Annotated in this window: 56 protein-coding genes and 1 pseudogene (1 of these 57 cut by a window edge); 24 read left to right on the top strand and 33 right to left on the bottom strand. The window is 54.2% G+C overall.

Going from position 1 to position 55,925, the window contains the following annotated elements:
- From METLA_RS0109605 to METLA_RS0109590, 4 genes are all read left to right on the top strand, one after another.
- Positions 1 to 693: a C39 family peptidase gene (locus METLA_RS0109605; protein ID WP_024298347.1), complete on the top strand. Its 693-nt coding sequence runs from the start codon at positions 1 to 3 to the stop codon at positions 691 to 693.
- Positions 694 to 710: 17 nt separating this feature from the next.
- Positions 711 to 1,196, top strand: coding sequence for a hypothetical protein (locus tag METLA_RS21425; protein WP_152539415.1), 486 nt, complete (start codon positions 711 to 713; stop codon positions 1,194 to 1,196).
- A gap of 475 nt (positions 1,197 to 1,671) precedes the next feature.
- Positions 1,672 to 2,985: a transporter gene (locus METLA_RS0109595; RefSeq protein WP_029646563.1), complete on the top strand. Its 1,314-nt coding sequence runs from the start codon at positions 1,672 to 1,674 to the stop codon at positions 2,983 to 2,985.
- A 104-nt stretch (positions 2,986 to 3,089) separates the two neighbouring features.
- Positions 3,090 to 4,430 carry an MFS transporter gene (locus tag METLA_RS0109590; protein WP_024298344.1) on the top strand — a complete coding sequence of 447 codons (1,341 nt, stop codon included), beginning with the start codon at positions 3,090 to 3,092 and terminating at the stop codon, positions 4,428 to 4,430.
- Here METLA_RS0109590 and lplT read toward each other — a convergent pair.
- Together lplT and METLA_RS0109580 are read right to left on the bottom strand one after the other, a co-directional pair.
- Positions 4,414 to 5,592, bottom strand: coding sequence for a lysophospholipid transporter LplT (lplT, locus tag METLA_RS0109585; RefSeq protein WP_024298343.1), 1,179 nt, complete (start codon positions 5,590 to 5,592; stop codon positions 4,414 to 4,416). The two genes, METLA_RS0109590 and lplT, sit on opposite strands and share 17 nt — an antisense overlap.
- Positions 5,593 to 5,613: 21 nt before the next feature.
- Entirely contained in the window at positions 5,614 to 7,830 is a 2,217-nt protein-coding gene (locus METLA_RS0109580; RefSeq protein ID WP_024298342.1) for an AMP-binding protein, read from the bottom strand.
- A gap of 290 nt (positions 7,831 to 8,120) precedes the next feature.
- On the opposite strand from METLA_RS0109580, the gene METLA_RS0109575 reads away from it, so the two are divergent.
- Positions 8,121 to 10,016: a transketolase C-terminal domain-containing protein gene (locus METLA_RS0109575; protein ID WP_024298341.1), complete on the top strand. Its 1,896-nt coding sequence runs from the start codon at positions 8,121 to 8,123 to the stop codon at positions 10,014 to 10,016.
- Positions 10,017 to 10,206: 190 nt separating this feature from the next.
- Here the strand turns inward: METLA_RS0109575 and METLA_RS20815 are convergent, their stop codons facing one another.
- Together METLA_RS20815 and METLA_RS22580 are read right to left on the bottom strand one after the other, a co-directional pair.
- Positions 10,207 to 10,767, bottom strand: coding sequence for an NHL repeat-containing protein (locus METLA_RS20815; protein ID WP_024298340.1), 561 nt, complete (start codon positions 10,765 to 10,767; stop codon positions 10,207 to 10,209).
- 246 nt (positions 10,768 to 11,013) lie between these two features.
- The gene (locus METLA_RS22580; RefSeq protein WP_152539414.1) at positions 11,014 to 11,241 is read right to left on the bottom strand and encodes a hypothetical protein; all 228 of its coding nucleotides are present in this window, start codon (positions 11,239 to 11,241) and stop codon (positions 11,014 to 11,016) included.
- A gap of 36 nt (positions 11,242 to 11,277) precedes the next feature.
- On the opposite strand from METLA_RS22580, the gene METLA_RS0109560 reads away from it, so the two are divergent.
- Positions 11,278 to 12,255, top strand: a complete 978-nt coding sequence (locus tag METLA_RS0109560; RefSeq protein ID WP_024298339.1) for a FecR family protein — start codon at positions 11,278 to 11,280, stop codon at positions 12,253 to 12,255.
- A gap of 116 nt (positions 12,256 to 12,371) precedes the next feature.
- Here the strand turns inward: METLA_RS0109560 and METLA_RS0109555 are convergent, their stop codons facing one another.
- The 3 genes from METLA_RS0109555 to METLA_RS0109545 form a co-directional block, all read right to left on the bottom strand.
- Positions 12,372 to 13,694 (bottom strand): PepSY-associated TM helix domain-containing protein, encoded by a 1,323-nt coding sequence (locus METLA_RS0109555; RefSeq protein WP_024298338.1) that lies wholly within the window; start codon positions 13,692 to 13,694, stop codon positions 12,372 to 12,374.
- A gap of 249 nt (positions 13,695 to 13,943) precedes the next feature.
- Complete coding sequence (locus METLA_RS20810; RefSeq protein ID WP_024298337.1) at positions 13,944 to 14,903, bottom strand: FecR family protein; 960 nt, start codon at positions 14,901 to 14,903, stop codon at positions 13,944 to 13,946.
- Positions 14,904 to 15,023: 120 nt separating this feature from the next.
- Complete coding sequence (locus METLA_RS0109545) at positions 15,024 to 15,224, bottom strand: hypothetical protein (RefSeq protein WP_024298336.1); 201 nt, start codon at positions 15,222 to 15,224, stop codon at positions 15,024 to 15,026.
- 291 nt (positions 15,225 to 15,515) lie between these two features.
- Between METLA_RS0109545 and METLA_RS20805 the strand changes: the two genes are divergently transcribed.
- From METLA_RS20805 to METLA_RS0109525, 4 genes are all read left to right on the top strand, one after another.
- Complete coding sequence (locus METLA_RS20805; RefSeq protein ID WP_084480112.1) at positions 15,516 to 17,831, top strand: DUF255 domain-containing protein; 2,316 nt, start codon at positions 15,516 to 15,518, stop codon at positions 17,829 to 17,831.
- A 180-nt stretch (positions 17,832 to 18,011) separates the two neighbouring features.
- Complete coding sequence (locus METLA_RS0109535) at positions 18,012 to 18,965, top strand: ABC transporter ATP-binding protein (RefSeq protein ID WP_024298334.1); 954 nt, start codon at positions 18,012 to 18,014, stop codon at positions 18,963 to 18,965.
- A complete protein-coding gene (locus METLA_RS0109530) occupies positions 18,962 to 19,723 on the top strand; it encodes an ABC transporter permease (RefSeq protein WP_024298333.1) in 762 nt (253 codons plus the stop codon). The genes METLA_RS0109535 and METLA_RS0109530 overlap by 4 nt, the downstream gene beginning before the upstream one ends.
- A 328-nt stretch (positions 19,724 to 20,051) precedes the next feature.
- Positions 20,052 to 21,254: an NAD-dependent formate dehydrogenase gene (locus METLA_RS0109525; RefSeq protein WP_024298332.1), complete on the top strand. Its 1,203-nt coding sequence runs from the start codon at positions 20,052 to 20,054 to the stop codon at positions 21,252 to 21,254.
- A 102-nt stretch (positions 21,255 to 21,356) separates the two neighbouring features.
- Here the strand turns inward: METLA_RS0109525 and METLA_RS0109520 are convergent, their stop codons facing one another.
- Positions 21,357 to 21,743, bottom strand: a complete 387-nt coding sequence (locus METLA_RS0109520; protein ID WP_024298331.1) for a pyridoxamine 5'-phosphate oxidase family protein — start codon at positions 21,741 to 21,743, stop codon at positions 21,357 to 21,359.
- A gap of 27 nt (positions 21,744 to 21,770) precedes the next feature.
- Between METLA_RS0109520 and METLA_RS22575 the strand changes: the two genes are divergently transcribed.
- Complete coding sequence (locus METLA_RS22575; protein ID WP_152539413.1) at positions 21,771 to 21,962, top strand: hypothetical protein; 192 nt, start codon at positions 21,771 to 21,773, stop codon at positions 21,960 to 21,962.
- Positions 21,963 to 22,017: 55 nt separating this feature from the next.
- On the opposite strand, the gene smbP is transcribed toward METLA_RS22575, so the two are convergent.
- From smbP to METLA_RS23960, 5 genes and pseudogenes are all read right to left on the bottom strand, one after another.
- Entirely contained in the window at positions 22,018 to 22,362 is a 345-nt protein-coding gene (smbP, locus tag METLA_RS0109510) for a small metal-binding protein SmbP (RefSeq protein WP_024298330.1), read from the bottom strand.
- A 69-nt stretch (positions 22,363 to 22,431) separates the two neighbouring features.
- Complete coding sequence (locus tag METLA_RS23515; protein ID WP_084480111.1) at positions 22,432 to 22,719, bottom strand: GDCCVxC domain-containing (seleno)protein; 288 nt, start codon at positions 22,717 to 22,719, stop codon at positions 22,432 to 22,434.
- A 320-nt stretch (positions 22,720 to 23,039) separates the two neighbouring features.
- Entirely contained in the window at positions 23,040 to 23,612 is a 573-nt protein-coding gene (locus tag METLA_RS0109505) for an IS630 family transposase (protein ID WP_161635402.1), read from the bottom strand.
- Positions 23,570 to 23,695, bottom strand: coding sequence for a winged helix-turn-helix domain-containing protein (locus METLA_RS23965; RefSeq protein ID WP_425411758.1), 126 nt, complete (start codon positions 23,693 to 23,695; stop codon positions 23,570 to 23,572). The genes METLA_RS0109505 and METLA_RS23965 overlap by 43 nt, the downstream gene beginning before the upstream one ends.
- A pseudogene (locus METLA_RS23960) lies at positions 23,690 to 24,010 on the bottom strand (helix-turn-helix domain-containing protein); the annotation flags it as partial. The pseudogene METLA_RS23960 and the gene METLA_RS23965, both read right to left, overlap by 6 nt.
- 638 nt (positions 24,011 to 24,648) lie before the next feature.
- On the opposite strand from METLA_RS23960, the gene fae reads away from it, so the two are divergent.
- The 6 genes from fae (at position 24,649) to fliG (ending at position 29,393) form a co-directional block, all read left to right on the top strand.
- Positions 24,649 to 25,161, top strand: coding sequence for a formaldehyde-activating enzyme (gene fae / locus METLA_RS0109495; RefSeq protein WP_036282313.1), 513 nt, complete (start codon positions 24,649 to 24,651; stop codon positions 25,159 to 25,161).
- 310 nt (positions 25,162 to 25,471) lie between these two features.
- Positions 25,472 to 25,945: a hypothetical protein gene (locus METLA_RS0109490; RefSeq protein ID WP_024298326.1), complete on the top strand. Its 474-nt coding sequence runs from the start codon at positions 25,472 to 25,474 to the stop codon at positions 25,943 to 25,945.
- Between the two features lie 450 nt (positions 25,946 to 26,395).
- A complete protein-coding gene (fliM, locus tag METLA_RS0109485) occupies positions 26,396 to 27,382 on the top strand; it encodes a flagellar motor switch protein FliM (RefSeq protein WP_024298325.1) in 987 nt (328 codons plus the stop codon).
- A 43-nt stretch (positions 27,383 to 27,425) separates the two neighbouring features.
- Positions 27,426 to 27,779 (top strand): flagellar motor switch protein FliN, encoded by a 354-nt coding sequence (gene fliN / locus METLA_RS0109480; RefSeq protein ID WP_024298324.1) that lies wholly within the window; start codon positions 27,426 to 27,428, stop codon positions 27,777 to 27,779.
- A gap of 65 nt (positions 27,780 to 27,844) precedes the next feature.
- A complete protein-coding gene (locus tag METLA_RS21940; RefSeq protein WP_245598771.1) occupies positions 27,845 to 28,393 on the top strand; it encodes a FliO/MopB family protein in 549 nt (182 codons plus the stop codon).
- 4 nt (positions 28,394 to 28,397) lie between these two features.
- On the top strand, positions 28,398 to 29,393 hold the full coding sequence (fliG, locus tag METLA_RS0109470; protein WP_245598770.1) for a flagellar motor switch protein FliG: 996 nt from the start codon (positions 28,398 to 28,400) through the stop codon (positions 29,391 to 29,393).
- Positions 29,394 to 29,448: 55 nt separating this feature from the next.
- On the opposite strand, the gene METLA_RS0109465 is transcribed toward fliG, so the two are convergent.
- From METLA_RS0109465 to arsC, 8 genes are read right to left on the bottom strand one after another with little or no spacing between them, the layout of a single operon-like run.
- A complete protein-coding gene (locus METLA_RS0109465) occupies positions 29,449 to 30,150 on the bottom strand; it encodes an NAD-binding protein (protein WP_024298321.1) in 702 nt (233 codons plus the stop codon).
- Positions 30,147 to 31,751: a potassium channel protein gene (locus METLA_RS0109460; RefSeq protein ID WP_024298320.1), complete on the bottom strand. Its 1,605-nt coding sequence runs from the start codon at positions 31,749 to 31,751 to the stop codon at positions 30,147 to 30,149. The genes METLA_RS0109465 and METLA_RS0109460 overlap by 4 nt, the downstream gene beginning before the upstream one ends.
- A 49-nt stretch (positions 31,752 to 31,800) precedes the next feature.
- Positions 31,801 to 32,319, bottom strand: coding sequence for a DUF2380 domain-containing protein (locus METLA_RS0109455; RefSeq protein ID WP_024298319.1), 519 nt, complete (start codon positions 32,317 to 32,319; stop codon positions 31,801 to 31,803).
- Entirely contained in the window at positions 32,306 to 33,277 is a 972-nt protein-coding gene (locus METLA_RS0109450) for a ketopantoate reductase family protein (protein ID WP_024298318.1), read from the bottom strand. The genes METLA_RS0109455 and METLA_RS0109450 overlap by 14 nt, the downstream gene beginning before the upstream one ends.
- Positions 33,261 to 33,962, bottom strand: a complete 702-nt coding sequence (gene hda, locus METLA_RS0109445; protein WP_024298317.1) for a DnaA regulatory inactivator Hda — start codon at positions 33,960 to 33,962, stop codon at positions 33,261 to 33,263. The genes METLA_RS0109450 and hda overlap by 17 nt, the downstream gene beginning before the upstream one ends.
- A 3-nt stretch (positions 33,963 to 33,965) precedes the next feature.
- A complete protein-coding gene (locus tag METLA_RS0109440) occupies positions 33,966 to 34,313 on the bottom strand; it encodes a DUF2069 domain-containing protein (RefSeq protein WP_029646556.1) in 348 nt (115 codons plus the stop codon).
- 5 nt (positions 34,314 to 34,318) lie between these two features.
- A complete protein-coding gene (gene wrbA, locus METLA_RS0109435; protein WP_024298315.1) occupies positions 34,319 to 34,918 on the bottom strand; it encodes an NAD(P)H:quinone oxidoreductase in 600 nt (199 codons plus the stop codon).
- 2 nt (positions 34,919 to 34,920) lie between these two features.
- On the bottom strand, positions 34,921 to 35,268 hold the full coding sequence (gene arsC, locus METLA_RS0109430; RefSeq protein WP_024298314.1) for an arsenate reductase (glutaredoxin): 348 nt from the start codon (positions 35,266 to 35,268) through the stop codon (positions 34,921 to 34,923).
- 90 nt (positions 35,269 to 35,358) lie between these two features.
- Here arsC and ubiA point away from each other — a divergent pair, with 90 nt between their 5' ends.
- Positions 35,359 to 36,240 carry a 4-hydroxybenzoate octaprenyltransferase gene (gene ubiA / locus METLA_RS0109425; protein WP_024298313.1) on the top strand — a complete coding sequence of 294 codons (882 nt, stop codon included), beginning with the start codon at positions 35,359 to 35,361 and terminating at the stop codon, positions 36,238 to 36,240.
- Positions 36,241 to 36,465: 225 nt separating this feature from the next.
- Here the strand turns inward: ubiA and METLA_RS0109420 are convergent, their stop codons facing one another.
- Genes METLA_RS0109420 through METLA_RS0109410 form a run of 3 tightly spaced genes read right to left on the bottom strand, consistent with a single transcriptional unit; the run spans position 36,466 to position 39,690 of the window.
- A complete protein-coding gene (locus tag METLA_RS0109420) occupies positions 36,466 to 37,482 on the bottom strand; it encodes a tyrosine-type recombinase/integrase (RefSeq protein WP_024298171.1) in 1,017 nt (338 codons plus the stop codon).
- The gene (locus METLA_RS0109415) at positions 37,475 to 38,452 is read right to left on the bottom strand and encodes a tyrosine-type recombinase/integrase (protein WP_024298170.1); all 978 of its coding nucleotides are present in this window, start codon (positions 38,450 to 38,452) and stop codon (positions 37,475 to 37,477) included. The genes METLA_RS0109420 and METLA_RS0109415 overlap by 8 nt, the downstream gene beginning before the upstream one ends.
- Positions 38,449 to 39,690, bottom strand: coding sequence for a site-specific integrase (locus tag METLA_RS0109410; protein ID WP_024298169.1), 1,242 nt, complete (start codon positions 39,688 to 39,690; stop codon positions 38,449 to 38,451). The genes METLA_RS0109415 and METLA_RS0109410 overlap by 4 nt, the downstream gene beginning before the upstream one ends.
- A gap of 394 nt (positions 39,691 to 40,084) precedes the next feature.
- On the opposite strand from METLA_RS0109410, the gene METLA_RS0109405 reads away from it, so the two are divergent.
- Positions 40,085 to 41,695, top strand: a complete 1,611-nt coding sequence (locus METLA_RS0109405; protein ID WP_024298312.1) for an AAA family ATPase — start codon at positions 40,085 to 40,087, stop codon at positions 41,693 to 41,695.
- 372 nt (positions 41,696 to 42,067) lie between these two features.
- Here the strand turns inward: METLA_RS0109405 and METLA_RS0109395 are convergent, their stop codons facing one another.
- A complete protein-coding gene (locus METLA_RS0109395) occupies positions 42,068 to 43,795 on the bottom strand; it encodes an ABC transporter transmembrane domain-containing protein (RefSeq protein ID WP_245598769.1) in 1,728 nt (575 codons plus the stop codon).
- 233 nt (positions 43,796 to 44,028) lie between these two features.
- Between METLA_RS0109395 and METLA_RS23735 the strand changes: the two genes are divergently transcribed.
- Complete coding sequence (locus METLA_RS23735; protein WP_281171944.1) at positions 44,029 to 44,151, top strand: hypothetical protein; 123 nt, start codon at positions 44,029 to 44,031, stop codon at positions 44,149 to 44,151.
- 18 nt (positions 44,152 to 44,169) lie between these two features.
- Here METLA_RS23735 and dinB read toward each other — a convergent pair whose 3' ends face one another.
- The 4 genes from dinB to hemB form a co-directional block, all read right to left on the bottom strand.
- Complete coding sequence (gene dinB, locus METLA_RS0109385) at positions 44,170 to 45,255, bottom strand: DNA polymerase IV (RefSeq protein WP_024298310.1); 1,086 nt, start codon at positions 45,253 to 45,255, stop codon at positions 44,170 to 44,172.
- 28 nt (positions 45,256 to 45,283) lie between these two features.
- Positions 45,284 to 46,120, bottom strand: a complete 837-nt coding sequence (gene aroE, locus METLA_RS0109380; RefSeq protein ID WP_024298309.1) for a shikimate dehydrogenase — start codon at positions 46,118 to 46,120, stop codon at positions 45,284 to 45,286.
- Positions 46,121 to 46,636 carry a hypothetical protein gene (locus tag METLA_RS0109375; RefSeq protein ID WP_024298308.1) on the bottom strand — a complete coding sequence of 172 codons (516 nt, stop codon included), beginning with the start codon at positions 46,634 to 46,636 and terminating at the stop codon, positions 46,121 to 46,123. It lies immediately after the preceding gene.
- Between the two features lie 90 nt (positions 46,637 to 46,726).
- The gene (gene hemB, locus METLA_RS0109370; RefSeq protein ID WP_024298307.1) at positions 46,727 to 47,731 is read right to left on the bottom strand and encodes a porphobilinogen synthase; all 1,005 of its coding nucleotides are present in this window, start codon (positions 47,729 to 47,731) and stop codon (positions 46,727 to 46,729) included.
- A 152-nt stretch (positions 47,732 to 47,883) separates the two neighbouring features.
- On the opposite strand from hemB, the gene METLA_RS0109365 reads away from it, so the two are divergent.
- Positions 47,884 to 48,525 (top strand): MlaC/ttg2D family ABC transporter substrate-binding protein, encoded by a 642-nt coding sequence (locus tag METLA_RS0109365; protein ID WP_024298306.1) that lies wholly within the window; start codon positions 47,884 to 47,886, stop codon positions 48,523 to 48,525.
- 94 nt (positions 48,526 to 48,619) lie between these two features.
- Here the strand turns inward: METLA_RS0109365 and cysN are convergent, their stop codons facing one another.
- Together cysN and cysD are read right to left on the bottom strand one after the other, a co-directional pair.
- Positions 48,620 to 50,242 carry a sulfate adenylyltransferase subunit CysN gene (cysN, locus tag METLA_RS0109360; RefSeq protein WP_024298305.1) on the bottom strand — a complete coding sequence of 541 codons (1,623 nt, stop codon included), beginning with the start codon at positions 50,240 to 50,242 and terminating at the stop codon, positions 48,620 to 48,622.
- Positions 50,243 to 50,303: 61 nt separating this feature from the next.
- Complete coding sequence (gene cysD, locus METLA_RS0109355) at positions 50,304 to 51,212, bottom strand: sulfate adenylyltransferase subunit CysD (protein ID WP_024298304.1); 909 nt, start codon at positions 51,210 to 51,212, stop codon at positions 50,304 to 50,306.
- 159 nt (positions 51,213 to 51,371) lie between these two features.
- Here cysD and METLA_RS0109350 point away from each other — a divergent pair, with 159 nt between their 5' ends.
- A complete protein-coding gene (locus METLA_RS0109350) occupies positions 51,372 to 51,725 on the top strand; it encodes a hypothetical protein (protein ID WP_024298303.1) in 354 nt (117 codons plus the stop codon).
- A 21-nt stretch (positions 51,726 to 51,746) separates the two neighbouring features.
- On the opposite strand, the gene METLA_RS0109345 is transcribed toward METLA_RS0109350, so the two are convergent.
- The gene (locus tag METLA_RS0109345; RefSeq protein WP_024298302.1) at positions 51,747 to 53,357 is read right to left on the bottom strand and encodes an NAD(P)/FAD-dependent oxidoreductase; all 1,611 of its coding nucleotides are present in this window, start codon (positions 53,355 to 53,357) and stop codon (positions 51,747 to 51,749) included.
- 253 nt (positions 53,358 to 53,610) lie between these two features.
- A complete protein-coding gene (locus METLA_RS0109340; protein WP_024298301.1) occupies positions 53,611 to 54,030 on the bottom strand; it encodes a hypothetical protein in 420 nt (139 codons plus the stop codon).
- Between the two features lie 614 nt (positions 54,031 to 54,644).
- Between METLA_RS0109340 and METLA_RS22940 the strand changes: the two genes are divergently transcribed.
- Entirely contained in the window at positions 54,645 to 54,806 is a 162-nt protein-coding gene (locus tag METLA_RS22940) for a hypothetical protein (RefSeq protein ID WP_161635401.1), read from the top strand.
- A 435-nt stretch (positions 54,807 to 55,241) separates the two neighbouring features.
- Positions 55,242 to 55,925, top strand: partial view of a cytochrome c oxidase subunit II gene (coxB, locus tag METLA_RS0109330; RefSeq protein WP_024298300.1) — the 5' portion only. It continues 840 nt past the right edge of the window; only the first 684 of its 1,524 coding nucleotides appear in the window; it begins with the start codon at positions 55,242 to 55,244; its stop codon lies off the right edge, out of view.

Raw genomic sequence — 55,925 nt, 5'->3', positions numbered from 1 at the left:
ATGAAACGATTTTTTGCCAGATATTTGCTGCTCGCGTTACCCGCTTTTTCCAGCAATGCCGGGTCAATCAATGTAAACGGCATTGCTGGCGGCGGCAACTATGACGTACCCATGACCACTTTTTTGGAGCTGCGCTTCAAGACGGTATACAAGCAACAGTACGATTTCAGCTGTGGTTCGGCAGCGCTGGCAAGCCTGCTCACGTTTCACTATGACGATCCTGTTACTGAGCAAAGCGTGTTTGTCGATATGTACCAGAAAGGCGACCAGAAGAAGATTCAAAAACTGGGTTTTTCGTTACTGGATATCAAACTTTACCTGGAAAGACGGGGTTATCGCGCCGATGGTTTCAAAATTAATTTGGATCAACTGGTTACCGCCAACGCTCCGGCGATGACCATCATTAATAAGAACGGTTACATGCATTTCGTTATTATCAAAGGCCTCGATGAGCGAGATGTTTTGGTGGGAGATCCCGCGGTGGGTGTCAAAGCCATTCCCCGCGATGAGTTCGAAGACATGTGGCAGAACCGTATTTTATTTTTAATCTATGACAAACAGGATATGGGGGCGAGTCATTTTCAAGATAAGAAAGAGTGGGCGTTGCGGGTCAAGGCACCGTTAGAGTCTGCCGTTGACCGAAGCAGTCTGGGTCAATTCAATTTGCTGCAACCTAATGTTAGGGATTTTTGATGCGAGGCGTATTTGACATGAATGTAAATAAATCTAGCGGCTGTTATAAATTCATAAGGACGGTTTGTCGGATAATGGTCTGGGGCCTTGCCGGCATGGCGAGTCAAGTGTTTGCGGATGCAACGCCAACTCTTGCAGACCACCCGTTTGAGCACTGGGAGCGCGCTTCCGACAGCGAACTGGATCAGTTAAGAGGCGGGTTTGTACTGCCAAACGGAATCACTATCGATTTTAGTCTGGAAAGAATCATATCGTTGAATGGCGCTGTAGTGTCTTCATCTTTTTTCGAGTTACCGGGCAATGTGGCATTGATTCAGAATGGCAACATTATCCAAAATCCTGGCTTGAGCATGTCAGGACTGGGTACCGTTATCCAGAACAACCTGGATAATCAAACTATCAGTGCTCTGACTCAACTTAATTTAACGGTGAGCAACGTTAGGGATTTTAATTTAAACAATGGCGGGGCTATTGTTAATAATTTGGTCTTGCCTGGCATGTAAGGCAACCCAGGGGGCTCATTATATTTAGAGCGAGGGGGGCGGAAACGGAGTTCTTTCCCACATCACAATTTGGGGTTTAACTACGCTTCAACCTGGCCAGCGCTCGTGATGCCGTAAGGGTACGGGGCTTTAGTAGATCCGAAGCGGAAAATAATGTTAAAGCACAATACAATTTGACATGATGCACGGCGATGAAAACGAGAAGCGCCCATCATTTTAACCGCTAACGCCTCATGCCTTACAACCAAGTTGACACAAACAGGATGGTACTGGCTTTTGTCAATTCACTATCGCCTTGTTTTTTTCTCTAGAAAATTACGACATCAATAGGCTTTTATTGCAAAACAAAATGGGCTTGATATATAATTTTACCTTAAGGTTTTATTAAAATAACTGCAATCACAAAATTCAAGTCCGAGTGAAATAGTTGGTAATTTAATTTTTATTTTTTAATATCAAAAATGGAATAAATAGTATGAAGATTAAATTCGTAAGCAGTGATTTTCTTCTACGAAGAGCTATTAAGGGAGTTATTTTTTATCTGCTGTTTTTTTTTGTGAACAGGAGCTATGCGGAAGCCGGCGCGCAAAATGACGACTTGGCGCAATATAAAAAACTGATTGCCGAGCAGCAAAAGGAATTTGTAAGACAACGGCAGATTATTGTCGAGCAAGGCAAACAACTGGAGCAAATGAAATTGCGGCTGGATGCTTTGGCTAATCAGACCGTACAGAATCAGCCCCCTGTAAAACAAGCAGCAAATGGGCCTCAAGTCGTTGCGGCAAGAAATACTAATGCACAGTCAGCATTGCCTGATCGGCTTCCATCCCGGCCTGTGGGTCAGCCACCGCCGGAAACCAAAAAACCTAGGCCGCCCGAAATTCCCAGAGTCAGTCAAACGGTTGGCGGCGTGTTGACCAGAAAAAACAATTTGGTTGTTGAGCCGTCACTGTTTTATAGCTACTACGATAATAACCGGGTATTCCTAGATGCCTATACGTTTCTTCCGGCTATTGCCATTGGCCTGATTGATGTTCGCCAGATTAAACAGCATACCTTGATGGGTTTTCTGGGCTTTCGCTATGGTCTCACGGATCGTTTGGAGCTTGAATTCAGAGCGCCTTATGTCTACCGCACTCAAGAACAACGCGCACGGCCATTACTGGAACAAGCCGCCATTGATAAAGCGTTCAACACGGACGGAAGCGATATTGGCGATCTTCAATTTGCCGGCCGCTATCAGCTTAACAGCGGGTCCGATGGCTTGCCGATCTTTATCGCCAACTTGCTTGCGACGGCACCCACTGGAAAAAGCCCATTCGACATTCCATTAGTTCAAGCCGTCGGGATTCCAGGTTTTTCATTTCCGGCAGAAATGCCGACAGGCGCCGGCTACTTCAGCGTTCAACCCAGCATTACCGCGCTCTATCCGACGGATCCGGCGGTATTTTACGGAAATATAAGTTACAACTACAACGCCGAAACCAGTACCAATGCGGGTAAATTCGATCCGGGGGATACCATAGGTTTAAGCTTTGGCTTGGGATTTGGCATTAATGAACGGTCGTCATTTAGTTTAGGTTACCAACACAGGCATGTTTTTGACTCCGATCTGGATGGAAATACCATTACAGGCAGTACCCTGGATATCGGACAACTCCTGGTCGGCTACTCCTACAAGTATTCCAAAAAATCCACGCACAACTTATCTTTATCGATAGGCACGACTAATGACGCGCCCGACGTGAGTCTTGAATACAGGATGCCATTCACTTTCGATTTGAATTAAAGGGGCGTGGCGCTGGACTCGTCCCTCCACGCTTAGGATTTCAAAGTTGAGGCCTAAAGGCGGATAATATCCCTGATAACGCTTTTTATTCAGGGATCATCCGCATGCACGAACAATTTTCAGACCAAGATAATCACGCGATCGGCCATGCCGGCCGCCGGGAATTAATTGCGTGGGCTTTCTACGATTTTGCGAATTCGGGATACGTGACCGTCGTGCAGACGACGATTTTCAGCACCTATTTTGTCGCCGTGGTCGCGGGCGGCGCAGCGGGTGTCTCGCCGGGATTGGCGACTTTGCTCTGGTCGCTGTCGGTCGGTTTCGCGAATTTTATCGTGATGCTCAGCGCCCCACTGGTCGGGGCGCTTGCGGATGTCAGGGCCTGCAAGAAACGCTTGCTGCTGTTGTCATCGATTGGCTGTATTTTGATGACCGCGTTATTGGCCCTGGTCGGTCCCGGCGATTACCCCCTTGGCATGGTGCTGGTGATGCTGTCGTCGGTGATGTTTGCGTATGGCGAAAATCTGGTCGCGGCGTTTTTGCCGGAACTGGTGACCGAAGAGAAGATGGGACGGCTGTCGGGGTATGGCTGGGGGCTCGGCTATGTTGGCGGGCTTTTGACTCTGCTGTTCTGCCTCGGCTATATCACCTGGGCGAAGCATCAAGGTATGACCGAAGCCGAAGCGGTGCCGGGTACGTTGTTGATTACCGCCGCCATTTTTGCGCTGGCCGCCATGCCGACGTTTCTCTGGCTCAAGGAGCGCGCCATACCGTCATCTGTCCCTTTGGGCTGGGCCTTGTTTGCGGCAAGTTTCGGCCGTTTGCGGCATACCCTCCAGGAAGCCCGGCGCTTTCGCGATCTGATCTGGTTTTTGATCACCATGGCGGTTTATCAGTCCGGCGTCAGCGCGGTGATCGTGCTGGCGGCGATTTATGCGCAGCAAGTGATGGGTTTCGATACCCATTCGTTGATCGTTTTGGTCATGGTGATCAATGTGACTGCTGCGGTCGGAGCGCTGCTTTGCGGGCAATTGCAGGACCGGATCGGTTCGTCTACGACCCTCGCGATCACATTAGTGATCTGGATTGCCGCGCTGATCGGCGCTTATTTTGCCGAGACGCGGGAGGACATGTGGATCGTCGGCAATGTGATCGGGGTCGCGATGGGTTCGAGTCAGGCGGTCGGCCGCGCCTTGGTCAGCAAGTTTTCACCGGCCGAGCGGGCCGGCGAGTTCCTGGGCTTGTGGGGACTGGTCAACCGGCTTTCGGTGATCGTCGGGCCGTTGAGTTACGGCCTGATCAATTACTGGAGCGGCGGTAACCACCGCCTGTCGCTGTTGTCGACATTGGCCTTTTTTGTGCTCGGCTTGCTGCTGTTGTTCAAGGTCGACGAAGACCGGGGCAGGGCGGCGGCAAACCATTCTATGTCTAACGGCGGTTTTTGAACGGGTTCATGGTGTTATCGGGCAGATGCCAGGAGACCAGGAAGGTGGCCGCAAACACCAGGCCGCCCAGCACCAGGATCGCAATCCCCGGATCGGCATTTTGCGAGGCGGCAACGGTATAGCCGCCGACCGCGAGCAGCATCGTCAGATTTTGAAAAAAGCCCTGCAAGGCGACCGCCGCACCGCTGCCGATGCTGAGCTGGCCGAGTTCCTGGAGCGCCGCATTGACCGGCACGATGAACATGCCGCCCATCATGCCGACAAAAAATAGCGTGCCGCGCGCCGGCCACAGGCTGTCGGCAAAGCTAAGCCCGATGATGAACAGCCCCATCAGATAAGCCGGCAGACGCGCGCGGCGCAGATGTTCGAGCGGAATCATGCGCGGCACCAGCGCCGATCCCGCGATGATGCCGACCGCGAGAAACAGCGTCAGTTCGGCAATTTCGGTCGCGTTGTTCAGCGCCAGCACGACCGGCGCCCAGGCCACGATCAACACGCGCAAGGTCGCCGCGGTGGCCCAGAACAGGGATGCACCGAGCATCGAAAAACGCGAGCGCGGCGTCGTAAAGAACTGGCCCATCTGCCGGCCGAATTCGAGGATTTTCGAACCGGTGGCAGGAGGGTTGGCCGCCTGGGTCGGCAGCAGCAGCGTGACCAGGGCCGAAACGATGAACAACACGATCGTGCCGGCCAAGGCCAGATCGGTCGAATGATCAGCCACCTTCGCGCCGATCTGCATGCCCATCAAGATCGCGAGGATCGTCGAACCCTCGATCAGACTGTTCGCCTTGACCAGAAACTGATGTCCGGCGAGTTCGGGCAGGATGCCGTATTTGGCCGGGCCGTAGATCGACGCGCCGACGCCGACGATGCAATAGGCCAATAACGGTTCGACATGCAGGAACAATAAGCCGGCGCCCACGGCCTTGATCAGGTTCGCCACAATCAATACCCTGGACTTCGCATAATGATCGGCAAAGCCGCCGACCCAGGGCGCCAACACCACGAAGGCGACCAGGAACGAGCTTTGCAGGGCCGGCACGTACCAGCTCGCCGCATGATCTGACTTCATTATGATCGCGATCACGGTAAACAAAATCGCGTTGTCGGCGAAGGCGGAGAGGAATTGCGCGATTAGTAGGGGATAGATTTGTTTGTTCATTATCCACCCTGGATTTCTATGTCATTGATGCAGGGCATCGGAGTGATGTTCGTCCTCAGTCCGGCTTTGGCCCAAATCGGCATTCGTAACCTTTGCTGCCGCGAGTTCGGTCGCCGCGATATAATTGGTCTTGCCGGCCCCGAGTAACGGTATCGCATCGACTGCGATGACCTTCCTCGGCAGGCTGATCTGGGCGACGCCGACCGCCGATTTGGCCAGATCATGCAGGGTCGCGCCCTTGTGCGTGGTCAGGAGGATCACCTGTTCTCCTTTTTTCGGATCGGGCAGGCTGACCGCGGCATGGTGGCCTTCCGGCCAGGCTTCGATCGCGAGCTGTTCGACCGCAGTCAACGACACCATTTCGCCGCTGACCTTCGCGAAGCGCTTGCTGCGGCCCTTGATCGTGATATAGCCTTCGTTATCGACCGAGACGATGTCGCCGGTGTCGTACCAGCCCTTGCCGTATTTCGATTCGGGCGGCACCAGTTTGCCGGGGTTCGCCGCGAGCAGGTAGCCTTTCATGATGTTCGGGCCGCTGACATGCAGCTGGCCGCCTTCATGGATGCCGGGGATCGGCTCCAGTTGATGTTTCATGCTCGGCATGAAGCGGCCGACGCTGCCGGCCTTGAAACACATCGGTGTGTTGACCGAGGTGATCGGGGTCGTTTCGGTCGCGCCGTAGCCTTCGAGAATGCGGATGCCGAATTTTTCGGCCCACAGCGCGCGGGTGTTTTCCTGCAATTTTTCGGCGCCGGCGACCACATAGCGCATCCGGTAAAAATCGTAAGGATTGGCTTTCTTGCCGTAGGCCGCCAAGAAGGTGTTGGTGCCGAACATCACCGTCGCCTTGATTTCGTAGGCGATTTCCGGAATCACCGCGAAATGCAGCGGGGTCGGATAGAAGAACACCTGCATGCCGTTCAGCACCGGCAGCATCGAGCCGACCGTGAAACCGAACGAATGGAACATCGGCAGGAAGTTCAGCACCACGTCCTGCGGATTGAAATTGATCACCGCTTCGAGCTGTTTCAGGTTGGCCAGGATGTTCGAATACGACAGCACCACGCCTTTCGGCGTGCCTTCGGAACCGGAGGTAAACAGCACGACGGCCGGGTGGTCGGGATCGATGTGGTCGGACTTGTACCAGAGGCCGGTGGTATGGCTCTGCACCAGGGCCTTCAGTTTGTCGGTCGGGGTCATCTGCTTGGCCAGGTCTTCCAGGTAAACCAGATTGACGTGTTCGGAAAGATGCGCGGCTTCCTCGGCCAATTTGCCTTTTTCGATGAATTGGCGCGAAGTGATCACCGTCTTGACCAAGGCTATTTTGCAGGCCGAGACCATGCTGGCCGAACCGGTCGAAAAGTTCAGCATCGCGGGGATGCGCTGATGCAATTGCAGACCCAGTATCACGGCGAGCGTATTCGTCGAGTTCGGCAGCATCACGCCGACGTGCTCGCTCGTTTCGGTGATAGGAGCGATCAGATTGCCCAAGGCGATCGTGCGGGTGATCAGCGTGTTGTAACTGATCGGTTTACGCGCCATATCATCGGCGATCGCAAACTTGCCGCCGTGCACCCGGCGCGCATTCAGCAGAGCGGAAAATATCGTCTGCCGGTAATGGCTGGTCGCGAACATCATTTCGGTCATGATGTCGGCCAAGACATGGCCGCAGTATTGCCGTCGGGCCTTGCCTTTGAGCTCCTCGGGCGCCCGAATCCGGGTCGGCGGCAGGATCTGTATCGTGATTTTCGGAAACCAGCGCAGACGCACCACGTTTTGCAGCCGTGAAAAATGCGTATATTTGGCGCCTTCGATCCGTATCGGCAGCACCGCAGCCTGCGATTTGTCCGCGACCATCGCGGTGCCGTCGTAAATCTTCATCAAGGTGCCGGTGACCGTGATGCGGCCTTCCGGAAAGATCACCGTTTTGGTGTCGTGCTGCAAATGGTGGGTCAGGTCTTTCAATGACAGGGGGTGGGTCGGGTCCATCCGGAATACTTTCGAGAGGCCAAGAAACGGCTTCAGCCACCAGCGCTCCGAGATATGCGTATTGATCGCGAAAGTGATGTCGTCCGGCAAGAAAATCCACAGCAGCATCGGGTCGAGAAACGATGTGTGATTGGCGACAATCAACGCCCGTTTGCCGGCGGCATGGTAATTTTCGAGGCCGTGGATTTCGACCCGGTACAGTACTTTAAGAATCAGTTTTACCGTAAAACGCAATAGTTGTTTCAGCATAGCAATCCTCCTCGTTTCATCTTATCAAACTATCAAAGTCATCGTAATGAAGATTAATATAGCGCATAATTAAACAGTGTTCAATTAATGTGGGAGCTTTGCCGTCAAGTCTAATTCTATGCCGCGGCCGGCCTAGCTTGATGCATGCGCGCAATTGGCGCCAGTTTGCAGCAAAATTAAGCGGCGGTGCGATTTTTTTAGGTTAAAATAACCCGAGGCACACATAAAGCAAAGGATATGCGCTAACACCACCCAATAACAAAAACACAAAACAATTTGGAGAACACAACATGGCACAATTCCCGATCGATCTGGGCGCCTATAACCGCATCTCGCTGGATGCAGGCAGCCCGACCTTGTCGCCGGAGCAAAAAGCGGCCCTGAAAGCGAACATTCAGCTTTGCCGCGACGCGATCATCTTCTTTACCGCAACCGGCGCCGCGCGCGGCGTGGGCGGCCATACCGGCGGTCCGTACGACACCGTTCCCGAAGTGATGATCATGGACGCGCTGTTCCGCGGTTCCGACGACTTCGTTCCAATCTTTTTCGACGAAGCCGGCCACCGGGTCGGCACGCAATATCTGATGGCGGCATTGAGCGGCGACCTGCCGGCCGAACAATTGATGCTGTACCGCGAAGCGCATTCGCACCTGCCGGGTCACCCCGAACTGGGCTTTACCCCCGGCGTCAAATTCAGCTCCGGCCGTCTGGGCCACATGTGGCCGTATGTGAACGGCGTGGCGATGGCGAATCCCGGCAAAACGGTCTTCTGCCTGGGCTCCGACGGTTCGCAGCAGGAAGGCGACGACGCCGAAGCGGCGCGCTTGTCCGTGGCGCAGGGACTGAACGTCAAACTGCTGATCGACGACAACGACGTGACGATCGCCGGCCATCCGTCGCATTACCTGAAGGGCTGCTCGACTGCGCAAACCCTGCGCGGCCACGGTCTGACCGTATTGGAAGGCAATGGCGAAGACATCGACGATCTGTACGCGCGCATCGTTAAGGCGATCAACACCGAAGGCCCGGTCGCGGTGATCAACCACCGTCCGATGTGCCCAGGCATTCCGGGCCTCGAAGGTTCAAACCACGGCCATGACGTAATTTCGGTCAAACTGGCGGTCGAATACCTCGAAGCGCGCGGCTATCAAGCGGCGGCGGATCATTTGAAAAACGCGAAGCCGGCTAAGCAGGACTATACCTTCAAGGGCTCCAGCGACAAATGGGATGCGAACCGTAACGTGTTCGGCGATGCGGCAGTAGCTGTTTTGGGCCGGATGAGCGAAGCCGAACGCGTCGAAAAAGTGCGCGTGATCGACAGCGACCTCGAAGGCTCCTGCGGTTTGGTCAAGATTCACAACGCTTATCCTGAAATTTTCATTTCCTCCGGCATCATGGAACGCGGCAACTTCTCCGCGGCGGCCGGTTTCGGTATGGAAAAGGGCAAGCAGGGCATTTTCGGCACCTTCAGCGCGTTTTTGGAAATGAACATTTCCGAAATCACGATGGCGCGTCTGAACAACTCGAACGTACTGAGCCATTATTCGCATTCCGGCATCGACGACATGGCGGACAACACCTGCCATTTCGGTCTGAACAGCTTTTTCGCGGACAACGGTCTGGACGATGCTTATGCAACCAACCTGTATTTCCCGGCCGATCCGAATCAAATGCGCGCCTGCGTCGAAAGCGTCTTCCACGATGAGGGATTGCGCTTCATTTTCTCGACCCGTTCCAAGACTCCGATTATTTTGGACGAGAACGGCAATGAGCGCTTCGGCGGCGATTACAAATTCGTCTCCGGCAAGGATGAAGTGATCCGCGAAGGCACCCAGGGTTACATCGTCAGCTTCGGCGAAGCCTTGTACCGCGCGCTGGATGCGGTCGAGCGCCTGAAGGAAGAGGGCATCGATGTCGGCCTGATCAACAAGCCGACCCTGAACGCGCTCGACGAAGACATGCTGGCCAAGGTCGGCATGTCGCCGCTGGTATTGGTCGTCGAATCCTTCAACCGTAAGACCGGATTGGGCAGCCGTTACGGCTCCTGGCTGTTGGAGCGCGGCTTCACGCCGAAATTCGCGCACATCGGCACCCACAAGGAAGGCTGCGGCGGTTTGTGGGAACAATACCCGCACCAAGGCCTCGACCCGGTCGGCATCATCGCGAAGATCAAATCGATGCGTTAAGCCGCTTTGATCCACAAAAAAGGGCGCTTTAAGCGCCCTTTTTTTTGCCGGATTGATTCGGCGCGGTCAACTTTGCGGAAAAGAAGTCGGCGATAATCGCCGAGTTTTCCGGGCTGATCCGCTGACTTCAGGCCCAACTTACGTTGATCTAGTTGCCGGATGCGGCTCTTCTGGCGGTGAGACCGGTGAATTAGGATAGAGGTTGATAAGTATATATCTTGATGCGGTCATTATTGCCATCCGCGACATAGACGTTGCCCGAAGCATCGGTTGCAATGCCAACATCGGCACCCAATGCAAAAGAGTCAAACTGTTCGTCGGCATCTATCCTTATTCCCCATGTGCCGAGGAAGTGGCCATTGTTGTCGAATTTCTGGATGCGGTGATGATAAGTATCCGCGACATAGATGTTGCCATCCGCATCGGTGGCTATGTCATGAGGATAGTTGAATTGCCCGCCGGCGGTTGCGCTGATTCCCCATTGGCTCAGGACGTGGCCGTTGCTGTCGAATTTCTTGATGCTGTTATCATTGCTATCAACGACATAGGCATTTCCTGCCGCATCAGTCGCTATGCTTTGGGGATATTTTAAAACCTCGCTTTCATTGCCCCATGCGGCGACAAGCACCGGCGGCTGTTCTGCTCCTGCGGCGGGCATTGAAAACAGGGTGGAGGCAAAGATCGATAACAGTGCCAAGATTTTTAGCGTCTGCCACCGAGGCGGATAAAACGTGTAATGGTTTATGCTCATTGTTATGTTGATTCTGATGAAATCGTTCTTAAAAACTTTTGGCAAATCGATTTATCGGTTAATGCGAACTCGACTGCACAAAAACAAGAAAATCAAGGTAAAACATAGTCGCCGGCACTTGAGATGCCGGCAATATAGTAATGAAGCCGTATGACATTATTTCACGCAGGTCGGCCTAATTTCAGTGCCGTCTACCATATTTTCAAATTTAAATGCCGAGATTGAGCGTGTAGGCAAGCGTTAGCATCATCCAGCATTTGAAGAAATGCTGAGGGAGAGGCGGTTATTTCCGGACTGGATTACGTAAGGCTGATCGATACTTGGACGATTTGCCGCCACGTCTTCCTCATGCTCAGGATCAAGCATTAAAGCGAGGGGGGCGCATTGCCGGCAGCGTTTCGAAGAAAAAAATTGACGGCAAGACGCCGTCTTTTTTATGAGCACCGATGATTTTTTTGCCGCAGCAGGCGTCATAGTCTTATCCAGAATGAATCATCGCCGCCGGACTCCATGAAACCAGACAAAAAGACGCCGCAAGAGCAGGCCAATTATTGGCTGGTGTTGTTGAGTTCGCCCTTCGCCAGCCCCGAACAACGCCAGGCTTTTGAGGCATGGTTTGCCGAAAACCCGGCCAACCGGGCGGAATGGGACAAGGCGCGGGCATTCTGGAAAAAATTCGATATGTTGAATGATGAGCAAGCCGCCTTGCTCGATAAATGCCTGTCCAGCGCCGACAAACGGCGCGATATGAAGTCTAAAAAATGCCTGCGGGGTTTTATCAATCCGTGCTCGATGCCGGCATTTGCCTGTTTGCTGCTGCTTGTGTGGGTCGGCATCGAGGCCTGGCCGGTCTGGTTTGCCGATTACCGAACCGCGGTCGGCGAGCAGCTTTCCGTGCAATTGAGCGACGGCTCGACCGTGCTGATGAATACCGAAACCGCGCTGTCGGTCGATTTTTCCGCAACGCGGCGCACGGTCACTCTGCATGGCGGAGAGGCCTATTTCAAGGTCGCGAAGGATGCCGAGCGCCCGTTTGATGTAGAGACCGATGACGGCCGGGTGAGGGCGCTCGGCACCGCTTTCGAAGTCAGGCAACTCGAGCGGGACATGGCGGTGACCGTTTACGAACATGCGGTACGGGTCATCTTCAGCCAGGGTACGACGATCGAGAGCTTGCGGGAAGGCGAGCTGGTCGCGGTGAATGCGGGCAGGGTCTCGCCGGTCTTCCCGGTCAATCTGAAGCAAACGCAGGCATGGCGCGAGCACCGTCTGGTTTTCCGCGACGTGCCGCTGATGCAGGTCGTCGCCGAACTGAACCGCTACCGGCCTGGAAAAATCGTGATCGTGAATCAAAGCCTGAAACAACAACGGGTCACCGGCGTTTTTGACCCCCGTGAGCCGGACGCGGCTTTGGCGGTGATCGAAAACACGCTGAAGCTGGCCGCCTACCGTTTGCCCGGCCGTTTGGTTTTACTGGCGGCGCGCTAATCTTGCCGCTTGCAAAACTTCGGTGCGGGCTGGCCTGTCTGCTACTGTTTGTGACAGACGTGATCCGCTGGCGGCAGACACGCCGTGCCGAACGGCATAAGCCGGCATACGGTAAATTAATTTCGGAGTGATTTTTTCATGATCAGCAGCCATCGCGTCAGCGCCTGCCATAAGGCCGCGGCCTGCGGCAGCGCTTTGTGTCCCCCGTTGACGGCCAGCCGCCAGAGCATCAGGCGCTGGCGGTAAGTCACGGTCATGGCCTGGTAATCTGCGGTCTTCAATGGGGCAAAATCGACCGGCCGATCCGCAACGACGCCGCGCCGGCATAGCCATCTAAAGAGGCCGCTCAGGTACAGGAAAAACAGCGTTTGGCCGGCCAGAAACCAGAGCAGGCGCCCGGTCGCACCCAAGGCTTCGCCCGAATGCAGCGGCCATATCCAGGTCGCGGCCGTTTGTCCCGCGGAAAATCGGGCCGGGTCGCGGACCTCTTGAATATGCCCGCTCCAGCGGTCCACCCAAACCGTGGTGAAAGGGTGGCGCTGATTGATTTCGCCGTCTTGCCTGAAATGGATTTCATAGACGCCGCTGTCGCCGACCGGGGTGGTGATGCGCCGCAATTCGGCGCGAGGGAAGGGCGCGCGGGCGATGAATTCGGCGCCTTCCAGGCCGAGCGGATTGTTGGTCGGCACCGCGGTGCTGATGATCGTGCGGTCGGCTTCACCGTGGCCCATGCCGGCCGCGCCGGTCAGTTTTTCCAGGGCTTTCGGATAGCTCAGCAGGAAGCCGGTACTCGCCAGCATCAACAGGGCCAGGGCGCTGAGAAAACCGGTCATCCTGTGCAGGTCGGTCGCAAAGCGCAGCATGCCGGAGGTCCGCCTGATCGTCAGCGCCTTGATGATTCCCTTCACGCCCGGCCACCACAACACCAACCCGCTGCCTGCCGAAAGCATCAGCAAGAGTCCCAAGGCGCCGACCGTGTTGCGGCCGGACAGGCCGAGATGGAGGTGGCTATGCAAATCCAGCAGCCAGGTGGTGAAGGTGGAGCCCCAGAAGCGGCTGGCGACGACCTCGGCGGTATAGGGATTGACCGAGACCATCAACGGCGCATACCACTCGAAATAGGTTTCCCGCGGCTTGTCAAACCAGGCGGTGATCATGCCGCGCGGCGATCTCGGCATTTCGAGCGTCCAGGCGCCGTGCCGGTCCGGATGCGCCGCGCGCACCGCCGCGATGATCTTGTCGAGGGATTGATAGTCGCCGCTGGGTGCGTCGATCACCAGCCGGGGATTGAGCCGTTCGTCGATGTCTTCCCGGTAGGTACTGAGGCTGCCGGTCAGGCCCAACAGGGCGAACAAAAAGCCGGCGCCGAGCGCCAGCAATAGATGCAGTTTGAGCCAGGCGGCCCGGCCGCGCCGGGCCTTGATGATCGCAAAGGTCATGGAGGAAGGGTTCAGGCAAAGCGCGGATTATCCCATGGATCGGCGTTTGTTGTTAGGTGAGAGACGGCTTTGCCGTGGCCCGACCTGGGTTATTTATCCTCCCCCTTTGAAAAAGGGGGATTGAGGGGGATTTATTTAAAAATCTCCCCCGCGCCCTCGGCAACAGCTCCCAGCATTGCCCTACCTCTGTCCATAGACCACCCTTTAGTGGTGGCATCCATGCAGTCGTCATTTTCAAAGAGGGGGGCTTTAATTCCGATACAAAAACACCAAGCGGTCGGTCAGTCGGTATTCGGACAGATCAAGGCTGGCCTTGATCATTTGCAGCGCTTCTTCCGAATGGGTCGTGTCGAAAGTCCCGGTTAAGGGTAAGGCGTTGAGCGAATGGCTGGTGATCACGATGCGGCCTTTGCGATAGCGGTTAAGCTCCTCGACTACCTCTTGCAGCGGCTTGTTGCGGAAGATCATGCGTTGTTGACGCCAGGCCGAGGCGGCGTCGAGGTCGACGCGCGGCTTTAGGTCGGTCACCGTCTGACCGAAGCGGATCGCGGCGCCTTCCGGCAAGCGCTCGACGCGTTCCCCGTTCGCCAGGGTAATGCGCACCGCGTGTTCAAAGACGGTCACGGCGACAGAATCCGGCAGCGCTTTGACATCGAAAGCGGCGCCCAGTGCCCGCACCCTACCGTAGAAGGTGACCACTTCAAAAGGCCGGGGATTCGGCGCGACCTTAAACCAGGCTTCGCCGCCGTACAAAACCAGTTTTCGGGTGGAGGCGCTGTAGTTGACCGACAAGGCCGTGCCGGAGTTGAGCTGCACTTCCGAGCCGTCGGCGAGGCTGAGGGTTTGATTCTCGCCGATACCTGTGCGGTAGTCGGCTGAATGAAACTGCAGATCATGGCGCAAGAGAAAAACTGCCAGCACCAGGCAAGCCGCAGATGCCAACGCAGAGGAAAACCCGGCGCGGTGCGGAGGCGATTTGCGGACTGGCACCGGCGCTGCCGCCGGAAAATCCTGTTCGTTCAAACCTTCGATGTCGCGCCAGATCCGATGCGCCCGCTCCCAGGCCGACTGATGCGCCTTATCTTCGGCCAGCCAGTATTCAAACGCGCAGTGCTGTTCGTCGTCCGCTTCACCGGATGTCAGCAGGGTCAGCCAATAGACGGCCTGCTCGTTGACATCGCCTGGCGGCTTTACCGGGCGGCCGTTCATGGCCGGCTGCCGCCGTGGTTTGTGGAAGGCTTGGAGAAAAGCATGGCGTGCGTGCGTCTGGATTGATAAATGCCATTATCCTGAAAGTTGCGTTCGCTGTCAGGCGTCATCGAAGAAATTTTATTCGTCCTCCAGGTAACGCTGGCAGTGCAGCAGGGCTTTCTGGATGTATTTGAAGAGAGTATTGTAGGACAATCCGGTGCTTTCCTGGTAGGAAAGATGTTTGATGCTGCCGAAGGTAATCGGTGGATTGATTGGCGGCCATACGGAACAGAAAGGCGCGCGGATTTTGTACGGTTTTTTGCCCCAGATAGTCGGCAAATAAATACCCGGGAGTTGTCGCCGCGGTCCTTAGGCAGCGGCGGAGTTAGATTTATAGGCAAGTGTTGTGCCGGGTAAGGGGCGTTCCAGTTTTCCCCAGGCATCGATGGTGCGATTGGGTTGCGCCAGCAATCTAGGGCCAGATTTCAGCCTGTGACGCCGTATTTGATCGCTGAGCCCGATTCGGTTTTATGTCATTTAACTGATGTTACGCAGCCCGCAGCACCTGAAGCTCGGCATAAGCTTGACGGTTTGCCTTAATAAAGAGCAGGAACTTTTTACATAAAAAAATTGTTCTATAGTCATATCTCCAATGCTCTAATTTTCTTATTGGATGGGATTTTGACTTTTTCTCTTTCGGTACCTGCCTCCGCAAACAGGCTTATTGATTCGAGCAGCCCTTATCTGCTCCAGCACGCGCATAACCCGGTTGACTGGTATCCGTGGGGCGAGGAAGCGTTTGCCAAGGCGCGAAAGGAAAACAAACCGATTCTGCTCTCTATCGGCTATTCCACCTGTTACTGGTGCCATGTGATGGAGAGGGAAATCTTTGAGAATCCCGACATCGCTCGGTTGATGAATGAGTCTATCGTCAGCATCAAGATCGACCGCGAGCAGCGCCCGGACGTGGACGACATCTACATGACAGCCGCCCAAATCATGACGCACGGTGGCGGCGGCTGGCCGAACAACGTGTTCGTCACACCCGATCTTAAGCCGTTTTTCGCCGGTACTTATTTTCCACCCGCGGTTTTCACGTCGGTCATTCAGCAGATTCACGATCGATGGGCACAGGATCAGGCAGGTATAACAGCGCTGGCCGACCGGCTGGCCGGCGCCATCATCCAGATCAAGCAGCAGGAAAACGATGCAGCCAGCATCCTTCCCGAACAGCCGACAATCGAAGCGTTGCTCCAGCATTATGGCGATTACTACGACAATCGGTTCGGCGGTTTTTATCAGGCGCCGAAATTTCCGAATGAGGCCGCGCTGCTATTTCTACTCGACACTTACCGCTTGACCCACAATGACGTAGCGCTGCATATGGTGCGCGGCACGCTGGAATCGATGGCGCAAGGCGGCATTTATGACGCTGTCGGCGGCGGATTCCATCGCTACGCCACCGATGCGCAGTGGCGTATCCCGCATTTCGAGAAGATGCTTTATAACCAGGCGCTGCTGGCACGCGCCTACACGGAGCTTTACGCGCTTTCCAATATTCCCGAAAGTCGCGCAGTCGCCGAAGGCATTTTCGCTTTCACGTTGCGGCAGATGACGCTCAAGGACGGCGGCTTCTACTCTGCGCTGGATGCCGAGACCGACGCCGTGGAAGGCGCGTATTACGCCTGGACGGATGCGGAGTTGCATGATGCCTTGGATAAGGAATCCTATGCCTGGTTGGCGAAACATTACGGGTTAGCGGAAATTCCCGAGATTCCCGGCCACAAGCATACGGACGGCATGGTGCTGTTTCTAAAACAGCCGCTTTCCGAGATTGCGACGGCGGCAGGCCTGTCCTATGAGGAGATGGTCAAGAAACAGCAGGCCGTGATGAGCGCGCTACGCAAAGCACGGGGCAAGCGCCTTTTGCCGCACCTTGACAATAAAATCATCACGGCGTGGAACGGACTGATGATCGACGCGTTCGCCCGCGCCGGGCAATGCATGGGGAGGGCGGAATATATCCAGGCCGCCCGTCGTGCCGCCGATTTTCTTCTGGCAAATTTGCGAAAACAAGACGGCACGCTGTATCGTACATGGCGTGACGGAAAAGCTGAAATCGCGGCCTATTTCGAGGATTATGCCTTCATGATTCAGGGGCTGGTATCCACCTATCGCGCGACCAAGGCGGACACATACCTGCAAGCCGCCGAGGAACTGGTGGCGCAGGCCAAGAAGCTGTTTTGGGATCGGGAGCATGGCGGCTATTATTTCACCGATGGCAGCGAGCAGCTGTTGGTGCGCATGAAGAATGCCGTGGACTCGGCCCTTCCTTCCGGCAACGCGGTGATGGCGCACGCATTGCTCGATCTTTATGAAATCACGGGCAATGCAGAGTGGAAGCAACAGACCGAGGCGCTGCTTAAGGCTTTCGGGCAGGCCATTAAAAAGGACCCGAGAGGCTATACGCACATGATGCATGCGCTTCTTCGGCTGAATCATCTGACACCGGCAGCGAAGGCAACACAACAACCGGTTGAAACAGCTACCCTACAGGAGGCGATGGAAACCAAAGCGCATGTGCAGGTCAGCGCCTCGGAACCCAAGCGCGAGGGAAATTGCCTCACTGTCACGGTGGTACTGGATATTGCCGAGGGCTGGCATATCAATGCCAATCCGGCTAGCCTCGATTTCCTGATTCCCACTTCTGTCGATGTCCGCGAGGACTCCGGCAAGACGGAAGCAAAGCCTGCCTACCCCGATGCGAGCGCCATAACCACGCCATTGGGTGACATTAAAGTCTATGAAGGGAAGATAAGTATTCCGGTGCAAGTGACGCTTCCGGGCGGCGCAGAAAATCTCCGCCTGCTCGTCCGCGCCCAGGCCTGCAAGGATACTACCTGCCTGGCGCCCTCGGATTGGATTATGCCAGTCCAGTTAAAATAAAAGGCGACAGACTGCGGTTTACTTGTTTTTAAGGAGAATGGCCGCTCCGTGGTAGGAACCGGACGCTCGATTATTCTAATCCTCAACGGTAGCAACGGGTCGGTAGCGTCTATGACCACTTTAGGCAATAGATTCTGGAATTTACCTTCATCCATGAAAAAAATGCCCACATCCGCGACCATGAACGCCGATAACGCCATCCCCATCATCTTCGTACGCGGCGTTAACAAGAGGTATGCCGGCGGTTTCCAAGCGCTCAAAAACATCAACCTGGATATCAAACGCGGCGAGATATTCGCCTTGCTCGGACCCAATGGTGCAGGCAAGACGACACTGATTAGCCTCGTCTGCGGCATCGTCAATGCCACTTCCGGAACCATCATCGCCGACGGTCACGACACCGTGCGAGACTTCCGCGCGGCGCGGGCAGCCATCGGCCTGGTGCCGCAGGAACTGAATACGGACGCGTTTGAGTCGGTCTGGGCCACGATCAAATTCAGCCGGGGGCTGTTCGGTAAGGCGCCCGATGCAGTCTACCTGGAAAAAGTACTACGCGATCTGTCCCTGTGGGACAAGCGCAACGCGAAAATCATGACGCTCTCTGGCGGCATGAAACGCCGAGTGCTGATTGCCAAGGCCCTCGCCCATGAGCCAACGATATTGTTTCTTGATGAGCCGAGTGCCGGCGTGGATGTGGAGTTACGACACGACATGTGGCGCATGGTGCGCGAGCTGCGTGCACAGGGTACCACGATCATTCTGACCACCCATTACATCGAGGAAGCCGAAGACATGGCAGACCGCATCGGCGTCATCAACAAAGGTGAACTGATCGTTGTTGAAGACAAAGAGGTACTGATGCGCAAGCTCGGCAAAAAGCAGCTCACCCTGACTTTGCGGCAGCCCATGTCCAGCATCCCAGCCGAGCTAAACGCTTGGTCGTTAACGCTCTCCGACGACGGACACGCCCTGATTTATAGCTTCGACGCCCAGGAAGAAGAAAGCGGTATCGCTACGCTGCTGCGTACGCTAAATGAACACGGCATCGACTTCAAAGACTTGCGCTCCAGCGAGAGTTCACTGGAGGACATCTTCGTCGGTCTGGTGCATCAGTCCAAGAAGGAGCAGGCATGAACCTCTATGGCATTCGCGCCATTTACCATTTTGAAATGGCACGCACCTTTCGTACGTTGGCGGAAAGTATCGTCGCGCCGGTGCTGACCACTTCGCTGTACTTCATCGTATTCGGCAAAGCCATCGGTTCGCGCATGGGCGACATCGACAGCGTCAGTTATGGTGCCTTCATCATCCCGGGGCTGGTCATGCTGAATTTATTGAACGAAAGCATCTCCAATGCCTCTTTCGGCATTTATATGCCCAAGTGGGCGGGCACGATCTATGAGCTGCTATCGGCACCGGTTTCGTGGGTCGAAGTGCTGATGGGTTATGTGGGAGCAGCGGCGACCAAGTCGGTGATGTTGGGCCTACTCATTATGGGGACGGCGCGCATTTTTGTGCCTTACGAGATTGCCCATCCCTTGTGGATGGTCGCCTTTCTCTTGCTCACGGCTGTGACTTTCAGTCTGTTTGGCTTTATTATCGGCCTGTGGGCCGATAATTTTCAAAAACTCCAGGTGGTACCGATGTTGGTCGTCACCCCGCTCACATTTCTGGGCGGCGCGTTCTATTCGATCAATATGTTGCCCCCCTTGTGGCAGAAGATCACTCTGTTCAATCCGGTGGTGTATCTGATTAGCGGCTTTCGCTGGAGCTTCTACGGCATGGCTGACGTGCATATCGCCGTGAGTATTGGCATGACGTTTGGCTTTCTCATCATCTGTCTGACTTTTGTATGGTGGGTGTTTAAGACGGGGTACAAAATTAGAAATTGAGGCGACAACTATTCTGACAGAGGGGGCAGTTACAAAGTTTTCTTCGAGCGAAAAAATAGCATCCCGCTCTTAATGCGTTCCGCCGTCACCTTGAAAAATGTGGGTTTGCGTGCGCGAAACTGCGCTAAGCTCCTAGCGCAAGAAAGATTCAATACCTGTTGGGGATAGATTCCAGTTAATTTCAGTCCAACTATCTGTCAAGGTAATAATTAGGAAGAATCAATACGATTCAACATTTTATTTAAGATAACAGCAATCCACTGAAGGAAGAAAGAACAGCCAATAATTCCATTATTTGACTACCTATCAATTAGCAAAGGAGGACAACATGGCAAAAATAATTTGTGTCCTGTATGACGATCCTATCGACGGCTATCCGAAATCCTATCCGCGCGATTCCATTCCAAAGCTGACCGTTTATCCCGACGGCCAGACGACTCCCACGCCTGAGGCCATCGATTTTAAACCCGGCGATCTTCTGGGAAGCGTCTCCGGCGAACTGGGGTTGAGAAAATTTCTTGAAGATCTCGGACATACATTGGTCGTGACTTCCGACAAGGACGGTCCGAACAGCGTATTTGAAAAAGAGCTGCACGATGCCGAAATCGTCATTTCCCAACCCTTTTGGCCAGCCTATCTGACCGCCGAAAGAATGGCCAAAGCGCCCAAGCTAAAATTGGCGCTGACCGCCGGCATCGGTTCCGACCATGTCGATTTGCAGGCCGCAATCGATCGGGGCATTACCGTTGCGGAAATTACCTACTGTAACAGCATCAGCGTGGCCGAGCATGTCGTCATGATGATACTGAGTTTGGTACGTAATTACATCCCGTCCTATCAATGGGTGATAAAAGGCGGATGGAATATCGCCGATTGCGTCTCGCGGTCTTATGACCTCGAAGGCATGGAAGTGGGCACTATCGCTGCCGGACGCATCGGTCTGGGAGTGCTCAGGAGATTAAAACCGTTTGATGTCAAACTGCATTATACCGACCGGCACAGATTGCCTGCGGAAGTCGAAAAAGAACTGAACGTCACTTATCATCCCGATGTTGAGTCGCTGATTCGCGTATGCGATGTGGTTACGATTAACTGTCCACTGCATCCGGAAACCGAACACATGTTCGACGATAAGCTGATCGGCAAGATGAAACGCGGTGCGTATCTGATCAACACCGCTCGCGGCAAGATTTGCGACCGCGATGCAATTGCCCGCGCTCTTGAAAGTGGTCAATTGGCCGGCTATGCGGGGGACGTCTGGTTTCCGCAACCTGCGCCGCAGGATCATCCGTGGCGGACCATGCCGCATCACGGGATGACGCCGCATGTCTCGGGAACCAGTTTATCGGCGCAAGCGCGTTATGCTGCGGGCGTTCGGGAAGTCCTGGAATGCTGGTTTGAAGGCCGCCCGATTCGTAATGAATATCTGATCGTCGAGGGCGGCAAACTCGCCGGCACAGGAGAGCATTCCTACAGCAAAGGCAACGTTACCAAAGGCTCCGAAGAAGCGGCGAGATTCAAGGCTTCATAATCACCGGCGGAAACATTTTTTAAACCCGCGGGCGTAACGGGATATTCAAACTTCCGGCACACAGAGGCCGTTTCCGGCCTGCTAAGCCCGCAAGTCAACCCCTTATACGGGAAGGCGCCCAGCTTCTCGACCATCCTGATCAGCATACAGCTGTCGCTCGACCTGCGGTAGCTGGGTTTCATCGTCAATTCCCGGCGCATAGCCGTTGAGCACGGCCAATTCCTTGACATTCTCAGTCACCCCTAGCAACTGATAGCCCTTGTCGTTTTCGGCATCCCAGACCACGATGGCGACGGATGGATTCTCGCTCACGTTCCGCACCGTGCCCGGGCAGAACCATTCCTGCACAGCCAGTTGGTTCTCGGACGCCAGCACGACCTTCGCAGCGGCCGCGACATGGGGCATTCCCTCGGAGTCGGTCGTAGCCACGAAGACATGTTTCAAACTTCTGGCCAGATCCACAGCCGCCTGCAACGTCTCCACCTTCATAGCACACCTCCCGGACTTGGCTTAGGCATGCCTACAGTTCTATGGGCTATTATCATCCTCATTCTCGTCATCGCTGTTCGCATTATTTTGCAGCGCGCCAAGCTTTGTGATCATCACAATAGTGAGTACGACAGCCAACGCCATCACGATTTCAAACACCATCCTCAACATTGCGGCCACCTTTTCGGGCTTTTTTTAGCCAAGTTCCTGCATGCGTAAATAACAGGTAACAAACGGACGAAGAGAACCCCGTCCGTTTGTATTGGGTTAAAAATTATTTATTGCCGGCCTTGATATGTTCCTCAGCTTCTTCGGCGGCTTTTGTAGCGGCATCTACATGTTCCGCACCTTGCATTTTACCGTGCTCTATCGCCGACTCCAGTGATTTAACGGCGGCGTCCATATGCGTCTTGGATTCACCCGTTGCGACTCCGGCCGCCGCATTCGCATGTTTTAATGCTTCAGTGGCATGTTCTACCAAAACCGGGCCATGCCCGGCTTTTCCCTGCTCAATCGCCATTTTGGTATGATTCAAAGCCGCATCGGCATGCTCTTCAGCAAAGGCCGAAAAACTTAGAAAACTCAATAAAATCGCGCTTATTAATGCTATTTTTTTCATAGTGCCCTCTCATGTGTTTTTTATTGACGGATAATCCTGACTTGCGAAAATTCGCCAGGGATCAGGAGACTATTTACTCTGTATTACCAGTTTATCCTCACCCTTGGCTTCAATGCAGACCTTTCCCTGCTGCATGGGTGGGCATGTCACAGACCCATAGGAACAGAAAACACAACAATCGCCCGACTTGGGCTTAAGCAGGGTTTTGCAGGACATGCATTGATAAAAAAACAAGCAGGCATCAGTAGGCATGATCTCTGGTTCGGCATACCCACACTCTGGACAGGTTATCGTCGATTCCAGAATAACACTGTTATCAGAAAGAACGCTGGCAGCCTCGGTAAGTTTTGAACACATGGCGCATGCCTCTCTTTATCCATTCTTAACAAAATGATACCGGTTTTTCCAAAATGAAAAAAATACCTATTCCTATGAGAAAACAAACGACGTTAAGTTCAAAATCCAAAATTGAACACAAATCTCGCATTCCACCGAAACTAAATCCGAGACTCCTGTGTTCCTAACTTTTATTGCACCCGCCAGGCACCAACCATGATGAAGCCGGCTTATCGTGCTTTGCATAATCCGCGCAATCGCGCGTTCATTCTGCGCCTCTCCTCGGCAATAACTTTCCAAAAAGCATCCGGAGTTCTCACGCCATGTGACGCAATAAGTACCTATGCAAAATTAACCCGGTATTTGCCACCCAAATTTTCGAAAATTTCGCCTAACGCAGAGCGCATCGTTTCAAAACAATGGTAGGCGGCCCAGGGCAACCACTCGTATTTGATTTTCTTCCATAATATCTCGATTGGATTCAGTTCAGGCGAATAAGTCGGGAGGAACCAGGTCCAGACACGAAACCCCAACCACTCCCCGCTGGCCTCCTCCACAGCTTTGCGATGCACCGAAGCGTTGTCCATGACGACGATGGTCAACTTTTCAGGGCTGCGCAAGCGGACGGAAACGTTCATCGCCTCCATGATCTCCTTGTGTGTGACCGAGCCGTCCACCGTGTGGAAATAGGCTTCATTGTTCCGGTTCAGGAAACCGATGACATTTGTCCGGCCCGACACATTGGCGGGTAGGCGCAAGGTTTCGCCCTTGGGTTGCCAGGCGTAAGGCACGCAGGAACGGGAACTAAAACCGCTTTCATCAAGGTAGAACACATCAAGATCTCCCGCCGCTTCGTGCTCATGGAAGGCAGTCAATATCCGCTTTCCTTCAGGCTGCGGCGGCAGCGCTTCCACCTCCAGCCTTTTTCTTTCAACCAGCGTCGAACCGTGTCCTGTGAGAGGGTACACGCCGTCCGCTCCTGGAATTGCTCGCACAATTCCCGAAGTTGGTGAGGCGCGTCTTGGATCGCCTCGAACAGCCATTCACGGTCGCCCTCCGTCCCCTTGCGGGGTCGCCCAGGGTGGTCTTGGTCGCGAAGGCCTAGCAAACCGTGCTGCTCCCATGCCCTCAGCCATCCCGACACCGTATCCCGATCTACAGCAAATATGTCCGACAACTGGGCTAAACTGTAGTGCTTACCACTCAATAGAACCGCATGCGCCCGCTGCCTGAAACGCGGCCACGGTGCGTAGCGGGAAGCATCCAGCAACGTACGCCTTTCCGCTTCGCTCACTCCCTTCACAAACTTCATTTACCCCTCGAAAACCAGCTATCATACAGGCTCATTTTTCCTGGTTATCTATGCATATCTACTTACTACAGATGATTACCTCCAATTAAATGAAAAACAATAGCTAACAAGAAAAATACTATGCCAAACACAATTAGAGCGTACAGAAAGTAGTGTTCTCCAGAAGTAAGATATACAATTGAGCCGTGTGTGTTTAAAGGATAGACTCTCCCACTTTCAGGTTGTGCTATTGTAGTCCTGTTGGTATCAAAGTATTTCCAAACAAAGAATGATGAAAACCAAAAAAACAAAGACAATATGCCAAGTATGAGTTTAGGTGTATTATTCATGAGTTTTTCGCGGCATAGATACCTGAATCCGTGCTCACTTTATGAAAATTCTTTGTACAACAGATGGATAGACGCAAATTGCATTCACCCAAAATGATTCTCAATTGGAGTCTAACTATTTGAAATTCATTGTAAATATGAAATCAGAGCACGGATTCAGGATAAATAAATGAAGTTATTAACAGATTTTCGATGAGAATCGTTTCAATTAAGTTCACAATCGGGCCTGAATTTTCTAGGGAAGGGAATTATTAAGTCAGGCGTTTGTCTTTTGATTTGAGGTTTTTTACAGGAGAAACCAACATGAAAATGCCAAAAATCGATAAAGTAATGGTGGGCGAAGCTCTGGTCGGCGAAGGTAATGAAATGGCTCACGTTGATTTGGTGATGGGGCCGCGCGGCAGCGCCGCGGAAATTGCATTTTGTAATACGCTGACTAATCAGAAACGGGGCGATAATGCCTTACTGGCGTTGGTCGCGCCCAATCTTATGGCTAAGCCCAATACTTTACTGTTCAACAAAGTTGAAATAAAAAACGAGAAGCAGGTAAACCAAATGTTCGGACCTGCAGAACGCGGCGTGGCCAAGGCTGTGGTCGATAGCGTCAAAGAGGGAGTAATACCGATAGAAGAAGCTGACGATATATTTATCTGCGTGGGTATCTATATTCACTGGGATGCCCAGGACAATAATAAAATCCAGGACTGGAACTATGAAGCCACAAAGCTGGCGATCAAACGCGCTGTCGAAGGAAAACCGACGCCTGTCGAAGTGATTTCCCAAGAAGACGTGATGCATCACCCGCTCGCAGCACACGATTAAAGCGGAAATCGGATAAAAACAAACTTTACCGTGGAATTCGGATTTTACCGTTTTGCGCCGGATTTACAAGGATGACTCTTTCGAATGGCTTGGTTAAAACCATGACGTAAACTGCGGATTTGGCGAGACAATCCTCATGGCTTGTCTCGCCGGGCCTGCAAATACTCCCAGCTTCTCTTTGGGGCTCATAACTTGGCACGCGATTCAAGATGCTTTTCCGCGTGCCGGAGAAAGCCCAATGAGATGGAATGCATAAAGGGAGCCACTCTGATGACGTTAGCTGATTATTCGCTACCTTGTAGGAGGTAATATGTGGGCCAAATTGATTGATATCGTCGAAACAAAATGGCACGAAAGCCTGACTCCAAAACATCATTTAGCGAAAGCTATTAATACTCTTTATGGGGCTATGTCCAACTGCCATATCGCTTTTCAGTATTTTGAGAATGACCAAAATGAGCAGAATTTTGCTAATTTTGCCTTTGCTATCGATGGCATGATTTCAACGCTCAAGAACTTACACCCCACATTGAAAATCTTTGATCAAGAACTCGCTGATCGATTGAACAATTATGCTATGGGCTCAGACCGGATCGCCGCCATGAGTCATCCACGGGATCTTGTAAAGTCTCAAATCAGATTTCTTAGGGAGCTCGTTCATGAGGAATCCAACATTATTGGACTTCCAGAAGAAGATTTCACAGCATTTAGGGGCGCCAAGGATCAGTTGAGCAAATTCATTAGCACAAATCTCACGATGTCTGAAATTTTTGAGCAGCCATAAAATGATCTTGTCCATCAGAGTTTTCTTAAGGATTTGATAAAAAATAACTTCCGTTATTACGCTCATGATCTACGTTATTGCCATAGGCTAACGCGGCCAGTTGCGCTCCGCGCGCATTCCCAAGCTCCAGCTTGGGAATGCGGTCAGGGAAGCTCCAGCTTCCCATCTTGCCAAGCTAGAGCTTGGCAAGATGGGTTCCCAACGTTGACGTTGGGAACCAGCATGGTATAGGGACGTTATTATTAGCAGAATCCTGAGTAGATATTTTTGCCGTTGGCTTCGGCTCCGCTCAGTTCACCCTATGTTGTCAACCCGGCATTGCCAATTTGTGCTCGATGCCGCGTTTCCGTCGCTTTCCGAAGTCAGTGTCTATACTTGAACTATATTTTTTAAACTTAGCTTTCAGGTCAACGCAGGGCTTTTTAATTCATGGGGCAAGCAAAATCCATTATGAGCACAGCAGATTGGCTTTCGCAGGAAGAAATTGAGGGGTTGCTGGAAAGCGTGGAGGACGGCGGTTTTGCAAGCGTAAGCCAGGAGTTTCTCCTGCAGGACGAGATCAAACCCTATGATTTCAGTAGTCAGGAAAGAGGGGTTCGGCGCGGACAGATACGGACCCTGGAGATGATCCATGGCCGCTTTGCCGGCGCTTTACGCACGTCTTTATTCCAGTGGTTGGGGCGGGCTCCGGATGTCGTCGTTTCCGGGATTCAACTGCAAAAATATGCCGATTATATGGACCGGCAGCGCTCCCCGGTCAGCCTGAATAGTGTCCGGATGGCCCCGTTGCGGGGGCGGGCCTTGATCGTGATGGATCCCCTGCTGGTGTTTACCGTCGTGGACTATGTCTTCGGCGGCAACGGCCACTTTGGCTCGCAAGCGCAAGGCCGCGAGTTTACCCGGACCGAAATGCGGGTGATCCGGAAAATTCTGGACAGGGTCTTTAACGGCCTGAAGGACGCCTGGGAGCCGGTGTTGTCCGTCGATTTTGACTATTTGGAATCGGAAACCCATCCGAATTATACGGCTGTCGCCGGCAGGGATGACTATGTGATGACCGCTACACTCAACATCACCCTGGAAGGCAACGGCGGCGATCTGACGCTACTGCTGCCTTATGTAATGATCGAAGCGATCAGCGGCTTGCTGGAGGCTTCCGGCGATGACGGCGAGGATGCCGATCCGCAGTGGCGCACGGCGCTGCGCAATCAGGTGACGGAAGCGAGTATCACCGTGAGCAGCGTGCTGGCGGAAAAAAGCCTGTCTGTCGGCGATCTCTTACGTTTGAAAATAGGCGACATCATTCCGATCGAGATGCCGAAAATCGTGTCGCTACAGGCCGAAGGCGTACCCGTGTTTACCGGCAGGCCGTGCACCTCGGAAGGGCATTGTGCAGTGCAGGTCATTGAAAAAAGTATAAGGACTGAGGCCGTCTGAAGCGGTTCAGGTGTTGAGAATCAGATGAAAGAGTGTGGAAAAAATGACTGAGAGCGATGATGTTAAGGTGAATGCCGGCGAGGGGGAGGAAAGCCTACAGCTTGAAAGTACAAAAACGTCGGCAGCTTCCCAGGACGCGCTGAATCTCGATGCAATTCTGGATGTTCCGGTGACCCTGACGATGGAATTCGGCCGCACCCGGATCAGCATCGGCAATCTGTTGCAGTTGAATCAAGGCTCGATCGTCGAGCTGGATCGTCTGGCGGACGAGCCCCTGGATATTCTGGTGAACGGTACCCTGGTGGCGCGCGGCGAGGTGGTCGTGATCAGCGAGAAATTCGGCATTCGGCTGACCGACATCATCAGTCTGCCGGAACGCGTCAAAAGATTAGCCTGATGCGGGCAAGAATCCTCCTTTCCGTTGTATTATGCTTGCGGCTCGCGGTGTGCGAGGCGTTGCCGGTGAGTGTGCCAACGGGAAATCTGGCCGTCGAAGACATTGCGCTGTGGAGCGTGAGCCTGTTGGCGGTCTTGGGTATTTTGTTGCTGGGTTTTTGGGGGTTCCGCAAGCTCAGCGGCGTTAACGCGGAGGGTGCGGACAAAATGCGCGTGGCCGGCGGAGTATCCTTGGGGCTGTGGGAAAAGGTCGTGCTGTTGCAGGTGGGCAGGAAACAGCTGGTTTTGGGGGTGACGCCGGGCAGGATTCAAACCTTGCATGTGCTGGAAGGCGATGACTGTTTGAATACGACCGACAGGATTCAAGGCACTGATCACGAAAACTCTGGATTAACCGCAGCCAATCATCCGATTCTACGCGTGCCGACTGATCGCGCCGCCCACGTTGCCGAGCACCAAACAGTCAACCAGGCGCCACCAGCCGTTGAGGAGGCGCCTTCACGCTCGTTTTCGCCGGAGGGATACGAAAAATGCCTCGAACAGGTGCGGAGCCTGGTGGATCAAGATCCGAAATTAGCCGCACAAACCCTGAAAGCCTGGATCAGAGATGAATAGCTCCATGGAAAAATTTAACGGAGTCGAACGCGCTTCCTTAGTGCTTTTGGCGTTGGGGCAGCAAAGGGCCTCCGAAGTGTTGAAACATCTGGAATTGAATGACGTGGAGCTACTCGGTTCCCATATGGCGTCGATGAAGGCGGTTTCACTGGCGATGGTGGAAGGGGTATTGGATCAATTCATGACTTCCCGGCAAAAACAGGCGGCCATAGGCGGCGATGCGGAAAACTATGTTCGCAGCGTGATGGCGGATGCCCTCGGCCCCGAAAAAGCCGAAGCGATGATTGACAGGGTATTGCTCGGCGGCAGAAATGAAGGCATCCAGCGCTTGCAGCGGATGGATGCCCGGACGCTAGCCGATTGGCTTCGCTCGGAGCATCCGCAGGTCGCCGCCAATCTGTTGTCCTTGCTCGACGGCCAGCGCGCGGCGGAGGTGATCACGGCCTTACCCGAGGAAATGCGCCCGAATCTCGTGATGCGGATCGCCTCGCTGGAGGGGGTGTCGCCGGAAGCCTTGCGGGAACTGGATGAAGTGATAAGAGAACAATGGGCCGGCAAGCAACAAGACAAATCCTCGCTTGTCCGTGGCATCAATGTCGCCGCGAATATTTTGAATTATTTGGATAACCCTATCGGCAGCCAGGTGCTGGACGCTATTTCCGGCAGCCATTTCGAATTGGCGCAGAAAATTCAGGACAAGCTGTTTGTCTTCGAAGAACTGATCAATCTGAATGATCGGGGCATGCAAAGCTTGCTGCGCGAAGTGGCGACGGATCGGCTGTTACTGGCGCTGCAGGGTGCGAGCGAGGGTCTTAAGCAGAAAATCTTCAGCAATATGTCAAGGCGCACCGCGGAAATGCTGCGCGATGACTTGGAAGCCGCGCCGCTTGCCCGGCCTGGCGAAGTCGCGGCGGCGCAAAAAGAGATTTTGCTGATCGTCAGAAGCCTGGCCGATTCGGGGGCGGTCGTATTCGGAAGCGGTGATGATCCGGCGAACTAGATTATCAGCCGTTGTGGTATGCGAATAATGCGTAAACTCAATGATGTGCGAAAACCTAAACGTTATCGCTCCCCAACAATCCTTCCTTGAACGCCTTGATTTCCCCGGCCGGCCCCATCACCACCAGCACATCGCCGGCATTCAGCCTATGCTCCTTGTCGCCGACCGCGAAATGCAACTGCTCGCCGATTTCCTTATCGACGACGCCGAGCAGGATCAGGTTATGACGCTCGTTTAATTTCAGCGCGCTGGTTTTGCGGTTTTCGAGCCAAGAGCCTGCCGGGATTTCGATTTCGGCGATATTCAGATCGTGCCGCCGGTGCACGGTCTGATCCAGGATGTGGGTGATTTCCGGTTTGGTCAGAATTTCATAGGTTTTGCGTCCGCTGATTTCGTAGGGATCGATGATTTTGCTCGCGCCGGCGGCCAATAATTTCTCGGAGGCGTCCGGCGCATCGATGGTCGCGATGATGTTCAGGTTCTTGTCGAGCGCACGTGCCGACAGCGTCAAAAACACATTATCCGAGTCGGCCGCGAAAAAACAGAATAAATAATCGATGTCGACGCCGATACCGAGCGTATGCAGCGCGCTGTCATCGCGAAAATCGATCACTTCGGCGGCGAAACCCTGGTCAGCGATGAACTCCGCATCGTGACGATTTTGCGCGGCGTAAATCACAGAGCTGGTTTCCTTGTCGAATCGGGACAGCGCTTCCAGCGCCATACGGGGATCGCCGAATACCGCAATTTTTTTCATTTTTTCCTGCCCAGGTTGAAGCGGCTTTTTTCGATCTGATAGCGAAAATACTCGATGCCGATCTGTTTGCCTAAAACGACCAGCAAATCGCCTTCCTGCACCTCGAAAGTGTGTTTCGGGTTGAAATAAAAATGCCGGTCCTGCATCGGATAACGCTCATGTTGTTTGAGATGTGCGGGATGGGCGCTGATCACGCCGATCAGCATCAGCTTGCTGTGACCGAAATCGATGTCGGTGATTTTTTTGCCGATGATCGAAGAGCCCGGATGTGCGCCCACGGTGTCGAGAACGAACTCTTTTTCCTCGTGCATGATGCCGACGATCGCTTCAAAAGCGACCGGTTGCCCGACATATTCTGCGGCGGCCATGCCGGCGATTTCGAACGGTTCGATCACATGATTCGCGCCGGCCTGATACAGTTTACGGACATTGTCATGCAGGTAGGCGCGCGAAATGATCCGAATCGCGGGATTCAACTGGCGGCTGGTCAGCGTGATGTAAACATTGCTGACATCGTCGCCGGTCGTGCATAAAATCGCCGAGGCGTTGCGGTTGATGCCGGCCAGGGTCAGTACGTCGTTCTTGCTCGCATCGCCCTGGATGGACAGATAGCCGAGGCGTCTGGCGTCTTCTATATGATGATCCAATTTATCGATGATCACGAAAGGCTGTTGATGCTCGGCAAGCTGCCGCGCGATATGCATGCCGACCCGGCCGAAGCCGCAAATGATCACAACCCCTTCGAGCTGGTGCAATTCCGCATACACCTGATTCTCCCTGAGGTCATTCACTTTATCGTTAAAGGCCGAGACGATGATCGAGGTGAAGAATGACAACACGCCGAGTCCGGTAAAAATCAGCCCCATCACGACCAGGCGCCCTCCCGGGGTTTCTGGGGCGATGTCGCCGTAGCCGACCGTCGACATGGTCACGACGGCCAGATAGAAGGCGTCGAACAAGTCGTTGACGTGACCGCCGTTTTCCGGGTTCTCAAACAAAAAAATGGCGGTGCTGCCGATAAAAAGCAGCAGCCCCAAAAATACCGCCAGGGTGTAAAGCTCAAAGCGTTTGTTAAAAAGGATCTGCGTGAACAGCTTGATGCTGTTGATGTAGCGGAACAGCTTGAACAGGCGGAAAATCAGAAACACTCGCAAAACGCGCAAAGGCCGGTAGCTGGGCAGGATGGCCAGCAAATCGATCAGCGCCAGCGGGCTGAACGCATAGTCGATTTTTTTCGCCGCGATCGCGGTTAACACCTTGTGTAGCTTGAACGGAATATCCAGGTATTCCGAGCGCTCGTAATGATCCAGGATGATTTGATGGCTGTCGTTATGAATCCAGGCGCGCAGGAGATATTCGAGGATGAACAGCGCGACGATGCAATCTTCAAAGACCAGATGCCAGTGCGGCGGCTGATGGCTGACTTTATCGATCTGCAGGAACACGCTGATGATCACCAGCACGATCATGAAAACATCGAAATAAGCTTTCGGCCGGCTCTGCGGGATCAGCAGCAAGCGCCGGAAAAAATGTTTGGTGTTTTGATACCGTGCCGAGGTTTTCAGGAAGTAGGCGAGATAGACCAGCAGTCGCGTCAGCATGTCGGCAGGGAGGATTTGAGATTAACCGTTGACTGGCCGCGGCCCAGGCTCACCTGGAGCGAAAGGCATTTGGGGCAAGCGTTGCGGTGATCTTCCGGGCCAGGCTTTCGACTCCTTTCAGGGTCAACTTCTTGTCGCCGCCTTTGATCTCGGAAACATAATCGCCGACCAGTTTGCCCTGCCGTACATCGACCAGATGCGCCATCAAATAGGCGAACAGGTAGCTGGGCTTGTGCAGCCTGCCGACCACGACATAGTCGGCGTCAACCGACCTGGCCAGTTCGGCGGCCAGGTCGTGGTGATCGAACAGGTAGCCGGGGCCGGCGGCGGCCTCGGCGATGTCGCGGCGATCGATCTGGACGATCGGGTAGCCTGCTTTTGCAAGCTCCTGTTCCAGCAGCGGCTTGATGCTGGCGGTACGGGCGATTTCGGCCGGAATATAGGGCGCGGGAGTCAGATCCTTCAGTTCAAAATCGAGCACCGCGATGCGGGGGGCCGCGCTGCAATACAGCGAGGACAACAGCAAAAATGCAGACAGGCTGCCTGATGCCAGTTTATGACGACACATGGCTGCAAGCTGTGTTGGAGTGCCGGCGTTTGGCGTCCGCCAGCAGTTTCAGGCGGATAGACGCATAAAGCGATTCCAGATAAGGGCAGGGCACATGCGCGCGCCCCGCCGCGCGTATCGCATTGCCGAGAATCGCCTCGGTTTCCAGAGGCCGGCCGTGTTCATAATCGAGCAGCATGCTGGTCTTATAGGGCGGCATCCGGTAGGTCTTTTCGATGTTTTGTTCCACCGCATCGATAGGCAAGGGGTGGCCCAGGGCTTCGGCAATCCGGCAGACGTCCTGCATGATATGGCGCACGAAAGGCTCTTCGCTGTGCAGGATTTCGGCCGTGCTGAGTCCGCCGGACAGCACCGACAACGGATTGAAAGGCGCATTCCAGACGCATTTGAGCCAGCGTTCGGCGACGATTGCATCGCTCGCATTACAGTCGATGCCGGACTCCCGAAACAAGCGGCACAATTCCAGGGTTTTAGCGCTGACCGAGCCCGGCAGGTTGCCCAGCGCCAGACGGCCGTAGGCCAGATGCGCGATCTCTCCCGGCCCGATCCGGTTGCAGCAGATGAACGCCAGGCCGCTGACGACTTCGTTATCGGGGAAGGCCGCGAGCATTTCCTGTTCGATATCGACGCCGTTCTGGATGAATACGATCGACGTTTGCGGCGCGACCACGGGGCGCAGCAGCGCGGCCCGATCGGCGCCGGGCAGTATCTTGGTGCAGAGCAGCACATAGTCCGCAGGCCCTTGAAAGTCCGCGGCGTCCTTGAGCACTGCTTTCGGCATGAAGCGATAAGTGCCGAGATCGGCGCTGTCGATCGTGAAGCCGGATTGTTTGACCGCGTCATAATCGGAGCGGCAGACCACCGACACTTCCGCGCCGGCCTTCGCGAGCAGCGATCCGTAAAAGGCGCCGATGGCGCCGGCGCCGACGATCAGTACTTTGCTAGCTGGGGTTTTCATCCAAAATCTGTTTCAAAAAAGGGATGGTCAATTTGCGTTTGGCGGACAGGGAGGCCTGGTCGAGGCTGTCGAGCAGACGCCATAAGGACGCCATCTCGCGGTCGGCGCGGTTCAACAGGAAGCGCCCGGCCTGCGGCGAAATCTCCAGTCCCATGCGCCGGGCTTTATATACCAGCGCGGCAATACGGCCTTCATCGTCCGGCGTTTGTATGTTCAAACCGAGCCCCCAATTCAGGCGCGTTTTCAAGTCGGGCAATTCAATCGCCAAGGCTTTGGGGCTGACGCCCGAGGAGATGATCAGCCTATGCCCGAGGTCCCGGTGCCGATTGAAAAAATTGAACAAGGCCACCTCCCAGTCGGCAAGGCCCGCCACCGCTTCGACATTGTCGAGGCAGACGAGTTCGCAGGCTTCGAGGCCGTTCAGCAATTCGGCGGAAGACTCGGCGGCTTGATGCAGGTCGAAATAAAAGCTCGCAAGGCCCAGCTTTTGCGCCTCGTGGCAGCAAGCCTGCAAAAGGTGGCTCTTGCCGAGGCCGGCTTGTCCCCAGAGAAAAATGAACGTTTCGCCGCTGCCGTCGACGCAGTGTTGCAGATGATTCACGACGGCCGAATTTACGCCCGGAAAAAAGTCCTGGAACGTTTGATTGGCCCTGAATACGAACTGCAACGGCAGTTGTTTCGCCATGATTCAGCGGGCTTTCCCGCGAGAACGGAGCGTCAGCGCCGAACCGAAAAACAGCAGCAGGCTGAACAGGATTTCAGACCCCGCCAGCCAGCGGGCGCCGGCATTCGCGTAAATTTCGACCGCGCCGTGCGCGAAATACAACAGGCTGATGAAGCCGGCCCAGGCATAGCTTTTCGGGTTGAACGCCAGCAAGCCGCGCACCAACAGCAACAGCGGCGCCACCGTGACGATCAGCACCAGCGCGACCGGTAATTGCGGTGCAGCCGCCAGTACGGTCGGCCACAGCATCATCAGCGCGAACAGCCCGAAATAACCGCTGAGCGTCAGATAACGAAAGAAGATCGGCGCCATCTTGTTCAAGCCGGCATGCCCGCCTTCAGCGCTTTTGCAGTGAGCGCGAGGCGTTTGCCGAGCGCCCGGCACAACGTCTTTTCGGGGTCGCTGAGCCGCGAATTCTTCTCTTCCAGATGGCTCGGTCCGTACGGCGTGCCGCCCGATGTCGTCTCGCGCAGCGCCGCCTCGGTGTAGGGCAGTCCGACCAGCAACATGCCGTGATGCAGCAGCGGCAGCATCATCGACAACAGCGTGCTTTCCTGGCCGCCGTGCAGGCTGCCGGTCGAGGTGAACACGCCGGCCGGTTTGCCCGCCAGCGCGCCCGAAAACCAGATCGGGGTCGTGCTGTCGAGGAAATATTTCAACGGCGCGGCCATGTTGCCGAAATGGGTCGGACTGCCCAGCGCCAGGCCGTCGCAGTTTTTCAGATCGTCCAGCGTCGCATACACCGGGCCCTGCGCGGGAATCCGTTCGGCGGTTTTTTCGCACACCGCGGACACGTCGGGCACGGTCCTGACCACAGCTTCCGCGCCGTCGACCGTTTCGACGCCGCGCGCGATCTGCATCGCCATGTCGGCGGTCGCGCCGTTCCGGGAGAAATAAAGCACCAGGATTTTGGTCATCGTTACAGGATCGCGAGGATGTTTTCCGGCGGCCGGCCGATCGCGGCCTTATCCCCGATCACCACGACCGGGCGTTCGATCAGAATCGGGTTCTCGACCATCGCGCGGATCAGCGTCTGCCGGTCCAGCGATTTGTCGAACAGGTCCAATTCATCGTAAGGCTTCTCTTTTTGGCGCATCAGGTCGCGCGGTTCAATCCCGAGTTTTTGCAGTATCTCGTCGAGTTCTTCCGCGCTCGGCGGATTTTTCAGATATTCGACAATCTCCGGTTCAATACCCTTGTCCCGCAACAGTTGCAGCGTTTCCCGGGATTTGCTGCAACGCGGATTATGATAAATTTTAACTTTCATAACGGCTGCCTTTGGCGCTTCGGCGCTCTTTCAAATAAAAAAGTTATAATAACATTTCTCGCACAAACTCTCGCTGAAAAAGGGGTTATCTTGACAACACGCATTGCGGATCGCATCGCCGATCGCACCAAACAATACTGGCTGCTCGCCCGTTTCGACCGGCCCATCGGCACGCTGATTCTATTATGGCCGACGCTGTGGGCGCTCTGGATCGCGGGGCGCGGCAAGCCGGATGCGCTGGTGTTCACGGTGTTTTTCCTGGGCGTGGTGCTGATGCGGGCCGCCGGCTGCGTGATCAACGATTATGCCGACCGCGATTTCGACCCGCATGTCGAACGCACCAAACAGCGCCCGATCGCGGCCGGCCGCGTCCAGCCGAAGGAAGCGTTGATCCTGTTTGCGGTGCTGACTTTAGTGTCGTTCGGCCTAGTGCTGCTGATGAATCCGCTCACGATAGGGCTGTCGTTCATCGGCGCCTTTCTCGCGGCCAGCTATCCGTTCATGAAACGCTTCACGCATCTGCCGCAGGCCTACCTCGGCATGGCGTTCGGCTGGGCGGTGCCGATGGCGTTCGCCGCGCAGACGAACACGATTCCTCTGGTCGGCTGGCTATTGTATCTGGCCGTGCTGCTCTGGGCGCTGGTTTACGACACGATGTACGCGATGGTCGACAAGGACGATGATCTGAAGATCGGCGTCAAATCGACCGCAATCCTGTTCGGCGACTATGACCGTCATATCATGGGAGCGTTGCAGATCGTGATGCTTGGCCTGTTGGTGATTGTCGGGCGCATGCAGGAACTGGGTCTGTTTTATTACGCCGGGCTTCTGGTTGCGGCGGGGCTAGCCGGTTATCAGCAGAAACTGATATTCCGCCGCGAAAAAACGCTCTGCTTCAAGGCGTTTTTGAATAACAACTGGTTTGGTCTGGCGGTTTTTATAGGATTGGTGCTGGATTATCTGTTTGTTTAGACGGATGGGTGAGAAGGCCTCATGAACTCGTTACATAAAATTCCTTCTCGGTGTAAAACTCTGGGCTTGAACTGAAGGCTTAAAAAATTGACCTTAACTTAAATCCGACATAAATAGGCAGACTTCGACCCCTATGTGTAGTGGCAAACTATGTGTATATGCAATTTTACCGTTGAGGTCCACCCTTGAGTGCTGTCACTTGGGGCAAACCTCAACTACACATAATTACAGCGCCTGAAGAAACTGCATCAATGTATCGTCATCAGGATGGTAACGGCAACTTTTTGTTTCCGGTGATTGGAGCCTTGCCAGCGCTTTATTCTTCATCGCCAAGTCGGCCTCTACGTACCGATGGGTAGTGGTCGTGCTCTCATGTCCCAGCCATAGGGCAATCACGTTAAAAGCCACACCCGACTGGAGTAGATGCATGGCCGTGGTATGACGGATGGTGTGTGGCGATATCTTTCGTTTGGAAAGACTGCTCATCGTCTGGGCAGCATGCGCGACTGCAAGATTGAGTCGCTGCGTGACGTTAAATCGCGACATTGACTGGCCATCTCGATTCGGTAACAGTGGTGAATCAACGCTTAACGTTGGGTTGTGCTTTAACCAAGCTCGAATTTCCTGGATCGTGCTTTTCCATAAAGGTGTTGAACGCTGCTTACGGCCCTTGCCGCGCAGATGGACACAAGCCGATTCACCCATGACGATATCACCGACCTTGACGCCAATGATTTCAGAAACGCGAGCACCGGTGTTGTAAAGTAGGGTCAGCAACAGATGGTCACGCTGGGATGTCCAGGTTTCACCGGGTTGGCCCAAGATTGCTAACATCTCCTCGCGGCTCAGAAAACCCAACATGGGGCGTTCGAACCGCTTCATGGGGATACCCAACGCCTGTTCGATGACAAAAAATGACGATACATCGCGTCGGGCGGCGAATTTCAAAAATGCACGTAAGGCGGTCAGCCTCAAGTTCCGGCTACGCACTGCGTTGTGGCGATGCTGCTCTAAATGGTCCAAGAAGGCCAGGATCAAATCCGGCGTTATATCCGCTAAATTCAGCGCCGTCGGCATTTTACCCAGGTGATGGCGGGTGAAATCCAGGAATAGCAACATGGCATCCCGATACGAGGCAATCGTGCGCGGACTCATGGCACGTTGATTGACCAGATATTCGGTAAAAAACTGCTGGACCAAAGCCGAGAAGGAGACTGGATGGGGTGCTGTTGTTTTAGTCATGGCCTGTCTCCGGTAGCTGCGCAAAGGCTTCAAACCGATTGGCCGCCCCGGCCATGAGCTCAGGAATGCCAGTGAGATACCAGTACGTATTGGTGACCATGGCATGCCCGACATAGGTAGATAATGCCAGCATCTGTTGGTCGACATTCGTGCCTTGGGTTTGCCACAGCAGTATACGGCGGACTATAAACGTATGTCGCAAGTCGTGAATGCGCGGGCCATTGTGAGCACCCCGATTAATCCAGCCCAAGTGATTGCGTATAGCGATGAATACGCGATGAACTTGCCTTTGACTGAGCGGTTGTCCTAGCCGTCGGCCACGATCGCCCACAAAAAATCGTGTCTCATCGGACACCTCGATATGACGATTTCGTAGTGATTGGTATTGCCTTAATGCATCCACCGTGCTGGGATGGAGCGGTACATAGCGTGATTTGGCAAATTTGGTTTGCCGTATGGTGAGTATGCCAGCCTTTAGATCGACATTCGAATCCAGTAAATGCAAGGCTTCGGAAATTCGCAGACCCGTGGACGCGAGTAACCCGAACAACGTCTCGTAAGTGGCACCCCTAAGCCCTGGAATAAAGGAATCCAGGTTATGCGCGGCATTCAGCAAGTCGATAATCTCCTGCCCGCTATAAATGTGCGGCGCTAATCGCTGGCCGACTCGGCCAAAGAGACTGTCGTCGGGCACCTCGGTGCGCGGCTCAAATTGTCGCAGGTAACGGCAAAACGAGCGCAGATGCTTCAACCGCCTCGCCCAGGTGGTAGGATCAGCGCTATGTCCCTGGTCTTGTCGTGCCCAATCTGCCATCATCTCGACGGTTAGCGGTTCTTGGGTGTTCAAGGCATCAATATAATGAGCAAAACTGATAATCGAGTAGCCAGGCGAGCGCAAGCCAAAGCCTAGTCGCCGCCGTTCATGCAAGTAATTTTCGGCATGGGTGGCCATCGTGATAGGGGCATTCATGACGCACTCCCAGGCCAAGGCAAAGCGACTGCCGCCAGGTTCTGGCTGTCGAGTTTGGCGTAAACCAGCGTGGTATTAAGTGACCGATGCCGTAAGACATCCGCGACTTCTTTGAGGGAACTACCACTCTCCAGGAGTCTGCTAGCCATGGTATGCCGCAGAAGATGCGACCGCGTATAGGGTAAACCCGCACGCGCATAAGCCTGACGGATCGATTTTCGGATCAGATCAGGGCCGACAGGCTGATCGCGTGGCGCCACGTTACGCACGAACACCGCACGATTGCTGGTGGGTGGTCGTTCATACTTCAGGTAATCGGCAATCGCTTGACCGGTGGCTGCTGGTAAGGGCATGATAGCTTCACGTCGACCCTTGGTGCCACGTAGTGTAATTGTCGCCGCAGACCAATCGATGTCATCCAGTCCAAGGTAAGCGACCTCGCTACTGCGTAAGCCAAGGTCCAATGCGCAATGCACGATGGCCGCCGTTCGGAGCGCCGCCGGGCCATCCTGCGCAAGCGCACCTAATAAGCGTTCAACTTCGTGCTTGGTCAGGGTTTTCGGTAGCGAAGCTTGTTGCCAGTTGGCCGGAAAACTGGTGGCACCTATTAAATGATGGACTGCATCGCCCAGGGTAGCGCGATAGCGAAAATAACTGCGTAATGCCGAAACCGATGCGCCGATACTGGACGCCACACGACATTGCGAGCTTTGGCTGGCTATGAACTGGCGAATCTGGTTTGCTTTGATCGCAGCAATCACGACCTCTCGATCAGCAAACTGCGCTAATAGCAGGCAGCGAACGACAGCAAGATACTGTTTACGTGTTCTGGCAGCGAGTCCACGCACATGGCTCATGTGGTCATCGAATCGTCGAAGCTCCTCGTCTACGGGCGTTTGGCCTATCGATGAATCGGCGATGATGGCGTTGACCCGCAGAACTCTCAGTAAATGGCCCAGTGCCGCATGTAAATCCTTGGCATCAGAGAATGCCGGTTTCTCGCAGCAGCAGTTCGGCAGATGATCATCCAGAAAACGCTGGATTAGCCTTTCGTCGATGGTTTTGACATCAATATGGCTCTCGGTAAGCCAGTGAGCAAAATGGGTCAGTCCGGCAAGGTAATTATTAATGGTATTGAATGCATAGCGGCAGTCGAACAAGCGCAGCATAAAAGCATCAACGAAAGGAGCTAATTGGCTTTCAAGCAGCCAACTGCTGGTATGGTGATTAGAATACATGGCAATCTCCTGAGGTGAATGAGTTTTCACTTCAGGACTTCGGCAAAACTATGTCAAGCTACGGATAAAGCATCTCGGCTCAAACCCAGTCGCGCTCAATCTCTCAGGCAATAAAGATCAACAAGCTACACATAGTTTGCAACTACACATAGGGGTCGCTATGTTAAGCTCAACATAGCGACCCGTTGCGGTCTTTCGATCAATCTGTTTCAATGGCAGCAATTAGGTCATTACCGGCCATTATTACTGATCGCTGATGATAAACAGAAAGAAAAACCCTATGCTAACCAATCAGCTATTATACGGAAACTATTGAATTACTAGTTAGCCATATTCCGCGATGAATGCGGTGCAACCACTAAAAACCATTAATCACATCTAAGACAGCGATACCGTGAAAATAAAAAAACTCCGCCTGATGAATGGATACAAGAGATTTCATGATCTCACGATCGACCTTGGAGACAATCCTAAAAGGATAATTGCTCTTGTTGGACCAAACGGTTGCGGAAAGAGCAGCGTTCTAGATGGAATTCTCTTCTTCTTTAACGCCTACAACAGAATCGGGAACAAAGGCGGGAAAGATTACGAATACCACTCAATGAACAAGACGCCAAATTACAGTTACCAAAACGTCACTATTGAGTTTATGGAAGGATCTTTCGGTGAGGTTCAAGACGCCAAGAAGAAAATCGGAAGAGAAAAGACCATGTTTTCATTCAGGAGTCCCTATAGGTATAACAATTACCTCAAGGTAAAGGAGTCAAGAGCAACTGCGGAGCTGTGGCAAAACAGCTATGGTGCCACCTCAGCTTCGGATCTCGATGACAAGATGGAGGAGAACTACAGGCGACTATATGTCGAGTTCAATAAGTACATGCACGCAACAGACTGCCGACCGAGCGAAGCAAAGAAAAAAATAATCGGTGATTTAAATACTTCGATCAGCAAATGCCTTGATCTCGAGATCTCAAGTCTTGGAGATATTGAAGCATCACGAGGGACGTTATATTTCAAGAAGGCAGACCATCCGAACGAGTTCGATTTTAATGTTCTGTCATCGGGCGAGAAGGAGGTTGTTGACATACTGCTCGATCTTTATCTGAGGAAAGAAGATTATAACGACACAATATTTCTTCTTGATGAGCCAGAGCTGCACATAAATACGAGCATTCAAAAAAACCTGTTACTCGAAATTGATCGCCTGATTGGCGATAATTGCCAAATCTGGCTAACTACGCATAGCATCGGTTTCCTGAGAACACTGCAAGAAGAGTTAAAAGACAAATGCCAAATCGTTCGATTTCATGGTGGAAAAGATTATGCCTCACAGACGCATGTCTTAACTCCTATGAAGACAACAAGAGTGAACTGGAAGGATATTTTCGAGATTGCGCTTGATGATCTGGCTCACCTCATTAGTCCAAAGAAAATAATTTACTGCGAAGGGCGAGATCAACCAGGAGCCGCAGGAAGAGAACGAGGGCTTGATGCACAAGTCTTCAACAATATCTTTTCAGACAAGCACCATGATGTGGTATTTGTCTCTAGCGGCGGAAATACGGAACTAGACCAAAGAAGCGATATCGCACTCGCCATACTGAGCAAGGTGTTTTCGACTTTAGAGATTTTGGTCTTGAAAGATCGCGATATGGCCTCTGGGAAAAATACCACGGAGAAGGACCGACAGCTTTATCTTGACAACCATCCTGCTAATCATCGCGTGTTGAAGCGCTGGGAAATCGAAAATTATCTCTATGACGAGGAAGTGCTAAAGCGTTACTGCAATGAGAACGAGCTTGAGTTCAATGCAACTGCATACGCTGAGCTCGTAACAGATATCGTTAATCAGAATCTCAAAGATCATACAGGACGGATAAAGAATATTTGTGGAATAACCACAAGCGTGAATCCCGAGAGCTTTAAGCTCAATTTATCGGCGCACATTTCGGAAGACATGAACATTTACAAAGAGCTCGAAGAGTGTCTGTTCAATCTAGGATAAATCCTTCTCCGAGGCGCTGGCTAACACTTCGAACCGGACAACCGAAACGGCCGTACGGCGGATCACTTGTAGGGTGGATTCGCCGCTAGGCAATCCACCATTCTCGGAGCCAACCAATCCGAATTTCACCCGGACCTTTCTTACCGAGATTTATCTTTTCGGTTTTTTTCATATTTTCGAAGACTGAACACTAGGCAATGGCGGTTTGCTGGCGCGAAACCGCCCTACGCCTACCCTCTGCTAATCTTATTTTTATTTGGATCCGGGTGGGCAGCAATTTTCTGTCCACCTGTTTATTTTAAATGGTGGGCAAACGGTGAAACTGTTTGCCCACCTCGGCTTCTTTATCTTTTTCCATTAATGAGCTTTACTTTATTGAATGTCGAATTGCAGGCTGGCGAGCTTAGCGTACAGCCCGCTCTGTTTGCGTAAATCCTCGGGAGCACCGGTTTCGACGATACGTCCCTGGTTCAGGACGATGATACGGCCGACCTTCTTCACCGTGGCCAACCGGTGGGCAATGATCAGGGTGGTACGCCCCCGCATGGCCGTGTTCAAGCCTTCCTGCACCAGGATTTCGGATTCCGCATCCAGGGCGCTGGTGGCTTCGTCGAGCAGCAAAAGCGGCGCATTTCTCAAAATCGCCCGAGCGATGGCGATACGCTGGCGTTGTCCGCCGGATAAGCGGGTACCGCGTTCCCCCAGAAAGGTCTGATAGCCTTCCGGCAGGCGGTTGATGAATTCTTCCACTTGCGCCGATTTTGCGGCGGCGATGACTTCATCATCGCTGGCATCAGGGCGGCCGTAACGAATATTTTCCAGGGCATTGGCCGAGAAGATCACCGGATCTTGCGGCACGATGGCAATCCTGTTGCGTAATTCCTGTAAGGAAAGTTCGCGAATGTCCTGCCCGTTGAATCGAATGGCGCCATCCGATACCTCGTAGAAACGCAATAAAAGCTGGAACAGGGTGGACTTGCCCGCACCGGAAGGGCCGACGAGCGCGATGCTCTCGCCCGGAGCGATAGCGAGCGTGATGCCTTCGAGCGCGGCCGTCTGCGGTCGCGACGGGTAACGGAAGGTGACATGGTCAAAGCGAATCTCGGCTATTTCGGGGCGCGGCAGCGGTTGCGGCACATTGGCTTCGACGATGGCGGGTTGGGCATGGAGCAGTTCCAGTAAGCGCCCGGTTGCCCCGGCCGCCCGCATGATATCGCCCCAGACTTCCGCCAGGGTGCCGACCCCGCCCGCCACCAGGACCGCATACAGCACGAAGGACGCCAGTTGTCCGCCTGTCATGCCGCCCTCATGCACCAGGTTCGCGCCGATCCGCAGCACGAAAATAATCGATCCCATCACGGCCATGATAATTAGCGCCGTCAGCGCCGCACGCACCCGGGTGCGCCGGATTGCGGTCTTGAAACTCATTTCCGCACGCTCGGAGAAGCGTCGGGTTTCCCGCTGTTCCTGGGTATAGGCCTGGACCGTCGGTACCGCGTTCAGAATCTCGCCGGCCAGTGCCGAGGCATCCGCTATTTTGTCCTGCGATTCGCGGGAGAGCTTTTTCACTTTGCGGCCGATCGCTAAGATGGGCAGCGTCAATAAAGCCATCAGGCCCAGATTCAGGGAGAACAGATGCAGACTGGTCACCGCCAGCATGACCATGCCGCCCACAAACTGGAACAGGCTTCTGAGGCCCATCGAAACGGAGCTGCCGACCACGGTCTGGATCAGGATGGTGTCGCCGGTCAGGCGCGACAGCACTTCGCCGGTTTGCAAAGTCTCGAAAAATTGTGGGGACTGTACCAGCACCCGCGCATACACCGCCGTGCGCAGATCTGCCGTGACTCGCTCTCCTATCCAGGTCACGGTGTAATATCGCGCCGAAACGGCCAACGCCCACAGGCTCGCCAATCCGAACAGAACCGCGAAGCGCCCGTTCAGGCTCAGCGAACCCAGCAGCCCGGCGCCGGCGTGTTGCCGTTGCCCGAAACCGAAATCGATCAGATCGCGAAACGCCAACGGCACCAGCAGGATGGTGGCCGAACCGAGGCACAGCAGCACAAAAGCCAGCGCTATTCTGCCGCGGTAGGGGCGCATGAAAGGCCACAAAGCCTTCAGGGAAGACAGGTGTCGAGGGGAGTCGGGTTGGATCGATTTCGAGAGTAACATCCGTAGCCGGTGTTTGAGGGGCCGGGTTTCATTTTCTCATGGCTTCGGGAGTCGAAACGAGAAAATATTCGCGAGGGGAATTAACCTGAGAATCTCTTCGGAATATGGTAGCGGAATTTGCTATTGTATAACCTCACCGCTAAGCGATTGAGGAGGGCATGATGAAGTCATCTATTCTGATACTTCTGATTCTGGGTTTTCTCGCGGGATGTGAAAATACCAAAGGGCAAAACCGACACGATCCGAATCATCATGAAAAAGCGGTGCAAAAGCAGCGTGAATAAAGCCCCGCGCCGATTTTACTAATCGAACAAGTCCAGTTGTCGCCAATTCAATGGCGCCGCCGAGTCCAGGGAGGATAGTGCAACCCCGAGCAAGCGCACCTTTTTCGCACCGACCTCGGTATCTTTCAGCAAATCGGCCAGGATAGCCTCGAATCCCTCGACTCGTGTGATCGCCTGCGGCAGCGTTCTGCTGCGCGTGATCTGCACGAAGTTGTGATATTTAAGCTTGATCGTGAGGGTATGGGCGGTCAGTTGCTTCGCTGCCAGCCGGGTCAGGGCCTTGTCCAGCAGCCCGAAGAGTTGCTCCAGGATTTGGCAAGTGTCTTCAAGGTCCTCCTGGTAGGTGATTTCGACGCCGACCGATTTACTCGGACGGACATTGCGGACCGGCCGGTTGTCGATGCCGCGGGCAATATCGTAATAATACTGTCCCGACTTGCCGAAATGCTGCGCCAACAACGGCAAAGGCCATTGTTTCAGGTCAAGGCCGGTGCGGATGCCTAATTCATGCATCTTTTTTTCGGTGGCCTTGCCGATGCCGTGAAATTTGCCGATCGCCAGCTGTTCGACGAATCCCGGCCCCTGCTCGGGCGTGATCAAATACAAACCGTCGGGTTTGTTGATGTCGGAGGCGATCTTGGCCAGAAATTTGTTGTAGGAAATGCCGGCCGAGGCGGTCAGCCCGGTTTGCCGGCGAATCTTCTCCTTGATCTCCTTCGCGATCAGGGTCGCAGAACCCTGGCAGCGCGACACCTCGCTTACGTCCAGATAGGCTTCATCGAGCGACAAGGGCTCGAACAGTTCGGTATAGTCGGAGAAAATGCGGCGAATGACCGCCGAGACTTCCTTATAAACCTCGAAACGCGGTTTTACGAAGATGACCTGAGGGCACAAGCGGTAAGCGTGGGAAGACGGCATCGCCGAATGGATGCCGTATTTTCGGGCTTCGTAGCTGCACGTCGCGACCACGCCCCGCGCATCCGGCCGGCCGCCGACGACAATGGCTTTGCCGCGATAGGCCGGGTTGTCGCGTTGCTCGACCGCGGCGAAAAAGGCATCCATGTCGATATGAATGATTTTGCGTTGAGGCCGGCCGGTCGTCATAACATCAGCAGAGTGAAGCGGGTGCGGGCTATTTTGTTTGCCTTTCCCCGTCCAGCAGGTCGATCACCGGTCGGGTCTGCGGCCTCACGCCGCGCCAGATGTAGAAGGCTTCGGCCGCCTGTTCGACCAGCATGCCGAGGCCGTCCAGGCTAAGCCGCGCGCCGTGCTCTAATCCCCAGCGCACGAAGGCGGTCGGCTCGTTGCCGTAGGCGAGATCGTAACAACTGCCCCCGGCTGCGAGCAGGTGATCGGGCAGCGGGGGCAACTGGCCGCTCAGGCTGGCGGAGGTCGCATTCAGGATCAGGTCGAATTGCAGCGGGGCGAGCGCTTCAAAGCCGCAGCCGGATAGGTCGCCCAATGCGTTGAATTCCTCGGCAAGCAACACGGCTTTATCGGCGGTGCGGTTTGCGATGACCAAGCGGCTTGGCGCTTGCTCCAGGATCGGCCCGATGATGCCTCGGCTGGCGCCGCCGGCGCCGAGAATCAACACGCGTTCGCCGGCCAGGGTCAATTGATGATTTGCCAGCAGGTCCGTGACCAGGCCGCAGCCGTCGGTGTTGTCGCCGAGAATGCTGCCGTCCGCTTGTAGCGCGAGCGTGTTGACCGCCTTGCTGCGTTCGGCGCGTTCGGTTTTGACGCCCGCGAAGCGGTAGGCCAGCTCTTTCAACGGCACCGTGCAGTTCAGCCCCTTGCCGCCGGTCGCGAAGAAGCCGTTAACTTCGGCAGGAAACGCCTCGGCCGTGACTTCCTGGGCCTCGTAGCTCAACGCTTGGCCGGTCTGTTCGGCGAACAGGCGATGAATCCGGGGGGATTTGCTGTGCTTGATCGGGCTGCCGAATACGGCGTAGCGGTCCGTTATGCTCATTTAAATGTTTTTCCTCAGCCAAAAGCTTCTGATGATGGTCAGGGTGACGATGCCCGCGACGATCATCAATTCCACCCAGAAAAAATGTTCCGTATAGACCGGAATGACCGCGGAGACCCCTAAAAAGATGCCGACGATGCAGAAACGCCAGCCGACGCGCAGGCCGTCCAAAGCGGTCGCCAGCGACAGGATCAACAGAATGATCAGTCCCGAGTCGTCTTCCGGTTTCAACACGATCGACGCGCCGCCGACCACGAGCAGGGAGAAGAGCCAATGCAGGGCTTGTTCGCGCAACACGGTCATGAAGTCCTCGCTACGCTGCCTCGATTGCAGCCAGCCCAGGATGATCGCAAAAAATGCGAACACAAAGACCATCATGAGCCAATAGCCGAAGCCGTCGGCGGGCGAATAATCATTGATGAAAATGCCAGTCAGAGACAATATCAGCAAGAGGATCAGGATGATCGCTTCGATCTGGCGCCTTCGTCTGGCGGAAATCATGGAATCGTCGGTCATGTGTAGGGCTCCGGTTATTGTTTTTATACTTTATGCGGCGGTCGCCGCCAATCGGCATCGGTTCGGCGAGCCGATCGAATCAGCCGCGGATCAATCTTGCAGCCATTCTGCCACGGATTTGGCAAAATAAGTCAGAATCGCATCGCTGCCGGCGCGCTTGAATGCCAGTAATGATTCCAATACGACCTGTTTTTCATCGAGCCAGCCGTTGATCGACGCCGCTTTCAACATCGCGTATTCGCCCGAGACCTGATAGGCGAAGGTCGGCACGCCGAATTCGTCCTTGGCCCTTCGAATGATGTCGAGATAGGGCATGCCGGGTTTGACCATGATCATGTCGGCGCCTTCCTGCAAATCCAGCGCGATTTCGCGCAGCGCCTCGTCGGAATTGGCCGGGTCCATCTGGTAGTTATATTTATTGGCCTTGCCGAGCGCGGCCGACGAGCCGACGGCGTCGCGGAACGGACCGTAAAAACTCGATGCATATTTTGCGGAATAGGCTAAGATTCGGGTGTTGCGATGGTGGTTCGCTTCCAGCGCCTGCCTTATCGCGCCGATACGTCCGTCCATCATGTCCGAGGGCGCGACGATGTCGGCCCCGGCATCGGCGTGCGACAGGGCCTGTTTGACCAACACTTCGATCGTTTCGTCGTTCAGCACATAGCCGTCTTGGTCGATCAGGCCGTCCTGGCCGTGCGAGGTATAAGGGTCGAGCGCCACGTCGGTAATGATGCCGAGTTCCGGTACGGCTTCTTTTAAGGCCCTGACGGCGCTTTGCACGAGGCCTTCCGGATTGAAGGCTTCCTTCGCAAGGTCGGATTTTTTCTCGGGAGTGATGACCGGAAACAGGGCGATGGCCGGAATGCCCAGGCTGAATAACTCGTAGGCTTCTTCGACCAGCAGGTCCAGCGACAGTCTTTCGATGCCCGGCATCGACGCGATCGGGACTCTTTGATTGCTGTCTTCGGTCACAAAAACGGGATAAATCAGATCGTCGACGGTCAAACGATGTTCGCGCATCAAGCGGCGCGAAAAATCGTTATAACGCATTCTTCTCATGCGTGTTTTAGGAAAATTGATGGTATGATAGGACATCTTGTCACAGCTCTTGGGGTTGGAAAAATCTCAGTCGAGCACCATAGGCCGCGCCGGCCGCAGTGCCTTCGCGGGTTTTTATTGTATCAGGAAAGTTATTTTCGGCATTTGAAAATGACAGTCAAAAGATTTCTATTTTTCTGAGGTTTATTATGAAGTTCAAACAATTTACGATTTTCGGTTTATGTCTGTTCTTTATGACGTTGCTGCCGGTTTCGGGGGCGTATTCGCAAGACTTGTTGCCGCCTCAGCAGGCGATCCAGGATGCCTCCGACAAGCTGAAACTGCGTTTACAGGATCAATCATTTAAAAACGATTTCGCGAAAATCGCCTCATTTGTGAATGAGGTGATTTATCCGCATACCGATTTCGACAAGATTTCCGCGCTGGTGCTCGGCAAGCTGTGGAAAGAGGCGAGCCCAGATGAGCGCGAACGCTTCAAGCGCGAATTCCAAACCTTATTGGTCAGAACCTACTCGCGCGCCTTCCTCGAATTCAAGGAATGGTCGGTTCGCTTCCTGCCGATAGACTTGGAAGCCGGCGCGAACAAGGTGATCGTCAAAACCGAAGTGTTGCAGCCCGGCATCCAGCCGGTCGGCGTCAATTACCGGATGTTTTCGAGCAACACCGGACAGTGGAAGGTTTATGACATCATGATCGAAGGCGTCAGCCTGGTCACCAACTACCGGACGACCTTCACCAATGAAGTGCAGCAAAAAGGCTCGCTGGCGGCGGTGATCGACGGATTGGCCAAGCGTAATGCGGAAGCGTTGTCGGCCAAAGCCGCGTCCTGATCGAAAATACAGGCGGAACGGCAGTGATGCCTCCGTCTTATTGATGGCTTTGTTGACCGGGCGGAAACGCTAAGCTTTCCGCCCGGGCTATCCTTTAGTAAATAATCTTCCTGTCTTTCAGGCTGTTGTAAATTTCGTCGAGCGGCAGTTTATCGCTGTCGAACGCGCTGTCGCAGCCTTCCTTGCCGTTCACGCACAAGCCAATCAAGCCGGCGTTTTTGATCGCCTGAATCAAACCTGCATCCGAAGTTTCCAGCACGGTCGCGGCATGGCCGTTGTCGAACAGTTTTCTTTCCAGTTGATAAGCGATTTCGCTGACGTTCGCGCCGCTGATCGAGATCGCCGCCGCTTGCTGGCTGAAGCGGGCCGCGCGTTCTGCGATGCTGACCGGACGCGACACTTCGTCTTCGGTCGTGCCGATGATCATGCCCGCGCCGACCGTGCCGTTGGTCAGACGGTCGATGATGATGAAAGAGCCGGTGCCCTTGCTCGTTTTGTAAGGATCGAATACGACCGGCGCATTGACCGTGAGGGTGCAATTGCCGATTTCGTTCAGCTTCAATTCGCTGGCATCGTGGTGTTCGAGCGTATTCACGTCGATCCGGTGATGGATCATCGATACCGAACCGGACACGCTACGCGTCGCGAGTTTGAGCGTATATTGGCGGCCGGGCGTCAGCGCCTTTTCGTGCATCCAGACGATTTTGGCGCGGAATTTGTCGGCGACGGTCGCAGGTTGGGTTTCATTGCCGATGAGCATGTCGCCGCGGCTGATATCGATCTCGTCTTCGAGGGTGAAGGTGACCGCCATCGGCGGGAAGGCTTCCGCGCGTTCGCCGTCATAGGTCACGATAGCCTTGATCCGGCTCGATTTACCTGAGGGCAGGGCGGTGATCTTGTCGCCTTGCTTGAACACGCCGGCCGCGACGGTGCCGCAGAAGCCGCGGAAATCCAGGTTCGGCCGGTTCACATATTGCACCGGGAAACGCGCGTCGGAGAAATTGTGGTCATTCGCGATCTTGACGTTGTTCAGCGCGTCCATCAAAGGTTCGCCGCCGAACCAGGGCATGTTGCCGCTGCGGTTGACCACGTTGTCGCCGTCCAGCGCCGAAATCGGGATGAAGCGGACGTCATGCAAGGCTAACGAGGCGGTGAATTGCAGATAGTCCTGCTTGATTTTATCGAAAGTCGCTTCACTGTAATCGACCAGGTCCATCTTGTTGATCGCGACGATGATGTGCTGAATGCCCAGCAAGGAGGCGATGAAGCTGTGCCGCTTGGTCTGGGTCTGCACGCCGTAGCGCGCGTCGATCAGAATGATCGCGAGATCGCAGGTCGAAGCGCCGGTCGCCATGTTGCGGGTGTATTGTTCGTGGCCCGGGGTGTCGGCGATGATGAATTTGCGCGTCGAGGTCGAAAAATAGCGGTAAGCGACGTCGATCGTGATGCCTTGTTCGCGCTCGGCCTGCAAGCCGTCAACGAGCAGCGCCAGATCGATCTTGCCCGCGCCGGTGGTGCCCGATTTGACGCTGTCCGCCTGCACCGCGGCCAGTTGATCTTCATAGATCATTTTCGAATCGTGCAGCAAACGCCCGATCAGCGTGCTTTTGCCGTCATCGACATTGCCGCAGGTTAAAAAACGGAGCAGTTCCTTGCGCTCGTGTTGCGCCAGATAGGCGTTGATGTCGGTACTGATTAAATCGGACTGGTGGGACATGAAATTGTTTTTCCTTGATGCTCGGCGAAAGAGGTATCGCCCTGAAACTTTTAACCTGCTTTTAGAAATAGCCTTCGCGTTTTTTCTGTTCCATCGAACCGGCCTGGTCGTGGTCGATCAAGCGGCCCTGACGTTCGGAGGTCGTCGTCAGCAGCATTTCCTGGATGATTTCGGGCAGCGTCGTCGCATTCGACTCGACCGCGCCGGTCAGGGGATAACAGCCGAGGGTCCGGAAGCGGACTTTTTTCATTTCGATCTTGTCGTCAGGGCCGATCGGCATCCGTTCGTCATCCACCATGATCAACATGCCGTCCTTGTTCACGACCGGGCGTTCCTTCGCGAAATACAGCGGCACGATCGGGATGTTTTCGAGGTGGATGTATTGCCAGATGTCCAGCTCGGTCCAGTTCGACAACGGGAACACGCGGATGCTTTCGCCCTTGTCGATCTTGCCGTTATAGATGTTCCAGAGTTCCGGGCGCTGGTTTTTCGGGTCCCAGCGGTGGTTTTTGTCGCGGAACGAATAGACCCGCTCCTTCGCGCGTGACTTTTCCTCGTCTCGGCGCGCGCCGCCGAAGGCCGCGTCGAACTTGTATTTGTCCAATGCCTGTTTCAATGCGTCGGTCTTCATCACGTCGGTGTGTTTCTTGCTGCCGTGGGTGAAGGGGCCGATGCCTTGATCGACGCCGTCCTGATTGATATAAACCAACAGATCGAGGCCGAGTTGTTTGACCATTTTGTCCCGGAATTCGATCATTTCCTTGAATTTCCAGGTCGTATCGACGTGCATCAACGGAAACGGCGGTTTGCCCGGATAAAACGCCTTCATCGCCAAATGCAGCATCACGGCGGAATCCTTGCCGATCGAATACAACATCACCGGACGCTCGAATTCGGCGGCGACTTCCCGAATGATGTGAATGCTTTCAGCTTCAAGCTGTTTCAGATGCGTGAGTTTATAATCAGTCATTGATTTGGCCAGTTAAATATCGGTAGGCGTGAGTGTAACCGCTTATTTTAATTGGTATGACGGCCGATTGCCAGTCGGAGGCCGGCAAAAAAACAGGAAATTCGCTTGCGTTTATCCTATGATTTAGCCGAATTGATTTTTAATTAAGGATTATTTTTGATGAAAAGCGCTTTCTTTCGCTCGGGCCTCGCTTTGAGGATTTTACGCCAGGCGGCTTCCGCACTGGCTTTGTCCGGGTTGCTGTTGCTGTCGGGTTGTGCGTCGATTGGCCATGAGTTTCCTGCCGGCCAGGTGCCCTCGATCCGCATCGGCGAGACCACCCAGAACGACATTTACACCACATTCGGCGCGCCCTGGCGCACCGGCATCGATAACGGCATGAAAACCTGGACTTACGGAGACTATTATTACAGCCTGTTCAGCGACGGCGAAACCGAGGATCTGGTGATCAAGTTCGATAACCGGGGAGTCGTGGCGTCTTATGTTTTCAACACGACCAAGCGCTCCAAATAACGCCGCGCTTTTCGGCGCGGCTCATTTTTTGCTGTTTCCGACGATGCTCAATGCCACCGCCTCGGCGACCTCGATGCCGTCGATCGCGGCCGACATGATGCCGCCGGCATAACCCGCGCCTTCGCCGGCCGGAAACAATCCGCGCGTGTTGATGCTCTGATAGTGTTCGTTGCGCTTGATCCGGACTGGCGATGAGGTGCGGGTTTCGACGCCGGTCAGCACCGCGTCCGCCATCGCAAAGCCGGGGATTTTTTTGTCGAAGGCGGGAAGCGCTTCGCGAATCGCCTCGATCGCATAAGCGGGCAAGGCTGTGCTCAAGTCGCACAAGTGCACGCCCGGCGTATAGGACGGGGTGATGGAGCCGAATTGCGTCGAGGCGCGGCCGGCGAGAAAGTCGCCGACCCGTTGGCCGGGGGCGTCGTAGGTGCCGCCGCCGAGTGCAAATGCGGCTTTTTCCAGTTGGCGTTGCAGATCGATGCCGGCCAAGGGATTTCCCGGATAATCGTCCGGCGTGATGCCGACCACGATGCCGCTGTTCGCGTTGCGTTCGTTGCGCGAATACTGGCTCATGCCGTTGGTCACGACATGGCCGGGTTCGGACGTCGCGGCGACCACCGTGCCGCCGGGGCACATGCAGAAACTGTACACCGAGCGGCCGTTCTTGCAGTGGTGCACCAGTTTATAGTCGGCCGCGCCGAGCAGGGGGTGGCCGGCGTACTTGCCGAAGCGGCAGCTGTCGATTAGGGATTGCGGGTGTTCGATCCGGAAGCCGATCGAAAACGGTTTGGCTTCGACATAGACGCCGCGTTCGTAAAGCATTTTGAAGGTGTCGCGCGCGCTGTGGCCGACCGCGATCACGACATGGCGAGTGTCTATCGTCTCGCCATTCGCGAGAGTCACGCCGCGCACGGCGCCGTCTTCGATCAGCACATCCTCGACCCGGCTTTCGAAGCGGATTTCGCCGCCCAAGGCTTCGATCGTGCCGCGCATTTCCTCGATCATCGACACCAGTTTGAACGTACCGATGTGCGGCTTGCTGACATAGAGGATCTCCGGCGGCGCACCGGCCTTCACAAATTCGGTCAGCACCTTGCGGCCGTAATGGTGCGGGTCCTTAATTTGGGTATGCAGCTTGCCGTCCGAAAAGGTGCCGGCTCCGCCTTCGCCGAATTGCACATTCGATTCGGGATTGAATTCGCGCCGGCGCCACAGGCCGAAAGTGTCCTTCGTGCGCTCGCGTACCGGCTTGCCGCGTTCGAGAATGATCGGGCGAAAGCCCATTTCCGCCAACAGCAAGCCGGCAAACAGCCCGCAAGGGCCAAAACCGATCACGACCGGCCGTGTCGGCAGCTCTTTGGGCGCCTCTGCGACATGTTGGTAGTGGGTGCCCGGAGTCAGCGCAACCTGCGGATCATCCTGGAAGCGACTCAGTACGGCGGACTCGTTTGCCAGTTCGACATCGAGCGTATAAATCAGCAGAATGCTGTCGCGTTTCCGCGCATCGTAGCTGCGGCGGAAAATCGAGTAACTTTTCAAGGCTTCGGTAGCGATGTCCAAGCGTTTGATAATGGCGGATTGCAGCTGGCTTTCGGAATGATCGAGTGGCAGCTTGAGTTCGGTAATTCGCAGCATCGGTTTAGCAGTAGGAGTTGGCAATGCCTGAGTCAGGCAAGGTTGTCATTGGAGATGAATCGACTGATGCGCGGCATCCCAATGGCCGGCTTTGATTGCATCCAGAATGGGCTTGTAATCGACAGGCACAGGATTGACGGCTTCTCGGGTTGAATCTTATAAGGACATTATACCCGAGCCTTAGCGCGCAATGCGCGGGGAATTTTTTGGCGGTCCGGCCGGGAATGGGGCCGGACTGTTTCGCGGGGGAAGGTTAGGGTGCGGTATGAACCAGAATCGGATATTTTTGCCAGGAGTTCAGCAGCGGCTTTCTCCTTCTGTCCGAGAGGCGGCGATCCAGCAGCTCTGCGGCCTCATTTAAGGCTGAGTGCCTCGGGTCATTCGTTGACGAGCGGTTGATATATTCGCGCGCCGAAACGGGCGTATTTTTGAATACTGTGCCGTCGATGTGTTTGATTACCCGTTTTGCAACCTCTTCCGGAACAATCCTGATCAATGCATGTTTTTCTATGACATCCGAATCAATATCCTTAATCGCCAGGATTTCAATGTCTTGTAGCGATACTCTGGTTGTCGCCTTGACCAAGAAGCAATCGTTAAAAACCGGCTCGATGAAAGACGCGATTTCGTATTTCTTGGTATCTATGGGGATATTTCTTAGAAAGATAATCATATAGCCTTCTACCTCGTTCCGCGAGGGAAACTGTGTGATGGAAAAGAATGTCTCGCTTCCGTGTTAGGCTAACAGCTTTTGCTTTCGGCTTACTTAAGTGGCATCATATGTGCGATATATTTTTGATGTTAGGTTGAGGTGGGTTCAGGTCAAAAAAATAAGGCATACACAAGCTTCCGAATGCCCCGTTAATACCAATATTTACTTAGTATAGATTCGTGTCAATGCGGTGCGGATCAAAGATATACAAACAAGACCCTAAATGGCGCGGACTGTTTATTGACCTTTACAGATGTCCGTTTTACTCGGTTATTTGACTAAGAGCGGGTGTTTGATTTCCGGCAGCGCTTGCGGTGAGTTGGGGTGCTAGCAACACGCAGTCTCGGGGACTTTGTGGGTACGGCAGGGATCCTGCACGCGTGGCATGCGGAACGTCGTGCGGTCAGCTTAAGCTATGCTTCTATTAAGCGGGCTTTGATGGTCAGGATATGCCGAATTTCTCAAATGGGGCTCGGTTTTTATAAGTCTTTGAGGTGAATGTCGAGTCATTTTTTTGGGTTTCGCCAGATTTGTGGGCCGATCTGGCGGCTTAGTCGTGTTGTTGAGGAGGTCGTATGTTCGGTGAATATGGGGTGCTGCTCGGGGGAAACGGCTTGATGCCGACCCTGCATCAAGTGTATGTTGCAATGATCCATTTTTTGCGCACGCCGGAAGGCCAGATCGCGGCGGCTGTAGTTCTTGCCGCGTTGTTTTTAATATACGGCCGGAAAAAGTGACGTCTTGGCGGTCGCCAAGCCTGAAGATGGCTCGCAGCCTAAATAAAGCCGTTTACCCGGGTTTAAGCTTTGGTTAAATCCTTGGGGTTCATGACGGGGAACCGACGCAGACGCAAACCCGTGCTTGAGGCGAGTCTTGATAACCCTACAAATTCTATATAAATATTCCGAGTGCTTTTTCGCTCGTTTGCGCTGCAATACAGGGTTTTTCGCAGAAAATAGCGTCATTTTGGCGTTGATTGACTTCCTGGGGTCGCCGCGCAAGCTTTCAGCGCTATAGAAATCTGGCTTAGAAGGGCTCAATAGGGTAAAATTGTATGGTTATATTGTGAAATTTTTTACGTAGGATGGTGTGCGCCGTTTTGGCAGCATCCATGACTTACGAAATGAAATGACGCATTCAAGGTTTTTTATTACTTACGAAGGGGCTGCTCCGTGAACAAAACCAAGCAACTATTCGCAGGCACGATCTTGACGGCTATCGGACAAGAGTCAGCGCGGGCGGATTACACGCTCAACTTAACCGAAGGGGTTACCAAGATCAGTCATGATATTCATGACTTGCATATGCTGATTCTATGGATCTGCGTATTCGTCGGTGTTGGCGTATTCGGCACGATGTTCTACTCGATATTCCATCACCGCAAGGACAAGGGGCATCAGGCGGCGCAGTTCCATGAAAATACGACGGTCGAGATCATCTGGACGGTCATTCCGACCGTGATCCTGATCAGCATGGCGATTCCTGCAACCAAGACGCTCGTTGAACTGGACGACGTGCAGGATTCCGACATGTCGATCAAGGTCACCGGCTGGCAATGGAAATGGGAATATGAATATCTGGGCAGCGACCTGAAGTTCTTCAGCAGCCTGGACGAGGCAAGCAACAAGGCGCGTCAGCTCGGCTCCGGCATCGATCCCGCCACCGTGCCGAATTACTTGCTGAATGTCGATAAGCCGCTGGTGATTCCGACCAAAAAGAAAATCCGCTTCCTGTTTACCGCCGCCGATGTGATCCACTCCTGGTGGGTGCCGGATTTGGGCTGGAAGAAGGACGCCAACCCTGGCTTTATCAACGAGGCCTGGACTCAAGTCGATAAGCCGGGCACTTACCGCGGC

This window comes from Methylomicrobium lacus LW14 (genome assembly GCF_000527095.1).
GTDB classification, from domain to species: Bacteria; Pseudomonadota; Gammaproteobacteria; order Methylococcales; family Methylomonadaceae; genus Methylomicrobium; species Methylomicrobium lacus.
This window is presented reverse-complemented; position numbering and strand designations above follow the sequence as displayed.

Excerpts from the sequence above, each read along its gene's own strand:
- METLA_RS0109375 (WP_024298308.1), bottom strand. The coding sequence starts at position 46,636 with ATGACCGACGATTCCATGATTTCCGCCAGACGAAGGCGCCAGATCGAA.
- lplT (WP_024298343.1), bottom strand. The coding sequence starts at position 5,592 with ATGAACAAACAAATCTATCCCCTACTAATCGCGCAATTCCTCTCCGCC.
- fliM (WP_024298325.1), top strand. The coding sequence starts at position 26,396 with ATGAGCACAGCAGATTGGCTTTCGCAGGAAGAAATTGAGGGGTTGCTG.
- METLA_RS0109345 (WP_024298302.1), bottom strand. The coding sequence starts at position 53,357 with ATGCTGCGAATTACCGAACTCAAGCTGCCACTCGATCATTCCGAAAGC.
- hda (WP_024298317.1), bottom strand. The coding sequence starts at position 33,962 with ATGGCGAAACAACTGCCGTTGCAGTTCGTATTCAGGGCCAATCAAACG.
- METLA_RS0109525 (WP_024298332.1), top strand. The coding sequence starts at position 20,052 with ATGGCAAAAATAATTTGTGTCCTGTATGACGATCCTATCGACGGCTAT.
- METLA_RS20815 (WP_024298340.1), bottom strand. The coding sequence starts at position 10,767 with ATGAGCATAAACCATTACACGTTTTATCCGCCTCGGTGGCAGACGCTA.
- METLA_RS20810 (WP_024298337.1), bottom strand. The coding sequence starts at position 14,903 with ATGAACGGCCGCCCGGTAAAGCCGCCAGGCGATGTCAACGAGCAGGCC.
- METLA_RS21425 (WP_152539415.1), top strand. The coding sequence starts at position 711 with ATGAATGTAAATAAATCTAGCGGCTGTTATAAATTCATAAGGACGGTT.
- METLA_RS0109490 (WP_024298326.1), top strand. The coding sequence starts at position 25,472 with ATGTGGGCCAAATTGATTGATATCGTCGAAACAAAATGGCACGAAAGC.
- METLA_RS23515 (WP_084480111.1), bottom strand. The coding sequence starts at position 22,719 with ATGTGTTCAAAACTTACCGAGGCTGCCAGCGTTCTTTCTGATAACAGT.
- METLA_RS0109420 (WP_024298171.1), bottom strand. The coding sequence starts at position 37,482 with ATGACTAAAACAACAGCACCCCATCCAGTCTCCTTCTCGGCTTTGGTC.
- fae (WP_036282313.1), top strand. The coding sequence starts at position 24,649 with ATGCCAAAAATCGATAAAGTAATGGTGGGCGAAGCTCTGGTCGGCGAA.
- hemB (WP_024298307.1), bottom strand. The coding sequence starts at position 47,731 with ATGTCCTATCATACCATCAATTTTCCTAAAACACGCATGAGAAGAATG.
- METLA_RS0109340 (WP_024298301.1), bottom strand. The coding sequence starts at position 54,030 with ATGATTATCTTTCTAAGAAATATCCCCATAGATACCAAGAAATACGAA.
- fliG (WP_245598770.1), top strand. The coding sequence starts at position 28,398 with ATGGAAAAATTTAACGGAGTCGAACGCGCTTCCTTAGTGCTTTTGGCG.
- METLA_RS0109555 (WP_024298338.1), bottom strand. The coding sequence starts at position 13,694 with ATGACCTTTGCGATCATCAAGGCCCGGCGCGGCCGGGCCGCCTGGCTC.
- METLA_RS0109415 (WP_024298170.1), bottom strand. The coding sequence starts at position 38,452 with ATGAATGCCCCTATCACGATGGCCACCCATGCCGAAAATTACTTGCAT.
- METLA_RS0109535 (WP_024298334.1), top strand. The coding sequence starts at position 18,012 with ATGAACGCCGATAACGCCATCCCCATCATCTTCGTACGCGGCGTTAAC.
- METLA_RS0109410 (WP_024298169.1), bottom strand. The coding sequence starts at position 39,690 with ATGTATTCTAATCACCATACCAGCAGTTGGCTGCTTGAAAGCCAATTA.
- METLA_RS0109465 (WP_024298321.1), bottom strand. The coding sequence starts at position 30,150 with ATGAAAAAAATTGCGGTATTCGGCGATCCCCGTATGGCGCTGGAAGCG.
- METLA_RS0109580 (WP_024298342.1), bottom strand. The coding sequence starts at position 7,830 with ATGCTGAAACAACTATTGCGTTTTACGGTAAAACTGATTCTTAAAGTA.
- METLA_RS22940 (WP_161635401.1), top strand. The coding sequence starts at position 54,645 with ATGTTCGGTGAATATGGGGTGCTGCTCGGGGGAAACGGCTTGATGCCG.
- METLA_RS0109520 (WP_024298331.1), bottom strand. The coding sequence starts at position 21,743 with ATGAAGGTGGAGACGTTGCAGGCGGCTGTGGATCTGGCCAGAAGTTTG.
- METLA_RS0109590 (WP_024298344.1), top strand. The coding sequence starts at position 3,090 with ATGCACGAACAATTTTCAGACCAAGATAATCACGCGATCGGCCATGCC.
- fliN (WP_024298324.1), top strand. The coding sequence starts at position 27,426 with ATGACTGAGAGCGATGATGTTAAGGTGAATGCCGGCGAGGGGGAGGAA.
- smbP (WP_024298330.1), bottom strand. The coding sequence starts at position 22,362 with ATGAAAAAAATAGCATTAATAAGCGCGATTTTATTGAGTTTTCTAAGT.
- cysD (WP_024298304.1), bottom strand. The coding sequence starts at position 51,212 with ATGACTGATTATAAACTCACGCATCTGAAACAGCTTGAAGCTGAAAGC.
- METLA_RS0109560 (WP_024298339.1), top strand. The coding sequence starts at position 11,278 with ATGAAACCAGACAAAAAGACGCCGCAAGAGCAGGCCAATTATTGGCTG.
- METLA_RS0109595 (WP_029646563.1), top strand. The coding sequence starts at position 1,672 with ATGAAGATTAAATTCGTAAGCAGTGATTTTCTTCTACGAAGAGCTATT.
- METLA_RS22575 (WP_152539413.1), top strand. The coding sequence starts at position 21,771 with ATGCCTACAGTTCTATGGGCTATTATCATCCTCATTCTCGTCATCGCT.
- METLA_RS0109395 (WP_245598769.1), bottom strand. The coding sequence starts at position 43,795 with ATGCGCCCCTACCGCGGCAGAATAGCGCTGGCTTTTGTGCTGCTGTGC.
- METLA_RS0109455 (WP_024298319.1), bottom strand. The coding sequence starts at position 32,319 with ATGTGTCGTCATAAACTGGCATCAGGCAGCCTGTCTGCATTTTTGCTG.
- METLA_RS0109350 (WP_024298303.1), top strand. The coding sequence starts at position 51,372 with ATGAAAAGCGCTTTCTTTCGCTCGGGCCTCGCTTTGAGGATTTTACGC.
- METLA_RS0109575 (WP_024298341.1), top strand. The coding sequence starts at position 8,121 with ATGGCACAATTCCCGATCGATCTGGGCGCCTATAACCGCATCTCGCTG.
- METLA_RS0109460 (WP_024298320.1), bottom strand. The coding sequence starts at position 31,751 with ATGCTGACGCGACTGCTGGTCTATCTCGCCTACTTCCTGAAAACCTCG.
- METLA_RS0109605 (WP_024298347.1), top strand. The coding sequence starts at position 1 with ATGAAACGATTTTTTGCCAGATATTTGCTGCTCGCGTTACCCGCTTTT.
- METLA_RS22580 (WP_152539414.1), bottom strand. The coding sequence starts at position 11,241 with ATGACGCCTGCTGCGGCAAAAAAATCATCGGTGCTCATAAAAAAGACG.
- wrbA (WP_024298315.1), bottom strand. The coding sequence starts at position 34,918 with ATGACCAAAATCCTGGTGCTTTATTTCTCCCGGAACGGCGCGACCGCC.
- cysN (WP_024298305.1), bottom strand. The coding sequence starts at position 50,242 with ATGTCCCACCAGTCCGATTTAATCAGTACCGACATCAACGCCTATCTG.
- METLA_RS0109440 (WP_029646556.1), bottom strand. The coding sequence starts at position 34,313 with ATGGCGCCGATCTTCTTTCGTTATCTGACGCTCAGCGGTTATTTCGGG.
- METLA_RS23735 (WP_281171944.1), top strand. The coding sequence starts at position 44,029 with ATGAAGTCATCTATTCTGATACTTCTGATTCTGGGTTTTCTCGCGGGA.
- METLA_RS0109450 (WP_024298318.1), bottom strand. The coding sequence starts at position 33,277 with ATGAAAACCCCAGCTAGCAAAGTACTGATCGTCGGCGCCGGCGCCATC.
- dinB (WP_024298310.1), bottom strand. The coding sequence starts at position 45,255 with ATGACGACCGGCCGGCCTCAACGCAAAATCATTCATATCGACATGGAT.
- arsC (WP_024298314.1), bottom strand. The coding sequence starts at position 35,268 with ATGAAAGTTAAAATTTATCATAATCCGCGTTGCAGCAAATCCCGGGAA.
- METLA_RS0109365 (WP_024298306.1), top strand. The coding sequence starts at position 47,884 with ATGAAGTTCAAACAATTTACGATTTTCGGTTTATGTCTGTTCTTTATG.
- aroE (WP_024298309.1), bottom strand. The coding sequence starts at position 46,120 with ATGAGCATAACGGACCGCTACGCCGTATTCGGCAGCCCGATCAAGCAC.
- METLA_RS0109530 (WP_024298333.1), top strand. The coding sequence starts at position 18,962 with ATGAACCTCTATGGCATTCGCGCCATTTACCATTTTGAAATGGCACGC.